The 57,060-nt window shown below is 71.1% G+C and carries 53 protein-coding genes and 1 riboswitch (1 of these 54 cut by a window edge); of the genes, 41 read left to right on the forward strand and 12 right to left on the reverse strand.

What is annotated here, in order from left to right:
• Positions 1-90: 90 nt before the first annotated feature.
• Positions 91-192: riboswitch (glycine riboswitch) on the reverse strand.
• A 177-nt stretch (positions 193-369) separates the two neighbouring features.
• The 10 genes from FBY22_RS04600 to FBY22_RS04645 all read left to right on the forward strand — a co-directional run bounded on the left by FBY22_RS04600 (position 370) and on the right by FBY22_RS04645 (position 12,239).
• Entirely contained in the window at positions 370-1,038 is a 669-nt protein-coding gene (locus tag FBY22_RS04600) for an AAA family ATPase (RefSeq protein ID WP_142142609.1), read from the forward strand.
• Positions 1,039-1,691: 653 nt separating this feature from the next.
• Positions 1,692-2,486: an enhanced serine sensitivity protein SseB gene (locus FBY22_RS04605; protein WP_142142610.1), complete on the forward strand. Its 795-nt coding sequence runs from the start codon at positions 1,692-1,694 to the stop codon at positions 2,484-2,486.
• 134 nt (positions 2,487-2,620) lie between these two features.
• Positions 2,621-3,385, forward strand: coding sequence for an enhanced serine sensitivity protein SseB C-terminal domain-containing protein (locus tag FBY22_RS04610; protein WP_142147368.1), 765 nt, complete (start codon positions 2,621-2,623; stop codon positions 3,383-3,385).
• A 339-nt stretch (positions 3,386-3,724) separates the two neighbouring features.
• Positions 3,725-4,732, forward strand: a complete 1,008-nt coding sequence (locus FBY22_RS04615; protein ID WP_142142611.1) for an ABC transporter permease — start codon at positions 3,725-3,727, stop codon at positions 4,730-4,732.
• A 68-nt stretch (positions 4,733-4,800) separates the two neighbouring features.
• Positions 4,801-6,591 (forward strand): ABC transporter substrate-binding protein, encoded by a 1,791-nt coding sequence (locus tag FBY22_RS04620; protein WP_142142612.1) that lies wholly within the window; start codon positions 4,801-4,803, stop codon positions 6,589-6,591.
• Positions 6,592-6,702: 111 nt separating this feature from the next.
• Positions 6,703-7,701, forward strand: coding sequence for an ABC transporter permease (locus FBY22_RS04625; RefSeq protein ID WP_142142613.1), 999 nt, complete (start codon positions 6,703-6,705; stop codon positions 7,699-7,701).
• The gene (locus FBY22_RS04630; protein ID WP_142142614.1) at positions 7,698-8,795 is read left to right on the forward strand and encodes an ABC transporter ATP-binding protein; all 1,098 of its coding nucleotides are present in this window, start codon (positions 7,698-7,700) and stop codon (positions 8,793-8,795) included. Before FBY22_RS04625 ends, FBY22_RS04630 begins: the two co-directional genes overlap by 4 nt.
• A 14-nt stretch (positions 8,796-8,809) precedes the next feature.
• Positions 8,810-10,069, forward strand: coding sequence for an ABC transporter ATP-binding protein (locus FBY22_RS04635; protein WP_260844710.1), 1,260 nt, complete (start codon positions 8,810-8,812; stop codon positions 10,067-10,069).
• A gap of 98 nt (positions 10,070-10,167) precedes the next feature.
• Positions 10,168-11,559, forward strand: a complete 1,392-nt coding sequence (locus tag FBY22_RS04640) for a M1 family metallopeptidase (protein ID WP_142142616.1) — start codon at positions 10,168-10,170, stop codon at positions 11,557-11,559.
• 23 nt (positions 11,560-11,582) lie between these two features.
• The gene (locus FBY22_RS04645; protein ID WP_142142617.1) at positions 11,583-12,239 is read left to right on the forward strand and encodes a trimeric intracellular cation channel family protein; all 657 of its coding nucleotides are present in this window, start codon (positions 11,583-11,585) and stop codon (positions 12,237-12,239) included.
• Here the strand turns inward: FBY22_RS04645 and FBY22_RS04650 are convergent.
• The gene (locus FBY22_RS04650; protein WP_142147370.1) at positions 12,148-13,365 is read right to left on the reverse strand and encodes an esterase family protein; all 1,218 of its coding nucleotides are present in this window, start codon (positions 13,363-13,365) and stop codon (positions 12,148-12,150) included. The genes FBY22_RS04645 and FBY22_RS04650 overlap by 92 nt on opposite strands.
• A gap of 162 nt (positions 13,366-13,527) precedes the next feature.
• On the opposite strand from FBY22_RS04650, the gene FBY22_RS04655 reads away from it, so the two are divergent.
• Positions 13,528-14,391 (forward strand): thioesterase family protein, encoded by an 864-nt coding sequence (locus FBY22_RS04655; RefSeq protein ID WP_142142618.1) that lies wholly within the window; start codon positions 13,528-13,530, stop codon positions 14,389-14,391.
• Here the strand turns inward: FBY22_RS04655 and FBY22_RS04660 are convergent.
• The gene (locus FBY22_RS04660; protein ID WP_142142619.1) at positions 14,378-14,965 is read right to left on the reverse strand and encodes a TIGR03086 family metal-binding protein; all 588 of its coding nucleotides are present in this window, start codon (positions 14,963-14,965) and stop codon (positions 14,378-14,380) included. The two genes, FBY22_RS04655 and FBY22_RS04660, sit on opposite strands and share 14 nt — an antisense overlap.
• A 123-nt stretch (positions 14,966-15,088) precedes the next feature.
• On the opposite strand from FBY22_RS04660, the gene FBY22_RS04665 reads away from it, so the two are divergent.
• Both FBY22_RS04665 and FBY22_RS04670 read left to right on the forward strand, forming a co-directional pair.
• Entirely contained in the window at positions 15,089-16,066 is a 978-nt protein-coding gene (locus FBY22_RS04665; RefSeq protein ID WP_142142620.1) for a YafY family protein, read from the forward strand.
• 141 nt (positions 16,067-16,207) lie between these two features.
• Positions 16,208-16,585 (forward strand): hypothetical protein, encoded by a 378-nt coding sequence (locus tag FBY22_RS04670; RefSeq protein ID WP_142142621.1) that lies wholly within the window; start codon positions 16,208-16,210, stop codon positions 16,583-16,585.
• A gap of 84 nt (positions 16,586-16,669) precedes the next feature.
• Here the strand turns inward: FBY22_RS04670 and FBY22_RS04675 are convergent, their stop codons facing one another.
• Positions 16,670-17,296 (reverse strand): TetR family transcriptional regulator, encoded by a 627-nt coding sequence (locus FBY22_RS04675; protein WP_142142622.1) that lies wholly within the window; start codon positions 17,294-17,296, stop codon positions 16,670-16,672.
• A 144-nt stretch (positions 17,297-17,440) separates the two neighbouring features.
• Here FBY22_RS04675 and FBY22_RS44095 point away from each other — a divergent pair, with 144 nt between their 5' ends.
• From FBY22_RS44095 to FBY22_RS04685, 3 genes are all read left to right on the forward strand, one after another.
• Complete coding sequence (locus FBY22_RS44095) at positions 17,441-17,596, forward strand: hypothetical protein (RefSeq protein WP_174267089.1); 156 nt, start codon at positions 17,441-17,443, stop codon at positions 17,594-17,596.
• Between the two features lie 38 nt (positions 17,597-17,634).
• A complete protein-coding gene (locus tag FBY22_RS04680) occupies positions 17,635-17,910 on the forward strand; it encodes a DUF4190 domain-containing protein (RefSeq protein ID WP_142142623.1) in 276 nt (91 codons plus the stop codon).
• Between the two features lie 72 nt (positions 17,911-17,982).
• A complete protein-coding gene (locus FBY22_RS04685) occupies positions 17,983-19,146 on the forward strand; it encodes a cysteine desulfurase family protein (RefSeq protein WP_142142624.1) in 1,164 nt (387 codons plus the stop codon).
• Between the two features lie 12 nt (positions 19,147-19,158).
• Here the strand turns inward: FBY22_RS04685 and FBY22_RS04690 are convergent, their stop codons facing one another.
• Positions 19,159-20,718, reverse strand: coding sequence for a multicopper oxidase family protein (locus FBY22_RS04690; RefSeq protein WP_260844711.1), 1,560 nt, complete (start codon positions 20,716-20,718; stop codon positions 19,159-19,161).
• Between the two features lie 204 nt (positions 20,719-20,922).
• Positions 20,923-21,591, reverse strand: a complete 669-nt coding sequence (locus FBY22_RS04695; RefSeq protein WP_142142625.1) for an N-acetylmuramoyl-L-alanine amidase — start codon at positions 21,589-21,591, stop codon at positions 20,923-20,925.
• A gap of 60 nt (positions 21,592-21,651) precedes the next feature.
• On the opposite strand from FBY22_RS04695, the gene mnmA reads away from it, so the two are divergent.
• The gene (gene mnmA, locus FBY22_RS04700) at positions 21,652-22,788 is read left to right on the forward strand and encodes a tRNA 2-thiouridine(34) synthase MnmA (RefSeq protein WP_142142626.1); all 1,137 of its coding nucleotides are present in this window, start codon (positions 21,652-21,654) and stop codon (positions 22,786-22,788) included.
• 4 nt (positions 22,789-22,792) lie between these two features.
• On the opposite strand, the gene FBY22_RS04705 is transcribed toward mnmA, so the two are convergent.
• The gene (locus FBY22_RS04705; protein ID WP_142142627.1) at positions 22,793-23,566 is read right to left on the reverse strand and encodes an alpha/beta fold hydrolase; all 774 of its coding nucleotides are present in this window, start codon (positions 23,564-23,566) and stop codon (positions 22,793-22,795) included.
• A 47-nt stretch (positions 23,567-23,613) separates the two neighbouring features.
• A complete protein-coding gene (locus FBY22_RS04710; RefSeq protein WP_142142628.1) occupies positions 23,614-23,937 on the reverse strand; it encodes a DUF427 domain-containing protein in 324 nt (107 codons plus the stop codon).
• Between the two features lie 51 nt (positions 23,938-23,988).
• Between FBY22_RS04710 and FBY22_RS04715 the strand changes: the two genes are divergently transcribed.
• The 5 genes from FBY22_RS04715 to FBY22_RS04735 all read left to right on the forward strand — a co-directional run bounded on the left by FBY22_RS04715 (position 23,989) and on the right by FBY22_RS04735 (position 30,947).
• Positions 23,989-24,528, forward strand: a complete 540-nt coding sequence (locus FBY22_RS04715) for a TIGR00730 family Rossman fold protein (RefSeq protein ID WP_142142629.1) — start codon at positions 23,989-23,991, stop codon at positions 24,526-24,528.
• An 18-nt stretch (positions 24,529-24,546) separates the two neighbouring features.
• Complete coding sequence (locus tag FBY22_RS04720) at positions 24,547-25,245, forward strand: SDR family oxidoreductase (protein ID WP_142142630.1); 699 nt, start codon at positions 24,547-24,549, stop codon at positions 25,243-25,245.
• Entirely contained in the window at positions 25,242-26,240 is a 999-nt protein-coding gene (locus FBY22_RS04725) for a methionine synthase (RefSeq protein ID WP_142142631.1), read from the forward strand. Before FBY22_RS04720 ends, FBY22_RS04725 begins: the two co-directional genes overlap by 4 nt.
• Before the next feature lie 15 nt (positions 26,241-26,255).
• Positions 26,256-28,448 carry an NAD-dependent DNA ligase LigA gene (gene ligA / locus FBY22_RS04730; protein ID WP_142142632.1) on the forward strand — a complete coding sequence of 731 codons (2,193 nt, stop codon included), beginning with the start codon at positions 26,256-26,258 and terminating at the stop codon, positions 28,446-28,448.
• A 258-nt stretch (positions 28,449-28,706) separates the two neighbouring features.
• Positions 28,707-30,947, forward strand: a complete 2,241-nt coding sequence (locus tag FBY22_RS04735) for a bifunctional diguanylate cyclase/phosphodiesterase (RefSeq protein WP_142142633.1) — start codon at positions 28,707-28,709, stop codon at positions 30,945-30,947.
• Between the two features lie 28 nt (positions 30,948-30,975).
• Here FBY22_RS04735 and FBY22_RS04740 read toward each other — a convergent pair whose 3' ends face one another.
• Entirely contained in the window at positions 30,976-31,557 is a 582-nt protein-coding gene (locus FBY22_RS04740) for a TetR/AcrR family transcriptional regulator (RefSeq protein ID WP_142142634.1), read from the reverse strand.
• Between the two features lie 89 nt (positions 31,558-31,646).
• Here FBY22_RS04740 and FBY22_RS04745 point away from each other — a divergent pair, with 89 nt between their 5' ends.
• The 6 genes from FBY22_RS04745 to gatB all read left to right on the forward strand — a co-directional run bounded on the left by FBY22_RS04745 (position 31,647) and on the right by gatB (position 36,369).
• The gene (locus FBY22_RS04745; protein WP_142142635.1) at positions 31,647-32,018 is read left to right on the forward strand and encodes a DUF4267 domain-containing protein; all 372 of its coding nucleotides are present in this window, start codon (positions 31,647-31,649) and stop codon (positions 32,016-32,018) included.
• A 37-nt stretch (positions 32,019-32,055) separates the two neighbouring features.
• Complete coding sequence (locus FBY22_RS04750; protein WP_142142636.1) at positions 32,056-32,547, forward strand: cupin domain-containing protein; 492 nt, start codon at positions 32,056-32,058, stop codon at positions 32,545-32,547.
• Positions 32,548-32,807: 260 nt separating this feature from the next.
• Positions 32,808-33,104 carry an Asp-tRNA(Asn)/Glu-tRNA(Gln) amidotransferase subunit GatC gene (gene gatC / locus FBY22_RS04755; protein ID WP_030231941.1) on the forward strand — a complete coding sequence of 99 codons (297 nt, stop codon included), beginning with the start codon at positions 32,808-32,810 and terminating at the stop codon, positions 33,102-33,104.
• 5 nt (positions 33,105-33,109) lie between these two features.
• The gene (gene gatA, locus FBY22_RS04760; RefSeq protein WP_142142637.1) at positions 33,110-34,603 is read left to right on the forward strand and encodes an Asp-tRNA(Asn)/Glu-tRNA(Gln) amidotransferase subunit GatA; all 1,494 of its coding nucleotides are present in this window, start codon (positions 33,110-33,112) and stop codon (positions 34,601-34,603) included.
• Positions 34,600-34,839: a hypothetical protein gene (locus tag FBY22_RS04765; protein ID WP_058923023.1), complete on the forward strand. Its 240-nt coding sequence runs from the start codon at positions 34,600-34,602 to the stop codon at positions 34,837-34,839. The genes gatA and FBY22_RS04765 overlap by 4 nt, the downstream gene beginning before the upstream one ends.
• Positions 34,840-34,854: 15 nt before the next feature.
• A complete protein-coding gene (gatB, locus tag FBY22_RS04770; protein WP_142142638.1) occupies positions 34,855-36,369 on the forward strand; it encodes an Asp-tRNA(Asn)/Glu-tRNA(Gln) amidotransferase subunit GatB in 1,515 nt (504 codons plus the stop codon).
• A 55-nt stretch (positions 36,370-36,424) separates the two neighbouring features.
• Here the strand turns inward: gatB and FBY22_RS04775 are convergent, their stop codons facing one another.
• On the reverse strand, positions 36,425-37,225 hold the full coding sequence (locus tag FBY22_RS04775; RefSeq protein WP_142142639.1) for a cyclopropane-fatty-acyl-phospholipid synthase family protein: 801 nt from the start codon (positions 37,223-37,225) through the stop codon (positions 36,425-36,427).
• Positions 37,226-37,411: 186 nt separating this feature from the next.
• Between FBY22_RS04775 and FBY22_RS04780 the strand changes: the two genes are divergently transcribed.
• The 7 genes from FBY22_RS04780 to FBY22_RS04810 all read left to right on the forward strand — a co-directional run bounded on the left by FBY22_RS04780 (position 37,412) and on the right by FBY22_RS04810 (position 45,346).
• Positions 37,412-37,708 (forward strand): hypothetical protein, encoded by a 297-nt coding sequence (locus tag FBY22_RS04780; protein WP_142142640.1) that lies wholly within the window; start codon positions 37,412-37,414, stop codon positions 37,706-37,708.
• 201 nt (positions 37,709-37,909) lie between these two features.
• On the forward strand, positions 37,910-40,150 hold the full coding sequence (locus tag FBY22_RS04785; RefSeq protein ID WP_142142641.1) for an MMPL family transporter: 2,241 nt from the start codon (positions 37,910-37,912) through the stop codon (positions 40,148-40,150).
• Positions 40,128-40,700, forward strand: coding sequence for a GNAT family N-acetyltransferase (locus tag FBY22_RS04790; protein ID WP_142142642.1), 573 nt, complete (start codon positions 40,128-40,130; stop codon positions 40,698-40,700). Before FBY22_RS04785 ends, FBY22_RS04790 begins: the two co-directional genes overlap by 23 nt.
• A gap of 35 nt (positions 40,701-40,735) precedes the next feature.
• The gene (locus FBY22_RS04795; protein WP_142142643.1) at positions 40,736-41,296 is read left to right on the forward strand and encodes a hypothetical protein; all 561 of its coding nucleotides are present in this window, start codon (positions 40,736-40,738) and stop codon (positions 41,294-41,296) included.
• A gap of 196 nt (positions 41,297-41,492) precedes the next feature.
• Positions 41,493-41,669, forward strand: coding sequence for a hypothetical protein (locus tag FBY22_RS44100; RefSeq protein ID WP_174267090.1), 177 nt, complete (start codon positions 41,493-41,495; stop codon positions 41,667-41,669).
• 431 nt (positions 41,670-42,100) lie between these two features.
• Positions 42,101-45,133, forward strand: coding sequence for a helix-turn-helix transcriptional regulator (locus FBY22_RS45680; RefSeq protein WP_142142644.1), 3,033 nt, complete (start codon positions 42,101-42,103; stop codon positions 45,131-45,133).
• Between the two features lie 24 nt (positions 45,134-45,157).
• Positions 45,158-45,346, forward strand: coding sequence for a DUF6191 domain-containing protein (locus FBY22_RS04810; RefSeq protein ID WP_142142645.1), 189 nt, complete (start codon positions 45,158-45,160; stop codon positions 45,344-45,346).
• Between the two features lie 10 nt (positions 45,347-45,356).
• Here the strand turns inward: FBY22_RS04810 and FBY22_RS04815 are convergent, their stop codons facing one another.
• The gene (locus FBY22_RS04815) at positions 45,357-46,496 is read right to left on the reverse strand and encodes a sorbosone dehydrogenase family protein (RefSeq protein ID WP_142142646.1); all 1,140 of its coding nucleotides are present in this window, start codon (positions 46,494-46,496) and stop codon (positions 45,357-45,359) included.
• 149 nt (positions 46,497-46,645) lie between these two features.
• The gene (locus FBY22_RS04820) at positions 46,646-47,644 is read right to left on the reverse strand and encodes an aldo/keto reductase (RefSeq protein ID WP_142142647.1); all 999 of its coding nucleotides are present in this window, start codon (positions 47,642-47,644) and stop codon (positions 46,646-46,648) included.
• Between the two features lie 75 nt (positions 47,645-47,719).
• Here FBY22_RS04820 and FBY22_RS04825 point away from each other — a divergent pair, with 75 nt between their 5' ends.
• Entirely contained in the window at positions 47,720-48,670 is a 951-nt protein-coding gene (locus FBY22_RS04825) for a 2-hydroxyacid dehydrogenase (RefSeq protein ID WP_142142648.1), read from the forward strand.
• Here the strand turns inward: FBY22_RS04825 and FBY22_RS45875 are convergent.
• Positions 48,645-49,136 carry a DUF2486 family protein gene (locus FBY22_RS45875; protein ID WP_399210513.1) on the reverse strand — a complete coding sequence of 164 codons (492 nt, stop codon included), beginning with the start codon at positions 49,134-49,136 and terminating at the stop codon, positions 48,645-48,647. The two genes, FBY22_RS04825 and FBY22_RS45875, sit on opposite strands and share 26 nt — an antisense overlap.
• On the opposite strand from FBY22_RS45875, the gene FBY22_RS04830 reads away from it, so the two are divergent.
• The 5 genes from FBY22_RS04830 to serA all read left to right on the forward strand — a co-directional run.
• The gene (locus tag FBY22_RS04830) at positions 49,111-52,134 is read left to right on the forward strand and encodes a bifunctional diguanylate cyclase/phosphodiesterase (protein WP_174267091.1); all 3,024 of its coding nucleotides are present in this window, start codon (positions 49,111-49,113) and stop codon (positions 52,132-52,134) included. The genes FBY22_RS45875 and FBY22_RS04830 overlap by 26 nt on opposite strands.
• 231 nt (positions 52,135-52,365) lie before the next feature.
• Complete coding sequence (locus FBY22_RS04835; protein ID WP_142142650.1) at positions 52,366-54,210, forward strand: acetolactate synthase large subunit; 1,845 nt, start codon at positions 52,366-52,368, stop codon at positions 54,208-54,210.
• A 21-nt stretch (positions 54,211-54,231) separates the two neighbouring features.
• Complete coding sequence (gene ilvN, locus FBY22_RS04840) at positions 54,232-54,756, forward strand: acetolactate synthase small subunit (protein WP_058923010.1); 525 nt, start codon at positions 54,232-54,234, stop codon at positions 54,754-54,756.
• Positions 54,757-54,863: 107 nt separating this feature from the next.
• On the forward strand, positions 54,864-55,862 hold the full coding sequence (gene ilvC, locus FBY22_RS04845) for a ketol-acid reductoisomerase (protein WP_142142651.1): 999 nt from the start codon (positions 54,864-54,866) through the stop codon (positions 55,860-55,862).
• 303 nt (positions 55,863-56,165) lie between these two features.
• Positions 56,166-57,060, forward strand: partial view of a phosphoglycerate dehydrogenase gene (gene serA, locus FBY22_RS04850; protein ID WP_142142652.1) — the 5' portion only. It continues 695 nt past the right edge of the window; only the first 895 of its 1,590 coding nucleotides appear in the window; it begins with the start codon at positions 56,166-56,168; the stop codon falls past the right edge of the window.

Raw genomic sequence — 57,060 nt, forward strand, 5'->3', positions numbered from 1 at the left:
GGAACCTGAGAGGTTCGCCATGACCGCGGACGGCATGGCTTGCACCGTGGGTGGGACCGCCGAGGACGGCGGCCCGCTTTTCAGATGTGCCTCGCCCGCGCGGTAACGGGGCCTGAGAGATTCAAGGGAGGGACTTGCTCCTTCGGCGCCCCAGCGACGCAGACGTGCTGGGGACTCTCCCGCGCGGATTCAAACGGCCGGTATGCAGTTGGCGCGCACATCATTGCACGCCCCGCCCGGCCCGTGGCAGGCCGCATCTGTAACAGGCCTGTGGCGGGAAAAGGACCGAACCGCGAGACATCCTGCATTACCTTCCTTTTACAAACGGTGGGGAGAAGCTTTCCTGACCCCGCAGGAAGGACGATCACGGTGAACAGGACCACGGTGTACGCCACGACCTCGGCGGTCTCGCTGCCCGAGCAGTCCGCGGCCCCGGCCCGCGAGCGGTGCGGCCGGAGACCGGCGCCGGTCGTCCGCGACCTCCGTGACCGCTCCGGCCGCAGCCCGCACGCCCTGCTCTTCGGCCCCCGTGACGTCGTCGTCGTCACCGGCCTGCCCGGCAGCGGCAAGTCCACGCTGATGAGCCGCGCGGTGCGGGGCATACGCGTCGACTCACAGGACACCCGGGACCGCTGGGAGGCCCGCGCCCCGCGCCTGCTGCCGTACGCGGTCTACCGCCCCCTGGTCCGGCTCGCCCACTTCGCCGGCCTGCGCCGCGCCCTGCGGCACGGGGAGGGCGTCGTCGTGCACGACTGCGGCACCCAGGCCTGGGTCCGCGACTGGCTGGCCCGCGAGGCCCGCCGCCGGGGCGGTGCCATGCACCTGCTGCTCCTCGACGTCACCCCGCGCACCGCGCTGGAGGGCCAGCGCGAGCGCGGCCGGGGTGTCTCCCGCTACGCCTTCCTGCGCCACCGCACCGCGGCCGCCCGCCTGATCCGCTCCGTAGAACGCGGCGACCTTCCCACCGGCATCACCTCGGCCCTCCTCCTGGACCGCCCCGCAGCGAACACCCTCACCACCATCACCTTCACCACCTGACCCGACGCACATCGACAGGCCCCGTACGCAAGGACCGACGTCACCGCGGTGGCGCCTCTGCCCGGCCGGCCCACAACCCCGACCCCGCCCCACGGGCAGCCCCACCGCACGCGCAGCGACGCGTCAGCGCTGTCGGCTCAGCGACGGCCTCGGCCGGGGGACGCGTGCCCGGCCCGGAAGCCACCCCGCTCCACCGCCGGCCCCGCCGCACGCGCAGCGACGCGTCAGCGCTGTCGGCTCAGCGACGGCCTCGGCCGGGGGACGCGTGCCCGGCCCGGAAGCCACCCCGCTCCACCGCCGGCCCCGCCGCACGCGCAGCGACGCGTCAGCGCTGTCGGCTCAGCGACGGCCTTGGCCGGGGGACGCGTGCCCGGCCCGGAAGCCACCCCGCTCCACCGCCGGCCCCACCGCGCGCGCAGCGACGCGTCAGCGCTGTCGGCTCAGCGACGGCCTCGGCCGGGGGACGCGCGTCCGGCTCACAACCCGTCCCCGCCCCCTTGCCGCCCTGCCGCGCGGTTCGTCCCGCCGCGGACGTCGCGGCCTGCCCGCCGCACTGGACGTGAGCGGGCCGTGCGCGGGGAGGGGCCGGTGGCGGTGGTACCCGCTAGCCTTGCCAGCCTCAGCAGTGGTACTCAGCAGGCGGTCGTAGACAGATGGACTTCCCAGCGGATCTCCCCGCGGACTTTCCCACGCAGGCGCACCCCCATCCGCACGGCGGTTGGCCCGGCAACGAGCTGGAGGAGGTGCTGTCGGCCTCCCTCGGCGTGCCCTCCGCGGGCGGCCGGATCATCGAGGTCCTGGGCCGCAGCTACCTGTGGATCCCGCTGCCCAACGGCGGCGGCCCGGACACCGGCCCCGTCGACCTGCCCACGGTGGAGCTCGAGGGCCAGGCCTACGTCCCCGTCTTCAGTTCCGAGGAGCAGTTCCGGCAGGCCGTGGGCAGCCACATGGCGTACACGATCGCCCCGGCCGTCGACTTCGCCCGCGGCCTGCCCCCGCAGGTGGGCCTCATCGTCAACCCCGACGGCGTGGTCGGCATGCCCCTGCCGCCCGCCGCGGTCGCCGAGCTGTGCCGCGTGGGCCGCACCCCCCTCGACGGCCCCGCCGCCGGCGGGCGGGTCAAGCTCTACGAACCGGACTGGCAGGACGACCCGATCGACTTCCTGGCCGCGGCCTCGGCGGAGTTCGCCGAGACGGGCGTGGTCGTCACGGCTCGCCGCTGCCTCGCGGCCGTGGAGACGGCCGACCCCGTGATGTTCGTCGGCGTGGAACTCTCCCAGTGGGAGGGCGACCTCAGGGCCCTCCCGCTGCAGGCCCTGGAGAGAGCGGTGACCCGGATCCCCACCCAGTGGCCGGTGAACCTGGTCCTCCTGGACGTCACCGACGACCCGGTGGCGGTGTGGATGAGGGACCAGGTGCGCCCTTTCTACGTCAGGGACCACCTCTAGAGGACGCGGCGGCGACGCCGTACGCACCACGGGTCCTGAGCCACCGGGCGCTTAAGCTGTCACTCAATGCGGGGCAACTTCTCGAAGGGGCGGTACGACAGGTGAGCGCGAGCCTCAGCGGCAGCGTCGAGCACATGCTGCGCCAGGTGACGCCCGGGCGCTACGACGCCTACGAGGCACTCCTCCGCGCCCTCGCGACCCCCGGCTCGGGTCAGATCTGGATGCTCCTGTGGCACGGCCAGGCCGGCTCGCCGGACGCCCAGTACGGAAACATGGAGGTCGACGGCTACGGCTACGCCCCCTGCGTCACCTCGGCCCAGGAACTGAGCGCCAGCGGCTGGAACAGGTCGTACGAGGTGGTGGACGGCCTCGACGTGGCCCGCACCCTCTACCCCGACCACTTCGGCCTCTGGCTCAACCCGCACGCCCCCGGCGGCGGCGTCGGCATCCCCTGGCTGGACCTGCGCCGGGTCGCCACCGGCCTGGAGCGCCAGCCGGCCGGCCCGCTCCGGCTGTCGGAGCCGGCCATCGAGATCCCGCAGTTCTTCGCCCTCCTCGCGCAGAACGCCCACCGCACCCCCGCCGTACGCTCCCTGCGCCGCGCGTGGGTGCAGCCGGCGCTCGGCGCGCCGTACCTCGCCATCGGCCTGGACGTGTACGACACCAGCCCCGGCGCCGTCGACTCCGTCCGCGCGATGATGCAGCAGTCCGTCGGCGCCGTACCCGACGGGCTGCCGGTGTCGACCGTGGCGATGTCCGACGACTTCGACCCGGTCGCGCTCTGGATGCGGGCGAGCGCCCGCCCCTTCTACGACCGCGAGGCCCACGCCCCCGCCGGCGCCCCCGCCCAGGCGCCCGCGGCGGGCTACGGCTACCCGCCGGTGCGGGGTGGGTACTGAGTGTCCGCTCCGGGCGACGCGGACTGAGACGCGCGCCTTTGGTTCAGACCGGAGGAGACGTTCTTCGCGCGTAGATACCGCCAACTGATCCACTTGTAAACCAAATGTCCGAAAGAATTCCCGTCCGGCCCCCGTTACCCACTGTCCGGATAACGGAACCCAACAGCCCGCATCACGTTTACGCATCCATTCACCGCCAAGTCTGGCAACAGATCGCCAAAGCGTTGAAGACTCCCGCTCCAGGGGACTTCGTCCCCGTGTACGACGGCTGATCACGCCGCCACAGCGGCAAGTGCGGGCCGGCCACCGCCGGTTGAATCGAAGAGGGGTCCCTGCCAGATGACGGCACCATTGCACGAGCCGACTGCGGAAGCGGCCCCGAGCGCGGCCGAGGAAGCAGCGGTTGCCACAGCCGGCGCCAAGGCCGTACAGGGTCGTTCCCTGGGCCGGATCGCCTGGGAGCGCCTCAAGCGGGACAAGCTCGCCCTGTCGGGCGGCATCATCGTGCTCCTCCTCATCCTGGTCGCGCTGTTCGCCCCCCTGATCGCCCAGGCCTACGGTCAGGACCCCGACGCCTACCACGAGAGCCTGATCGACCCCCTGTTCAGCACCCCCAAGGGGTCCCTGGGCGGCATCAGCGGGGAGCACTGGCTCGGCGTCGAGCCCGTCAACGGCCGCGACATCTTCGCCCGCGTCCTCTACGGCGCCCGGATCTCGCTCCTCGTCGGCTTCCTGTCCGCGATCGTCGCCGTCGTCCTCGGCACGATCCTGGGCATCCTGGCCGGCTTCTTCGGCGGCTGGGTCGACTCGGTCATCAGCCGGGTCATGGACGGCCTGCTGGCCTTCCCGCAGCTGCTGTTCATCATCGCGCTGGTCTCCGTCATGCCCAACGACATGCTGGGGCTGACCGGGTCCAACGTCCGTGTGTTCGTGATGATCCTGGTCATCGGCTTCTTCGGCTGGCCCTACATCGGGCGAGTGGTGCGCGGCCAGACCCTCTCGATGCGTGAGCGGGAGTACGTCGAGGCGGCACGGTCCCTGGGAGCCGGGCGGTTCTACATCCTGTTCAAGGAACTGCTGCCCAACCTCGTCGCGCCGATCATCGTCTACACGACGATGATGATCCCGACCAACATCCTCACCGAGGCGGCACTCAGCTTCCTGGGTGTGGGCGTCAAGCCGCCCACGTCCTCCTGGGGGCAGATGCTGTCGACCGCGATCGACTACTACGACTCGGACCCGATGTACATGATCGTCCCTGGCGTAGCGATCTTCATCACCGTTCTGGCCTTCAACCTCTTCGGTGACGGCGTGCGGGACGCGCTGGACCCGAAGGGCTCCCGTTGACCGCCCCACCGCAAGCGTCCCGTGGCACCAGCACGGGGTCTCTCATCAAATCCGGAGGATCCGAGATCGTGACTACCCAACGCACCTCAGGGCGGCGCAAGCAGGCGTTGGCCGCTGCTGCCGCGGTCGCCGGGCTGCTGACCTTGGCAGCGTGCGGCGGCGGCAACGACAAGGGAGGCTCGTCGTCCGGCGCTGCCGGCTTCGACGCCGCGAACAACAAGGTCGCCCAGGCCTCGCAGGTCAAGAAGGGCGGCACCCTGAAGTACGTCAGCACCCAGGACGCCGACTTCTGGGACACCACGCGCGGCTACTACGGCTTCATGTGGGACTTCTCGCGCTACTACAGCCGCCAGCTGCTGACCTACAAGACCCAGCCGGGCGCCGAGGGTGCGAAGCTCACCCCGGACCTCGCCACCGACATGGGCCAGGTCTCCTCCGACGGCAAGACCTACACCTTCCACCTGCGTGACGGCATCACGTGGGAGGACGGCAAGGCCATCACCTCGCAGGACATCAAGTACGGCATCGAGCGCGTCTGGGCGCAGGACGTGCTGTCCGGCGGTCCGATCTACCTCCAGCAGATGCTCGACCCGAAGAACACCTACAAGGGTCCCTACAAGGACACCTCGAAGGACAAGCTCGGCCTGAAGGCGATCTCCACGCCCGACGCCAAGACGATCGTCTTCCACCTGCCCAAGGCGAACTCGGACTTCCCCGAGGTCCTCGCCATGGTCACGGCCTCCCCGGTCCGCCAGGACAAGGACACCAAGGCCAAGTACACGCTGCACCCGTTCTCCTCCGGCCCGTACAAGTTCCAGTCGTACAGCCCGGGCAAGGGCCTGGTCCTGGTCCGCAACACCAACTGGAAGGCGTCCTCGGACCCCGTCCGCAAGGCGTACCCGGACAAGATCACGCTGGACATCTCGTCCAACCAGAACGACTCGGACCAGCGTCTGATCAACGGCGACTACGACATCGACGCCAGCCAGACGGGCCTCGGCCCGCAGGCGCGCCAGATCGCCCTGAAGCAGCACAAGGGCAACCTGGACAACCCGGTCTCCGGCTTCATCCGCTACGCGGTCTTCCCGCAGACGGTCAAGCCGTTCGACAACATCCACTGCCGCAAGGCCGTCATCTACGCGGCCGACCACGTGTCGATCCAGACCGCGCGTGGTGGCCCGGTCGCCGGTGGTGACATCGGCACCAACATGCTCCCGCCGTCGGTCGCCGGCTCCGAGGGCCAGAAGTACGACCCGTACGGCATCTCCGGTGCCAACAAGAGCGGCAACGCCGACCTGGCCAAGAAGGAGCTGAAGGCCTGCGGCAAGCCCAGCGGCTTCAGCACCACCATCGCCGTCCGCAACAACAAGGCGCAGGAGGTGGCCACGGCCACGTCCCTGCAGGCGTCGCTGAAGAAGGTCGGCATCAACGCCGACATCTACCAGTACGACGGTTCGCAGAGCTCCGGCATCATCGGCGCCCCGGCGAACGTGGCGAAGAAGAAGCTCGGCATCATCATCATGGGCTGGGGTCCTGACTTCCCGACCGTCCAGGGTTACGGCATCCCGCTGTGGAGCAGCCACTACATCCTGCAGAGCGGCAACAACAACTTCGCCATGATCAAGGACAAGGCGATCGACGGCCTGTTCGACCAGTACATCGGTACGCAGGACGAGGCGAAGAAGACCCAGATCGCCACGCAGATCAACCACAAGGTGAGCGAGGGCGCGTACTACCTGCCCTTCACCTTCGAGCGCCTGCTGAACTTCCGCTCCTCGCGGATCGGCAACGTCTACACGTCGAACGCCTACAGCGGCTACTACGACTTCGTCAACATCGGTCTGAAGTCCACGAAGTAATCCCGGCACACCCGCCGAACGGCACGAAAGGCAGGTGAAGGCCGGCGCGGCGGGACCGTGGGCCACCGGACGACCTCCGGCGGCCCGCGGTCCTGCGGCGGGCCGTTAGCTGTGCTCGCTTACCTCATCAGGCGGCTCTTCGCCGCCGCAGTGATGCTGGTGGTCATCATCCTGGTGGTCTTCTGCATCTTCTTCCTCGTCCCCAAGTGGGCGGGCGTGGACATCGCCTCAAGTTTCGTGGGCAAGCAGGCCGACCCGGCGTCGGTGGCAGCGGTGCGCGAGAAGCTGGGACTGAGCGACCCGATCTTCGTTCAGGTCTGGCACTTCTTCAAGGGCATCTTCGTCGGCCGTACCTACTCGGCCGGCGGCGACATCACCCACTGCGCCGCGCCCTGCTTCGGCTACTCCTTCCGTACCGAGCAGGACGTCTGGCCCGTGCTCACCGACCGCTTCCCGGTGACCCTGGGTCTGGCGCTCGGTGCCGCCGTGCTGTGGCTGGTCTTCGGTGTCGCGGCCGGTGTGCTCTCCGCGCTCAAGCGGGGCACCCTGTGGGACCGCGGCGCGATGGTCATCGCGCTCGGCGGTGTGTCGCTGCCGATCTACTTCACCGGTCTGCTGTCGCTGGCGATCTTCAGCTACGGCCTCGGCTGGATCGACGGCAAGTACGTGCCCCTCACCGACAGCTTCACCGGCTGGCTGGGCGGCATGATCCTGCCGTGGGTCACCCTCGCGTTCCTGTACGCGGCGATGTACGCCCGGATCACCCGCGCCACCATGCTGGAGATCCTCGGCGAGGACTACATCCGCACGGCGCGCGCGAAGGGCCTCAAGGAGCAGGTCGTCATCAGCAAGCACGCCATGCGCTCCACGATGACGCCCATCCTGACCATGCTCGGCATGGACCTCGGCGCCCTCATCGGCGGCGCGATCCTGACCGAGACGACGTTCAGCCTGCCCGGCCTCGGCCAGGCCGTGCTCAACGCCATCAAGACCCAGGACCTGCCCATCATCCTGGGCGTCACCCTGATCACTTCTCTCGCGGTGCTGATCGCCAACCTCGTGGTGGACGTCCTGTACGCCGTGATCGACCCCCGAGTGAGGCTCGCATGACGGAACTGAGCAAGAGCGGAGCGGCCGTGGGTGAGCCCACGAGCACCTCGCCCGCCCCGACGTCCTTCCTGGAAGTGCGCGACCTGAAGGTGCACTTCCCGACCGACGACGGCCTGGTGAAGTCCGTCGACGGGCTTTCCTTCAAGCTGGAGAAGGGCAAGACCCTCGGCATCGTGGGCGAGTCCGGTTCCGGCAAGTCGGTGACCTCGCTCGGCATCATGGGCCTGCACACCGCCGGCCAGTACGGCAAGCGCAAGGCGCAGATCTCCGGCGAGATCTGGCTGGACGGCACCGAGCTGCTGACCGCCGACCCGGACGAGGTGCGCAAGCTGCGCGGCCGCGAGATGGCGATGATCTTCCAGGATCCGCTGTCGGCCCTGCACCCGTACTACACGATCGGCCAGCAGATCGTCGAGGCGTACCGCATCCACCACAACGTCGACAAGAAGACCGCGAAGAGGCGCGCGGTCGAGATGCTCGACCGGGTGGGCATCCCGCAGCCGGACAAGCGGGTGGACAACTACCCGCACGAGTTCTCCGGCGGTATGCGCCAGCGCGCGATGATCGCGATGTCGCTGGTGAACAACCCCGAGCTGCTCATCGCGGACGAGCCGACCACCGCCCTGGACGTGACCGTCCAGGCGCAGATCCTGGACCTGATCCGGGACCTGCAGAAGGAGTTCGGCTCCGCGGTCATCATCATCACCCACGACCTGGGCGTCGTCGCCGAGCTCGCCGACGACATCCTGGTGATGTACGGCGGCCGCTGCGTGGAGCGGGGCCCGGCGGAGAAGGTGTTCTACGAACCCCGCCACCCCTACACCTGGGGTCTGCTCGGCTCGATGCCGCGCCTGGACCGCGAGCAGCAGGAACGGCTGATCCCGGTCAAGGGCTCCCCGCCGTCGCTGATCAACATCCCGTCCGGCTGCGCCTTCAACCCGCGCTGCCCCTACGCGGACATCCCGAAGGACAACGTCACCCGCACGGTGCGCCCCGAGCTGACCGAGGTCGGCAGCCAGCACTGGGCCGCCTGCCACATGACGCAGGAGCAGCGGGAGCGTATCTGGACCGAAGAGATTGCGCCGAAGCTGTGAGCGAGGACAAAGCTGTGACCACTCCCGCGAAGAGCGAAGGCACGGCGGCCGTCAAGGACGGGGTCGCGCCGGGCGAGACCCTGCTGAAGGTGACGGGGCTCCAGAAGCACTTCCCGATCAAGAAGGGCCTGCTGCAGCGGCAGGTCGGTGCCGTGCGCGCGGTCGACGGCATCGACTTCGAGGTCCGCTCCGGCGAGACCCTCGGCGTCGTGGGCGAGTCGGGCTGCGGCAAGTCGACGATGGGCCGGCTGATCACCCGGCTGCTCGAACCGACCGCCGGCACCATCGAGTTCGAGGGCAAGGACATCACGCACCTCGGTGTGGGCGGCATGCGCCCGATGCGCCGTGACGTGCAGATGATCTTCCAGGACCCGTACTCCTCGCTGAACCCGCGCCACACCATCGGAACGATCGTCGGGGCCCCCTTCCGGCTCCAGGGCGTCGAGCCGGAGGGCGGGGTCAAGAAGGAGGTGCAGCGGCTGCTGTCGGTGGTCGGCCTCAACCCCGAGCACTACAACCGCTACCCGCACGAGTTCTCCGGCGGTCAGCGCCAGCGCATCGGCATCGCCCGCGCGCTCGCCCTGAAGCCGAAGCTGGTCGTGGCGGACGAGCCGGTCTCCGCGCTGGACGTGTCGATCCAGGCGCAGGTCGTGAACCTCATGGACGACCTCCAGGAGGAACTGGGCCTGACGTACGTGATCATCGCGCACGACCTCTCGGTCGTCCGGCACGTCTCGGACCGGATCGCGGTGATGTACCTCGGCAAGATCGTCGAGCTGGCGGACCGGGACTCGCTGTACCGGGCGCCGATGCACCCGTACACCAAGGCCCTGATGTCGGCGGTGCCGATCCCGGACCCGCGGCGCCGGAGCGCCAAGAGCGAGCGCATCCTGCTCAAGGGCGACGTGCCCTCGCCGATCGCCCCGCCGAGCGGCTGTCGCTTCCACACCCGGTGCTGGAAGGCGACGGAGATCTGCCGGACGACCGAGCCGAAGCTCGTGGAGCTCAAGCCCGGCCAGCAGGTCGCCTGCCACCACCCGGAGAACTTCGAGGACCAGGCCCCGCAGGACACCGTCCTGCTGACCGCGGCCAGGGAGGCGGCCGAACTGGTCTCCGACGAGGTCCTCGCGGAGTCGGCGGAGACGTCGGCGGCGGTGGCGGCGGAGGTCGCGGAGCAGACCGGGAAGCCTGAGCCGGTCAAGGCCGCGGAGCCCGCCGGGTCTGCGGAGTCCGGTGCGGACGCCGCCGAGAGCCAGGAGTCAACTGACAAGTAACGCATGACAAGTTGGCAAAGTCATGCACATGTTCGAACGGGAGAGTTCAGAGTCGTCCGTGTTCCGACTTATCGGCACACGCTCGAAAGGGACGGCTCATGAAACTCTCCCGTTCGGCACGTTTAGGGGCCCTCGCGACCGCGGCGGCCTCTTTCCTTGTCGTCGCCGCGTCCTCCGCCCCCACCCCGGGCGCCCCCGGCATCGGCGACTCCTACTTCCCGCTGCTCGGCAACGGCGGCTTCGACGCCCGGCACTACGCCCTCGACGTGGCGTACGACCCGGACACCGACCGCCTCGACGGCCGTACGACCCTCACCGCCCGCGCCACCCGGACCCTCTCGTCCTTCGACCTCGACCTGCAGAAACTCGAGGTCACCCGGGTCGAAGTGAACGGCAGACGCGCCGACTTCACCCGCGACGGCGACGAACTGCGCATCACACCCAAGACAGTTCTGCGCAAGGGCCGCGACTTCCGGGTCGCCGTCACCTACGGCGGCGTCCCCGAGGCCCTGAACGGCCCCATCGTCTTCGGTTCCGACTACGGCTGGATGAAGACCCCCGACGGCGTCTTCGTCGCCTGCGAACCCAACGCCGCCTCCACCTGGTTCCCCTCCAGCGACCACCCCGCCGACAAGGCCACCTACGACATCCGCATCAAGGCCCCCAGGGGCCTGACCGGCGTCTCCAACGGCCGGCTGGTCTCGACGTACGACAAGGGCAGCTCGACGTACACGCACTGGCGCGAGAGCAGGCCCATGGCGACCTATCTCGCGACGGCGACGATCGGGAAGTTCGACGTGAAGACGGGCCGGACGCCGTCCGGCATCCCGATCTACGTCGCCATCGACCCGGTGCTGGCGAACAGCAACAACGTCGACGTGTACGCCGTCACGGCCGCCGCCACCGACTACTGGTCGCAGGTCTTCGGTCCCTACCCCTTCGAGGAGACCGGCGCGATCGTCGACGACATGCCCGAGGCCGGGTTCTCCCTGGAGGTGCAGAGCAAGCCCGCGTACTCGGCCGTCCGCAACGAGACCACCATCGTGCACGAGCTGGCCCACCAGTGGTTCGGCGACTCGGTGTCGGTGGAGCGCTGGAAGGACATCTGGCTCAACGAGGGCTTCGCCACCTACGCCCAGTGGCTGTGGGCCGAGCACCAGGGCACCCGCAGCGCCCACGACTCCTTCCTGGCCGCCTACAACGCCCGCCCCGCCGACAACGCGTTCTGGCAGATCACCGTCGCCGACCCGCAGCGCGACACCATGTTCGCCTCCGCGGTCTACCAGCGCGGCGCGATGACCCTTCAGGCGCTGCGCGAGCGCATCGGCGACAAGGCGTTCTTCAAGCTGCTGCCCACCTGGACGCGCATCCACCGCTACGGCAACGCGAACACCGCCGAGTTCATCCGCCTCGCCGAGCGGGTCTCCGGCCAGAAGCTCGACGGCCTGTTCCAGAAGTGGCTCTACACGACGGGCAAGCCCGCCCTGTAGAAACCCCTGCGTAAGAATATGGGGTGCTTCAGCAACTGTTCAGCCCCTCCGTCCAGCACACGCTCGATCTCATCGGCATCTTCGTGTTCGCCATCTCCGGCGCGCTGCTTGCCGTCCGCAAGAACTTCGACGTCTTCGGCATCGCCGTTCTCGCCGAGATCACCGCGCTGGGCGGAGGGCTGCTGAGGGACCTGATCATCGGCGCGGTACCGCCCGCCGCCTTCACGGACCTCGGCTACTTCATCACCCCGCTGCTCGCCACCCTCCTGGTCTTCTTCCTGCACCCGCAGGTGGAGCGCATCCAGGTCGCGGTGAACGTCTTCGACGCGGCCGGTCTCGGCCTCTTCTGCGTCGCCGGCACGACGAAGGCGTACGAGTACGGACTGAGCCTCACCTCGTCGGCCACCCTCGGCCTCGCCACCGCCGTCGGCGGTGGTGTGCTGCGCGACGTCCTCGCCAATGAGGTGCCGTCCCTGCTGCGCTGGGACCGCGACCTCTACGCGGTCCCCGCGATCGTCGGCGCCACCATGGTCGTGCTGTGCATCCGCTACGACGCCCTCTCCCCGTTCACCAGCGGCCTCGCGGTCGTCACCGCCTTCGTCCTGCGCCTGCTCGCGATGAAGTACCACTGGCGAGCGCCGCGCGCGTGGAACCGCCGCTCGACGGTACGGGAGGAGTAGTGCCGCGCGCCCGGTGCTGGCCCATCTGCACCGACAGCCAGCGGAACGCCGGGACCACCTGCGGCCGCCACAGTGCCATGTTGTGGCCGCCCGCGCTCCTCGGGATGAAGATCACGTGGACCGTCGTCGGGGCCTTCGCGGTCTGTTCCAGGGCGACTCCCGCCTCGTAGCCGTCGCGCGGCTGGCCGGAGATGTACAGCGCGATGCGGGGCGGCGTGAGCGCCTTCCTCAGCAGCAGGTAGGGGTTGTTCGCCGCCCGGATCCGCAGGTTCTGCGCGGCGAGTGAGTTGCGTTCGCCGATCGGGTCGTTGTAGCCGGACATGCTGACGGCGGCCATGTAGCGGTCCGGGTGGGCAACGGCCAGCTTCACCGCGCAGTGCGCGCCCGCCGAGTACCCGGCGACCGCCCAGCCCCTGGGGGCGGGCTGGGCCCGGAAGTTGTCCGTGACCATCTTCGGCACGTCGATGCTCAGCCAGCTGTCGGCGTTGACGGTGCCGGGAATGTTGGCGCAGCCCGTGTCGACGCCGGCCAGCAGGTTGGTGCGCGGGGCGACCAGGATGAACGGCGAGACCTCCCCGCCGCGCATCAGCGGGGCCAGCTGCGCGGTCGCGTGCAGCGAGCCGAACCAGGCCTTCGCGGAGCCGGGGTAGCCGGGCAGCAGCTCGACGACGGGGAACTTGTGGTGGGCGTACTTCGGCTCGCCGTACTGGGGCGGCAGCCAGACGTAGACCTCGGCGTTGACGCCGGAGACGCGGCCCTTGAGCTGGGTGACGCGCACTCCGCGCATGCCCGGGCCGGTGGCCGCGGCGAAGTTCTGCCGCACCTTGGGCAACCGTTCCAGCGCGATGCCGCCGGTGCCGTCGGCGCCGAGGTTGGCGGCCTGCTGCACGTGGTTGCCGGTGCCGAGGAGGTCGGCCCAGTTGTCGTACAGGCTGTTGGCGTTGTTGACGAGGACGAAGACCAGCGCGACCGCGGTGCCCTGGGCGAACAGCACCATGAACATCCGGGCCACCGCACGCAGGGCTTTGGGCCCGCGCACCCGCGACCACAGGACGAGCGGCAGTATCAGGGCGACCGCGAACAGCACGATCAGGGTGTAGAGGAACGGAGTCCCGGTGAGGCTCATGTCCCCATAGAGGGCCGGGAGGAGGCCCGGGTTGAGGACGAGTGCGGACACTTACCGAGAAATTGCCGGTATCTCACCCGGGCGACGGCGCCGAGCACACGTGTCACACCGTCGTCATACTCAAAGCTACCGCTTAGTAATTTCCTGTTGTACGGTTCATCCATGCCAGAAGCAGCCTCCGCCGCGGCCCCGACGCGGGCCACGATCGGCGACAGCGAGTTCGACCGCGACACCGCGCTCACCGAGCGCGCCCCCGGCGTTTACGACATCGACCTCTCCGTCGGCTGGACCATCATCAACGCCGTCAACGGCGGCTACCTCCTGGCCGTCCTGGGCCGCGCCCTTGCGGACACGCTGCCGCACACGGACCCCTTCACCATCTCGGCGCACTACCTCACCGCGTCCCAGCCGGGCCCGGCGGTCGTGCGCACGGAGACGGTCCGCACCGGCCGCACCCTCTCCACCGGCCAGGCCTCCCTCCTGCAGTACGACGAGGAGGGCCGCGAGGTCGAACGCATCCGCGTGCTGGCCTCCTACGGCGACCTGGACGCCCTCCCCGACGACGTGCGGACGACCGCCGCGCCGCCCGCCATGCCGCCGCTGCAGGAGTGCTTCGGCCCCCAGGACGGCCCCTCGCCGGTCCCCGGCAGCTCGGCCATCACCGACCGCCTGATGATCAAGCTGGACCCCGCCACCCTCGGCTGGGCGCTCGGCGCGCCCTCCGGCAGGGGCGAGATGCGGGCCTGGTTCGGCCTTGCCGACGGCCGCGACGCCGACCCGCTCTCCCTCCTGCTCGCGGTGGACGCGCTCCCGCCGACCGCCTTCGAGATCGGCCTGAAGGGCTGGGTCCCCACGGTCGAACTGACGGTCCACGTCCGCTCCCGTCCCGCCCCCGGCCCGCTGCGCGTCTCCATCACCACCCGCAACCTCGCCGGCGGTTTCCTGGAGGAGGACGCCGAGGTCTGGGACAGCACCGACCGCCTGGTGGCCCAGTCCCGCCAGCTCGCCCGCGTCAGGCTCGGCTGAGCGGCTTCCGCCCCAGCCACGCCGCCAGCTCACCGTAGACGTCGGCCCCCGCGGGGGCCGGCACGGCCGAGGCGAAGGGGGTGTCCGCGTCCCGCTCGGGCTCGGACAGCACCCGGCGCGCCGTGGCGAGGGCGAACTCGGCCGGCTCCGGGTCGAGACCGAGCGGGTGGCCGAGGGACTCGGCGAGGTCCCAGGTGTGGGTCACCAGCTCCATCACATAGCCCGACAGGGCCGCCCGGCCCGGCACCTCGCCCCAGGGCACCCGCACCGGCGCCTCCATACGGGCGTCGCTCTCCCAGGCCTTGATCACCCGCGTGCGGACCTCCTCGTACGCCGTCGTCCAGTCCTCGTCCGCCACACCCTCGGCGAAGGGGTGCACGGCCATGCCGTCGCCGCCCTCGCCGACGACCGCGATGCGCAGGCTGCCGCCGACCATGTGGGACAGGAGCGTGCGGACGTCGAACTCCGCGCAGGGGGTGGGACCGTCGAGCTGCTCGGGGCGGACCGTCCGGATCAGCGCGGCCACCTGCTCGGTGGCGCGGGCGTACACGGGGCGGGGGTCGATGGCGTTCATGTGCTGCCTCTCTCTGGTGGGCCGGCCCGAAACCGGTGGGCCGACAACCGAAGAGTCCCTGCATAACCTGACAGTTTCCGTCAACATTTGCCGACGGGGTTCACGGCACCGGATCCTGGTGCCGTGAAAGCCGACCGCCTGCTGTCGATCCTGCTGCTCCTGCAGACCCGGGGCCGCGTCCCCGCGCACGAACTGGCGGAACGGCTGGAGGTGTCGGTGCGCACCATCTACCGGGACGTCGAGGCCCTGTCCGCCTCCGGCGTCCCCGTCTACGCCGAGCGCGGGCGGCACGGCGGCATCGAGCTGCTCGCCGGCTTCCGTACGGACGTCACGGGGCTGACCGCCGACGAGTCCCGCGCCCTGTTCATCCTGGCCGCCCAGGGCGCGCACGCGGCCCTCGGCCTGGACGCCGCCCTCGGCTCGGCGCTGCGCAAGGTGATGGCCGCGCTGCCGGCGCCGTACCGCCCGGCCGCCGAGGTGACCAGCCGCCGCATCCTCGTCGACGCCACACGCTGGAAGGGCGGTCCGCAAAGGGTCGTCGACCTGGACGTGCTGCAGGACGCCGTGTTCGCCGACCGGCGCCTGAGGCTGCGCTACCGGCACAGCGGGGAGCGGGAGCCGCGGACGTACACCGTCGACCCGTACGGGCTCGTCTCGAAGGCCGGGGTCTGGTACCTGGTCGCCGACCGGCGGACGGAGCCGCGGCTGTTCCGGGCCGACCGGGTGCGGTCGGCGACGGTCCTGGACGATCCCGTGCGGCGCCGGCCCGGCGTCGAACTCGCCGACGTCTGGGAGGCGTTGCGCCGCCAGGTCGAGGAGCGCCCGGGCGGGCTCGACGTCACCGTCCGGGTCCGGCGCGACCGCCTCGACATGTTCCTGCGCCTGAACGGCGCCCAGATCGTGCGGCTGCCGGACACCGACGGCGAGGGGGAGTGGGTGACCGTGTGGCTGTCGTACGGCGTGGCCGGGGAGGCGCGGCAGCTGCTGCCGTTCGCCGACCACGTGGAGGTCCTCGCGCCGCCGCAGGTGCGCGCGGAACTGGCCGCGGCGGCCGCCTCCGTCACAGCCCTGTACCAGCGGGCCGGGGACGCCGATTCGTGAACGCGCAGGTCGGTTCGGGTTTGTTGACGTCCGCTTTACCCGAATCACAGGCCGGCGACAGACCGCCCCCAAGGAAGCCCTAAGCGCCGTTGATTGAGTGCCCGCCTCAGGACTCCCTCATCCTCCTTGGAGTTGTTTCTCATGAAGCGTGTGGGTCTCGTTCCCGCGGTGGCGCTGCTGGCGCTCGCGCCTCTGGCTCTGGTGGCCTGCGGCTCCGGCGACTCCTCGTCGTCCTCGAACGGCGGAAACTCCGGTCGGCAGCAGGCGTGTTCGGCACCCGCCGGGAACGCCTCGGGCAGGCCGAGCGGTGCCCCCTCGGGCGCCCCGACGGGCACGGCCAGGCCGACCGGCAACCCCACGGGCATGCCCAGTGGCGCACCCAGCGGTGCGCCCGGCGGGGGTCAGGGGGGCGGTCAGGGCGGTCCCGGCGGCGGCATGGGCGGCTGCGGCGGCCCGGGCGGCGCCGCGCCGAGCGGCGCCCCCACCGGGCAGCCGGCGGCGTCGGTCACCAAGAGCTGACCGACGCGGCGGGCGTACGAGAGGGGCGGCACCCCCGTTCACCGGGGGTGCCGCCCCTTCGTGCCGTCCGGCGCCCCGACCCGTTCAGTCCAGCCAGTGCTGCCGCCCGATGCTGATCAGCCGCATCTGCCGGGTCGCGACCTGCGTGATCCGCTCCCGGTCCCCCTCGGTGCCGTCCAGCGCCTCCAGGAACAGCGAGGCGGTGATCAGCATCTGGTCCACGTACAGGTGGGCCAGCATCAGCAGGTCCTCCTCGCTCCAGCCCTCCGCCTCGAGGTCCTTGGCGAGCTCGGCGCTCACCTCCTCGGCGAACCGGGCCAGTTGGTCCCGGATCGCCTCCCGCACCGACTGAACTCCGCCATGTCGTTCCCGGGCGATAAAGCGGACATGTGCTGGGTACGCGTCAACATGACCGGCAATCAACTCAATGGCGCGTGCGATGCGTTCGTCACTGTTGTCCGCCGCGGTCACCGTCGTGCGGATCATGGGATGAAGGCTGCCCAGGGCCTCCTCGACCAGGGCCACGCCCAGATCCGCAATGGAGCGGAAGTGCCGGTAGAAGGCGGTCGGTGCGACGCCGACGGCGCGGGTGACCTCGCGCAGGCCGAGGCTGCTCAGGCTCTGCCCCTCCAGCAGACCGAGCGCGGCGTCGAGGAGCGCCTGCCTGGTCTTGAGTTTCTGGGCCTGCCGGATGCCGAGGGTGTGACTCATGTCATCCAGTTAAGAACTGTTCTCTGGATTTGGAAAGCGGGGGAACACGCTAGACTCTAGAGTCAGTGAACAACTGTTACTACAACTGTTCACCGAAACGTAACGAGAGCGTCCCTCGGGACGTGTCGAAGGGGGATCGATCCCATGCTGTTCCTGGTCGCCGCACTGATGCTCTTCGGCGCCGTGCTGGGCACCGTCGCCCACGCGCCGTTCACCTTCACCCTGGTCGCGGCCGCACTGATCGCCGCCTGGCTCGGCATCTTCGCGCTCCGCGAGCGCCACGGCCGCCGCACCCACTGACCCTGCCGCCCCTACGTCCTGCCGGGAGCTGACCCGTCATGCAACTCACCGCCCCTGCCAACGGCACCACCTCCGCCCCGACCCGTCGCGACGCCGACGGCATGGCCGTCGCGTCCTTCATCCTCGGCCTCGTCGGCCTGCTCGTCCTGAACGTCTTCCTGGGCCCGATCGCCATCGCCCTCGCCGGTGCGGCCCTGTGGCGCGGCACCAAGCGCCGCGGACGGGCCTTCCTCGGCCTGACCCTGGGCGTGGCCGACCTCGTGGTCCTGGCGGTCGCGATGGAGCTGTCCAACACCGTCTCCTGGAGCCTGTGAGCCGCGGCGGGCACCTCCCGGGGAGCCTGGCCCCGAGGCCGGCGACACCGGCCCCGTAGAATCGGGCCCACCATGGCTTACCTCGACCACGCCGCCACGACCCCGATGCTCCCGGAGGCGGCGGAGGCACTGACCGCCCAGCTGAGCATCACCGGCAACGCGTCCTCACTGCACGCCTCCGGCCGGCAGGCCCGCCGCACGGTCGAGGAATCCCGCGAGACCCTCGCCGAGGCACTCGGCGCCCGCCCGAGCGAGGTCGTCTTCACCTCCGGCGGCACCGAGGCCGACAACCTCGCGGTGAAGGGCCTGTACTGGTCCCGCCGCGACGCGGACCCGGCCCGCACCCGTGTCCTCGCCAGCCCCGTCGAGCACCACGCCGTCCTCGACACCGTGCACTGGCTCGGCGAACACGAGGGCGCCACCGTCGAGTACCTCCCCGTCGACTCCTACGGCCGAGTCCACCCCGACGCCCTGCGCGAGGCCCTCGCCCGCAACCCCGAGGACGTCGCCCTGGCCACCGTGATGTGGGCCAACAACGAGATCGGCACGGTCCTGCCGGTCCGCGAACTCGCCGACGTGGCGCAGGAGTTCGGCATTCCGCTGCACGCCGACGCCGTCCAGGCCTTCGGTCAGGTCCCCGTCGACTTCGCCGCCTCCGGCCTCGCCGCGATGACCGTCTCCGGCCACAAGATCGGCGGCCCGTACGGCATCGGCGCCCTGGTCCTGGGTCGCGAGTACACCCCCGTGCCGGTCCTGCACGGCGGCGGCCAGGAGCGCCACGTCCGCTCCGGCACCCTCGACGTCCCGGCGATCGCCTCCTTCGCCGTCGCCGGCCGCCTCGCCGCCGAGCAGCGGGAGTGGTTCGCCAACGAGATCGGCGCCCTGCGCGACAGCCTGGTCGAGGCGGTGCGTACGGCGGTGCCGGACGCCATCTACGGCGGGGACCCCGTCGACCGGCTCCCCGCCAACGCCCACTTCACCTTCCCCGGCTGCGAGGGCGACTCCTTGCTGCTGCTCCTCGACGCCCAGGGCATCGAGTGCTCCACCGGCTCCGCGTGCACCGCCGGCGTCGCCCAGCCCAGCCACGTCCTGCTGGCCACCGGCACCGACCCCGACCTGGCCCGCGGCACCCTGCGCTTCTCCCTCGGCCACACCTCCACGGAGGCCGACGTGGAAGCGGTCGCCAAGGCGATCGGCCCCGCGGTGGAGCGTGCTCGCGCCGCGGGGCTGACCTGAGTTCCGGCCGGTCTAGCTGTCCGTCACCATCAGGGACGCCATCATGCCCTCGTCCTCGTGCTGCAGCAGATGGCAGTGGAGCATGTACATGTAGGTGTTGTCGGAGAAGTCCGTGAACTCCATGGCGATCTCGATGGACCCGCCGCCGACCACCTCGTAGGTGTCGAACCAGCCGAGGTCCACGCCGGTCGGATCCTCGCCGTTGATGGAGATCAACTGGTAGGGCACGTCGTGGAGGTGGAACGAGTGCTCCAGCTGGGTGCCGTTCTTGATCGTCCAGATCTCCCTGGCGCCCAGCGTGGTGCTGATCATCGCCATGGACGACATGCTCGTCCCCGCCGACCCGTTGATCGTCATGGTCGTGCCGCTCTGGCCGAGCGTGATGGTCCGGGCGGTGAAGTCGCCGGTGTCGTACCGGTCGATGGTGTTGAGCGAGTTCGGCAGGTCGTCCGGGGTGTCGGTGCCGGACGCGGTGATCGCCAGCACGTCGTAGGTGCCGCTGCCGCCGCGCACCCAGCCGGTGGTGACGACCGCCTGGAGCGTGACCGCGTCCGACAGGTCCAGCACGAACTCCGCGCGGGCGCCGGCCACCAGCCGGATGCTGTCCACCTCGGTGGCCGCGGTGAGATAGCCCTGGTCGGTGGCGATCTGGTTCAGCGTGCCGCCGTCGCCGCGCTGGATGGTGATGATGTCCGACGGCGAGGCGTTGAGGCACCGGAACCGGGTGCGGGTCTTCGTCGCAGTGAACGTCAGCGTGGTGTCGTCGACGTTCGTGCCGTTCAGCAGCAGCGGGAAGCTCAGAGCGCTGCTCAGGTAGCCGGTGAGGTTGTACTTGAGGTCGCCACCGCTGTCGGTGGCCAGGCTCTGGAAGATGAGCGGGATGTCGTCGGTGCCGTAGGTGCTGGGCAGGTCGGCGGAGGCGGTGGAGCCGTCCTCCACGATGATCATGCCGGCCAGGCCGTGCACCGCCTGCTTCGCCGTGGTGCCAAGGGCGTGCGGGTGGTACCAGAGGGTCTTGGCCTCGTCCTTGACCGTGAACGTCGGGGACCAGGTCTCCCCGTCGGCGAAGGCGACCTGGGGGCCGCCGTCCATCTTGGCCGGGACGTGCGCGCCGTGGAAGTGGACGGTGGTGTCCTCACCCAGGCTGTTGGTGATGTCCAGCAGGACCGTGTCGCCCTTGGTCCACTTCATGGTGGGGCCGAGGAAGGACTGGTTGTAGCCCATCGTGTCGCTGGTGACCCCGGAGAGGACCTCCGCGGTGCCGGTCTTCGCCTCCAGAGTGAAGGTGGTGGTGCCGTCGGATGTGGTGCCCTCCAGAAGGTCCGGGACGGTGAGGGTGGCGGTTGCGGTCGCCGCGCTCGCCCTGTTCTTCCCCGCCTCGGTCAGCAGGGAGAGGGCGCCGCCCGCCCCCGCGACCGCCCCGAGTCCCACCCCGGCCATGCCGCCGAGGAACCTGCGCCGGTGCATGCCCTTGCCGCCGGCGGCCCGGCCGGCCTTGGTGTGCCTGGTCTTCTTCTCGCTCCTGCTGCCCGTGTCGCTCGTGCGGCGATCGGGCTCGGTGATGTCAGCCATGGCCCGGGATGCTCGACCCGAGGGCTGTGCGGGGACTGGGCCGAAGTTGGGAGCCGGCCGCGCGGGCTGTGAACGCGCCGTGAGCGTGAGCTCGCTCAACTCACTGGAAGATACTGCCGAGTTGGTGTCATGCAGGTCACCTCCGCCGGGCGGGACGCAACGGACACGCGGTGCACGCCCGCTACCCACAGCATCACGATTTCATCACCGGCCCCGGGCCTGTCCGGCCCGCCGTACGAGACCCATGTACCGGTCCCAGTCCCAGTACGGCCCCGGGTCGGTGTGGTCCGTCCCCGGCACCTCCACGTGCCCGATGACGTGCTCCCGGTCGACGGGTATGCCGTACCGCCCGCAGATCCCCGCCGTCAGCCGCGCCGAGGCGGCGTACATCGCGTCCGTGAAGGAGGATCTGCGTTCCACGAAACCCTCGTGCTCGATGCCGACGCTGCGTTCGTTGTACTGCCTGTTGCCCGCGTGGTACGCCACGTCCAGCTCGCGGATCATCTGGGTGATCCGCCCGTCCCGGCGGACGATGTAGTGGGCCGCGGCCTGGTGGGCGGGGTCCTGGAAGACCTTCACCGCGCTCGCGTAACCGCCCTGCGTCACATGGACGACCACCCGGTCTATCGGGTAGTCGTCCGGCCGGTCCGCCCGCCGGTAGTTCCCCGGCGAGGCCGCGATCCACCGCGCCCCCCGGAAGTCCACCGCGCCCGCCACCCGCGGCTTCTCCACGCCCGGCAGCCGCCACCACAGGTGCGACAGCTCCTCGCGCGCCAGCGCCGCGGTGCCGACGGCGGCGGCCGCCCCGCCGACGATCAGCGCGCGCCGCCCCAGCCGCCGGTCGGCGTCCCCGGACCTCTTCTGCGCCCCCATGTGATCGTCAACGGATACTCGCGGGCTCCGGTTCCCGGACCCCCGTACCCTTGAAGGGCTATGACTGACATCCCGCAGCCCATCCGCCCCCTCCGCGTCCTCGCCGCCATGTCCGGCGGCGTGGACTCCGCCGTCGCGGCCGCCCGCGCAGCCGAGGCCGGCCACGACGTGACCGGCGTCCACCTGGCGCTCTCCGCGAACCCGCAGTCGTTCCGCACGGGCGCGCGTGGCTGCTGCACCATCGAGGACTCGCGCGACGCCCGCCGCGCCGCCGACGTCATCGGCATCCCGTTCTACGTCTGGGACCTCGCCGACCGCTTCCGCGAGGACGTCGTCGAGGACTTCGTCGCCGAGTACGAGGCCGGCCGCACCCCGAACCCGTGCCTGCGCTGCAACGAGAAGATCAAGTTCGCCGCCCTGCTGGACAAGGCGCTGGCCCTGGGCTTCGACGCGGTCTGCACCGGCCACTACGCCAAGGTCGTCGAACTGCCGGACGGCTCCCGCGAACTCCACCGCGCCTCCGACATGGCCAAGGACCAGTCCTACGTCCTCGGCGTGCTCGACGAGAAGCAGCTCGCCCACGCGCTCTTCCCGCTGGGCGACACGGTCACGACCAAGGACGAGATCCGCGCCGAGGCCGAGCGCCGGGGCCTCGCGGTCGCCAAGAAGCCCGACTCGCACGACATCTGCTTCATCGCCGACGGCGACACCCAGGGCTTCCTGGCGAACCGGCTCGGCAGGGCCGAGGGCGACATCGTCGACGAGTCCGGCGCCAAGATCGGCACGCACGAGGGCGCGTACGGCTTCACCATCGGCCAGCGCAAGGGCCTGCGCATCGGCACCCCGGCCCCCGACGGCAAGCCCCGCTACGTCCTCGACATCTCGCCGGTGGACAACACGGTGACGGTCGGCCCGGCCGCCGCCCTGGACGTCACGGCCCTGACCGCCGTCCGGCCCCGCTGGTGCGGCGCCGCCCCGGCCGGCCCCGGCACCTACACCGCCCAGCTGCGCGCCCACGGCGGCGAGACCGAGGTCACCGCCGAACTGGCCGACGGCGAACTGCGGGTGACCTTCACCGAGCCGGTCCGCGGCGTCGCCCCCGGCCAGGCGATCGTCCTCTACGACGACACGCGCGTGGTCGGCTCGGCGACGATCGCGACGACCACGCGCGCGAGGACGACGACCTCGGTCGGCTGACCCCTCAGAGGAACTCGGCCAGCGCCGGCGCGAGAACGTTCGGGTCCACCATGTGGGTCTGGCCCTCCAGTACCCGGTACGTCCCCCGGGGCACGGCTTCGGCCACCGCCCGGGCGGCCTCGCGCATCCACGCGGGGCTCGCGCCGCCCCCCAGCGACAGGACCGGCGCCTCGATCCCGGCCAGCCGGGCCTCGGGCACCAGACCGTCGCCCAGCACGGCGTCGTCGTACGCGAGGGTCGGCGCGATCTCCTCCATGCCGGGCCACATGGGGGAGTTCCGGGCGCCCTGGATCATCTGCTCGGCCAGCCCCGTCAGCCGGAGGAACAGCTCCACGGCGTCACCGCGCCGGCCCGCGCCGAGTGCCTCGTTCAGGTTCCGCGTGTACTCGGCCCGCTCCTTCGCGCCGCCCTCGTAGACGGCGTACGGCACCTCGTACACGGCGACCCGCCGCACCGGCAGCCCGCTCGCCGCAGCCTCCAGCACGAGCGCGCCGCCCGAGGAGATGCCGTACAACGACGCCTGGCCGCCCACCGCGTCGATCAGCGCCGCGAGGTCCTCCACCTCCCGGGCGACCTCGTAGGGCTGGGTGTCCCCGCTCTGCCCGCGCCCGCGTCGGTCGTACCAGACGGTGGTGAAACGCTTCGCGAGGAGCCCGGCGAGAGGGGCCACGGTGGCGCCCGTCGACATCGCCCCGCTCACGAGGACGACCGCCGGGCCCTCGCCGGCGCGCTGGTACGCGAGGGAGGTGCCGTCGCGCGAAATGGTGTTGTTGTCCATGTCTGTGGAGACTGCCCCACCGCGGCGGAATAATCGCCCTCAGACGCTCACGACACCTCGACTTCGTAGAAGCAGAGGTGATCCTTGATCCGCGCGACCGACGGCTTGGGATCGGGATACGACCACACCAGATCCGGCGCGTCCGGCAGCGACCAGTAGGACGCGGTGCCCTTGAACGGGCAGTAGGTGTGGGTCTCGGAGGGCTTCAGCAGGTCCAGCCGAACGTCCTCGGGGGGTATGTAGTACCGCACCGGACAGCCCGTCTCCCTGAGTATCAGAGGGCGTTCGCTCTCCGCCAGTACCTGATCGCCATGCACCACGCGCACGGGCCGGTCGCCTTGCTCGATGGTGATCGTGTGTCCTTGGGTCATGGAGGGAGAAGCGTTCGCGGGCCCCCGGTTCTTCCCGCGTACCGTGACCCCATGCGTATCTGCGTCTTCCTCTCCGCCGCCGACCTCGACGACCGCTACACCGGACCCGCGCGCGAGTTCGCGGAACTGCTGGGCAAGGGCGGCCACACGCTCGTGTGGGGCGGCTCGGACGTCGGCCTGATGAAAGTGGTCGCCGACGGCGTGCACGCCGCGGGAGGGCGGCTGTGCGGGGTCTCCGTGGACTTCCTCGCGGCCAAGGCGCGGCCGGGCGCGGACGAGATGGTCATCGCCCGCGACCTCGCCGAGCGCAAGCGGCTGCTGCTGGAGAAGTCCGACGCGGTGGTGATCATGGTCGGCGGTACGGGCACCCTCGACGAGGCCACCGAGATCCTGGAGCTGAAGAAGCACGGCCACACCGAGAAGCCGGTGGTGCTGCTGAACACCGCGGGCTTCTACGACGGCCTCAAGGAGCAGTTCCGCCGCATGGACGACGAGGGCTTCCTGCCGCGCCCGCTGACCGACCTGGTGTTCTTCGCGGAGGAGCCGGTGGGGGCGCTGGCGTACCTGGAGGAGAGCCAGGGCATCGAGTAGCCGCCCGCGGGTGCGAGCATGGCGGGCATGGCTACACATGTGATCACCGGGGCGGGCTCCGGCATCGGCGCGGCCGTCGCCCGCCGCCTCCACGCGCGCGGCGACGAACTGGTGCTCCACGCGCGCGACGCGGGACGCGCGAAGGAGCTGGCCGCCCGGTTTCCCGGCGCCCGGACGCTCGTGGGGGACCTCGCCGACCCGGACAAGCTGTCCTGGGCGTTCTCGCACCAGGCACTCCCGGACCGCGTGGACTCGCTGCTGCACATCGCCGGCGTGGTCGACCTCGGCCCGGTCGGCGAACTCACCCCCAAGGCCTGGCGGCACCAGCTCAACGTCAACCTGATCTCCCCGGCCGAACTGACCCGCCACTTCCTGCCCCAGCTGCGGGCCGCCCGCGGGCACGTGGTGTTCGTCAACTCCGGCGCGGGCCTGGCCGCCCACGCCGACTGGTCCGCGTACGCCGCCTCCAAGCACGGCCTCAAGGCCCTCGCCGACTCCCTGCGCCACGAGGAGCACGGCAACGGCGTCCGCGTCACCTCCGTCTACCCGGGCCGCACCGCCAGCCCGATGCAGGCCAAGGTCCACCAGCAGGAGGGCAAGGAGTACGACGCCGCCCGGTGGATCGACCCCGAGTCGGTCGCCACGACGATCCTGATGGCGGTCGACCTGCCCGAGGACGCCGAGGTCAACGACCTGACGGTGAGGCCGGGCCGGTGACCGCGACCCTGTTCGGCCCGGCCACCGGCATCGGCTCCCTGCCCGGCGGTGACGCCCGGGAGGCCGTCAAGGCGGTCACCGGCACCTTCGAGGACTTCCCCCACCTGCCCGAGCTCCCCGCCCGCGGCCCCGGCGCGGACATGATCGGCCGCACCGCCGGGATGCTCGTCGAGCTGTACGCGCGCGTGGAGCCCAGTGGCTGGCGGCTCGGGGACCGTCCGGGACGCGACACCAAGCGGGCGCGGTCCTGGCTCGTCGAGGACCTCGACGCCCTGGAGGAGTTCACCCAGGGCTACGAGGGCCCGCTGAAGGTGCAGGCGGTGGGCCCCTGGACGCTCGCGGCCAACCTGGAGCTGAGGAACGGCGAGGCGGCCCTCGGCGACCCCGGGGCGTGCCGGGACCTGGCCGCGTCGCTGGCCGAGGGCCTGCGCCTGCACCTGGCCGAGGTCGGCCGGCGCATCCCCGGCGCACGACTCGTCCTCCAGCTCGACGAACCGTCCCTCACCGTCGTGCTCCGCGGCCAGGTGAGGACCGCCAGCGGCTACCGCACCCACCGGGCCGTGGACCGGCAGGTCGTCGAGGCGACCCTCCGCGACGTCCTCGGGGTGCACGGCGACGGCCCCACCGTGGTCCACTCCTGCGCACCGGACGTCCCCTTCGCCCTGCTGCGAAGGGCGGGCGCGGCGGCGGTCTCCTTCGACTTCTCGCTTCTCACCGAGCGTGACGACGACGTGATCGGCGAGGCGGTGGAAGGCGGCACCCGGCTGTTCGCCGGTGTCGTGCCGGGGACGGACGGCCCATTGTCGGACCCTGCCGGTAGCGTCATGGGTGTCAGGACGTTGTGGCGCAGGCTGGGGCTGCGGCCGGGGCTTCTCGCGGAGGCGGTCACGATCACGCCGTCGTGCGGACTCGCGGGCGCTTCCCCCGCCTACGCGCGCGGGGCGCTCGCCCACTGCGTCCGGGCGGCGAGATCCCTCGCGGACAACCCAGAGTAACGGGAGGACAACACGGTGGCCGGCGACAAGCAAGCGGAGACGACGGTGCCCGCCGAGGCACGGGAGAAGCACGCGCAACTCGCTGAGCAGATCGAGGAGCACCGCTTCCGGTACTACGTGAAGGACGCCCCGGTCGTCAGCGACGCGGACTTCGACAAGCTCCTGCGTTCCCTGGAGGCGCTGGAGGACGAGTACCCGGAGCTGCGCACCCCGGACTCGCCGACGCAGAAGGTCGCGGGCGCGTACGAGACCGAGTTCACCTCCGTCGAGCACCGCTCGCGCATGCTCTCCCTGGACAACGCCTTCAACGACGAGGAACTGGCCGCCTGGGCGGACCGCGTCGCCAAGGACGTCGGCGGCTCCGTCTACCACCTGCTGTGCGAGCTGAAGGTCGACGGCCTCGCCGTCAACCTCACCTACGAGCACGGTCGTCTCACGCGCGCGGCGACCCGCGGCGACGGCCGTACCGGCGAGGACATCACGCCCAACGTCCGCACGATCGCGGAGATCCCGGACCGCCTCGAGGGCGAGGAGGTCCCCGACCTCGTGGAGATCCGCGGCGAGGTCTACTTCCCGATGGAGAAGTTCCTCGAACTCAACGAACGGCTGGTCGCCGCCGGTGACAAGCCGTTCGCCAACCCCCGCAACGCGGCCGCCGGTTCGCTGCGTCAGAAGGACCCGCGGGTCACCGCGAGCCGGCCGCTGCACATGGTCGTCCACGGCATCGGCGCCCTGGAGGGCTTCGGGGGCATGAACCGCCTCTCCGAGGCGTACGACCTGCTCAAGACCTGGGGCCTGCCGACCTCCCGGCACAACAGGGTCGTCGACGGCCTCGACGGCGTACGGGAGTTCATCTCGTACTACGGCGAGAACCGGCACTCCGTGGAGCACGAGATCGACGGCGTCGTCGTCAAGCTCGACGAGATCCGCCTCCAGGGCCGCCTGGGCTCCACGGCCCGCGCCCCGCGCTGGGCGATCGCCTACAAGTACGCGCCGGAAGAGGTCAACACCAAGCTCATCGACATCAAGGTGGGCGTCGGCCGCACCGGTCGCGTCACCCCCTACGCCCAGGTGGAGCCGGTCACCGTCGCGGGCAGCGAGGTCGAGTTCGCCACGCTGCACAACCAGGACGTCGTCAAGGCCAAGGGGGTGCTCATCGGCGACACCGTGGTCATCCGCAAGGCCGGTGACGTCATCCCGGAGATCCTCGGGCCGGTCGTCGACCTGCGGGACGGCAGCGAGCGGGAGTTCGTGATGCCGAGCGAGTGCCCGGAGTGCGGCACGCCGCTCAGGCCCATGAAGGAGGGCGACATCGACCTCCGCTGCCCCAACGGGCGCACCTGCCCGGCCCAGTTGCGGGAGCGGGTCTCCTACCTCGCCGGCCGCGAGTGCCTGGACATCGAGCACTTCGGCGACGTGGCCGCCGCCGCGCTCACCCGGCCGCTGGAGCCGGCCGACCCGCCGCTCGTCGACGAGGGCGACCTCTTCGACCTCACCGTGGACAAGCTGCTGCCCATCAAGGCCTACGTCCTGGACCAGGACAGCGGCCTGCCCAAGCGGGACCCCAAGACCGGTGAGGAGAAGGTCGTCACGGTCTTCGCCAACCAGAAGGGCGAGCCGAAGAAGAACACCCTGGCGCTGCTGGAGAACATCGAAGCGGCCAAGAGCCGTCCCTTCGCCCGGTTCCTCAACGGCCTCTCCATCCGCCACGTCGGCCCCGTCGCCGCGCAGGCCCTCGCCCGCGAGTTCCGCTCCATCGACCGGATCGAGCAGGCCTCCGAGCAGGAGCTGGCGAGCACCGACGGCGTCGGCCCGATCATCGCCGCCGCTCTCAAGGAGTGGTTCGCCGAGGACTGGCACCGGGAGATCGTGCGCAAGTGGAAGGCCGCCGGAGTCCCCCTGGAGGACCAGTCGTCCACCGAGGACGAGGGCCCCCGCCCTCTGGAGGGCCTCACCGTCGTCGTCACCGGCACGCTGGAGAACTTCACCCGCGACGGCGCCAAGGAGGCGCTGCAGACCCGCGGAGCGAAAGTCACCGGTTCCGTTTCGAAGAAGACGTCCTTCGTCGTCGTAGGTGACAGTCCGGGTTCGAAGTACGACAAGGCGATGCAGCTCAAGGTGCCTGTGCTCGACGAGGACGGCTTCACCGTCCTGCTGGAACAGGGACCGGACGCGGCGGCCGAAGTTGCGCTTCCGACAGAGGAGTAGCGGTTGAAGGCCACCCGTTCGGCGCATACCAGATGCATACGGGTGGCCGGGGTCATTCGGGCAACCGTCTGCGACCGCTGCCCGTGGAAGCCTTCTGCGGCCTACTGTTGAGATGTGCGCCTGCCGTGCCCAGCTGCGGTCGGGGCATCCCCGTGCTCCTCGTGGGCAAGGGGAAGGGTTTTCCAACGCGGCGCCGTGGACGGATGTCGGGCATCGGGCCGCGTGGCGTGGGCACCGCCGGCTGTGAGAGGGACGGGAATGGAACCGACCGAGAGCGCCGCCCCGGACTCACGGCTGCGCCGACGCCGGTTCACCGGTGTCTGGCGGCCGAGCCGGTGGACCGGGCGGCCGTCGGAGCGTCCGGGCGCGGAGGGGCGCGGCACCGGACAGTACACCGTGACGGACGTCCGTGGCGTGCCCCCGCTCGGCACCGGCCATCCGCCCGCGTCGCCGGACGGCACCGACCACGAACGGCAGCTGTCCTGGCCGGCGCTGCCCGCGGCGGTCGTCTCGGCCGCCGCGTTCGTCCTGGGCGCCGGGTTCTACCGGGCGTTCACCGGCACGCACGCGCTCTTCCCGTCCGGCACGGTCGGCTGGTCCCTGGCCGTGCTGACCGGCATCATCGTCGGTCATCTGGTGATGCTCGGCCGCTCCCGCTGGTGGGGCGGCACGGGCTCCGGCGCCGCCCTCACCCTCGCCGTCCTGATGCTCTACGGCTGGGTCGCGGCCGGCATGGTCAGCCTCACCGTCGTCGTGCTGGTCGGCATAGCCAGGCGGGGACGCTGGAGGGCCGGCGTGCTGCACGGCTCGGTCGACATCCTCGGCATCGGCGCCGGCGCCCTCGTGCTCGGCGCCTTCGGCCGGGTGCCGTCGGTCGAGAAGCCGTGGAACCCCGACACCTGGACGGTCTACACCGCCCCCGAGGTCGTCCTGGTCGCCACCGCCTACCTCCTGGTCACCCGCACCCTGCTGTGGTACCTGCACGCACCGCGCGGCGGACTGCCCACCGTCGCCCGCACCGCCCTGGTCAGACAGGGCCTGGTCGCGGTCGCCCTGCTCGGCATCGCCCCGCTGGTGTGCGTGGTCGCCGTCGCCCAGCCGGTGCTGCTGCCGCTGTTCGCCATCCCGCTGATCGCCCTCGACTCCACCCTGTGGATCGCCCGCGCGCGTGCAGAGGAGCAGCTGCGCGACCCGCTGACCGGGCTGCCCAACCGGCAGTGGCTGCTGGAGCGGATCTGGACCGCGCTCGACGACGCCGAGCGCATCGGCGCCCGGTCCGCCCTGATGCTCATCGACCTGGACCGCTTCCGGTCCGTCAACGACACCCTGGGCCACCTCGCCGGTGACCGGCTGCTGCTGCAGATAGCCGACCGGCTGCGGGTCGCACTGCCGCGCGGGGCGGAGGCCGCGCGGCTCGGCGGCGACGAGTTCGCCGTTTTACTGCCCGTAGCCGACTCCACGACGTCCGCGACCCGGGTCGCCCGCGGCCTGGTCACGGCGCTCAGCTCCCCGCTCGACCTCGACGGACTCACCCTGGTCCTGGAGGCCAGTGCGGGCGTCGCCGTCTTCCCCGACCACGCCCTGGACGCGGAGGGGCTGCTGCGGCGGGCGGACGTGGCGATGTACCAGGCGAAGCGGGACCGCACCGGGGTGGAGGTGTACGAGTCCAAGCGGGACTCGAACACGCCGGACCGGCTGGGGCTGCTGGGCGATCTGCGGCGCGCGCTGGACGCGCACGAGGTGCAGCTGCACTACCAGCCGAAGGTCCGCTTCGACGGACAGGTGGCGGGGCTCGAGGCGCTGGTGCGGTGGGTGCACCCCGAGCGGGGGAAGGTGCCGCCGGACGAGTTCATAGCGATAGCCGAGTCCTCGGGGCTGATGCCCCATCTCACGGAGTACGTGCTGGAGACGGCGCTCGGGCAGGTCGCCGAGTGGCGCTCGCAGGGTCTGTACGTGCCGGTGGCGGTCAACGTCTCGCCGCGCGATGTGCACACGCCCGGGTTCGCGGGCTCGGTGGCCGCGCGGCTCGCCCGGCACGGCGTGCCCGCGGGCGCGCTCCAGCTGGAGATAACGGAGCACGTGCTGCTGGAGGACCCGCAGCGGGCCGCGGACACGCTGGCCGGGCTGACCGCGCACGGCGTGAAGATGTCCCTGGACGACTTCGGAACCGGCTACTCGTCCCTGGTCCACCTGCGCCGGCTCCCGGTCAGCGAGCTGAAGATCGACCGGTCGTTCGTCGCGCGGCTGGCCGTCGACACCGAGGACGCCGAGATAGTGCGCTGCACGGTCGACCTCGCCCACTCGCTCGGCCTGCTGGTCGTCGCGGAGGGTGTGGAGGACGACGAGACCTGGGAGCGGCTGCGGGACCTCGGCTGTGACGCCGTACAGGGCTGGCTGGTGGCCGCGGCCATGCCACCCGAGGAGACCACGGCATGGCTGCGCGCCCGCGGCTCCCGCGGCTGGCAGCGCCCACGGGCCGCCCTGCCGGCGGCCGAGTAGCGAGTAGCCCCACCCGCCCGCACGGACCTCAGACTGCGGCCGTGAAATGCCCGATCAGCAGGGCCAGTCGCTGGTCGTGGGCCCGCTCCGGGAGGCGGCCGCTGCGCATCAGCGTGACCAGGCCGTGCAGTCCCGCCCAGTAGGTCTCCGTCAGCAGGCCGATGTCCTCGCCCTCCGCCGCGATCGGCTCCACCACCGCGACCAGCTCCCCGAACGCCTCCTGCAGCGGTGCCGGGGCCTGCGGGGTGGCGAACGGCAGGTCCACCGCGTGGGTGAACATCGCGTCGTACAGGGCCGGCCGCCGACGTCCGAAGGACGCGTACGCCTCGCCCACCGCCGCAAGCGCCTCGCGTGGGCCCTCGGCCGCCGTACGCGCCGCCCGTAGCTCCACCGCGAGGTCCGCGCAGCCCTGCACCGCGACCGCCGCCATGATCGCGTCCTTGCCCTTGAAGTGGCTGTAGAGGACCGGCTGGCTGTACTCGATCTCCGCCGCCAGGCGGCGGGTGGTCACCGCGTCCCAGCCCTCGGTCTCCGCCAGCTCCCGCGCGGCCGTGACGATCAGCCGCTCGCGTTCCGCTCGTTCGCGCTCCCGGCGCGTCTGAATCGACATGCCAGGAATTCTAGCAGTGCTAGCGGTTCTGTCGATGCTCTGCTAGCGTCGATTGCGTTCCTAGCGCTGCTAGCAAAAGGAGAACCGTCATGACCGTGGCCGCCTACACCCTGGCCGTCCTGCTCGACCTGTTCTGCCTGTTCCTCGGCTACCGCTTCCTGTTCCAGCCCGGCCCCGCCGCCGCCGGTTACGGCGTCCCGGCCGACCCCGCGGGCGACGCCGGCGCCTACCTCTCGATCAAGGGGTCCAGGGACGGCGCCCTCGGTGTCGTCGGCCTCCTCGTCCTGGCCTTCGCCGGCGCGCACGCCGAGGCCTGGTTCATGGTCGGCGTCTCCCTCATCCCGTTCGGCGACACCCTGATAGTCCTGCGCAACGGCGGCGCGAAGGCCGTGGCGTTCGGGATCCACTTCGCCACCGCGATCGTTGTACTCATCAGCGCCGCACTGCTCTTCGTGGTCTGACGGCGTCCGCAGGCGAGACACAGGGGGAACCGAGAAAATGTCGCTGTTCGTGCCGAAGTTCGACGAAACCGTGCTGGTCCGCGACGCGGAGGCCGAGGTGGTCGGGTCAGACCCCGTCGCCGTGCGGCTGCTGGCCGACAGCAGCGCCAGCGGCGGCGCGCTGTCCACCGTGCGCGTCACCCTCGCCGAGGGCGCCGACGGAGCCCGCCCGCACGTGCACCACAACTCCGCCGAGATGTTCTACCTGCTCGACGGCGCCGCCGAGGTCCTCTCCGGCGACGACGTCGTCACCGCCGAGCGCGGCGACCTGATCATCGTCCCGCCGGACCGGCCGCACGCCTTCGCCGCCGCCCCGGGCGCCACGGCGGACCTGCTCATCGTCATCACACCGGGAGTGGAGCGCTTCGAGTACTTCCGCCACCTCCAGCGCATCCGCCTCGGCGAGGCCACGGTGGAGAGCGTCCTGGAGGTCCAGGACCTCTACGACAACCACTTCCTGAAGAGCCAGGCCTGGGACGCCCGACGCTGACCGGGGAAACCGTTTAACGGCCGGAGGGCCCAGCCCCCTAGGATTGGGGCTTGTCGGCACATTCCCATCTGCCGCGCGACGCCTGGCACGCACGCTCGCCGCGTTGCCGAATCGTCCACGTGGCTCCGCCACGAGGACGCTCCGGCGCCTTGCGATCGCACGCACCAGACGCCGCGCGGCCCGCCCTCCGGGCGGACGACGGGAATGTGCCGACAAGCCCCGGCCCCAAACCACACACACTCACCCCAGAGGAACGCTGCATGCCTGGCATCACGCGCGAGGAGGTCGCCCACCTCGCCCGGCTGGCGCGTCTGGAGCTGAAGCCCGAAGAGCTCGAACACTTCGCGGGACAGCTGGACGACATCATCGGCGCGGTCGCCCGCGTCAGCGAGGTCGCCGACCAAGACGTACCGCCGACCTCGCACCCGCTCCCGCTGACCAACGTCATGCGGCCGGACGAGGTCCGTCCGTCGCTCACCCCCGAGCAGGCGCTCTCCGGCGCCCCGGCCCAGGAGCAGCAGCGTTTCAAGGTGCCGCAGATCCTGGGGGAGGACTGATCACGATGACGGACATCATCAAGCTCACCGCCGCCGAGACCGCCGAGAAGATCGCTTCCGGCGAGCTGACGGCCGTCCAGGTCACCGAGGCCCACCTGGCCCGCATCGAGGCCGTCGACGAGAAGGTGCACGCCTTCCTGCACGTCGACCGCGAGGGCGCCCTCGCCCAGGCGCGGGCCGTGGACGCCAAGCGCGAGCGGGGCGAGAAGCTCGGCCCCCTCGCCGGCGTCCCGCTGGCGCTGAAGGACATCTTCACCACCGAGGGCATTCCCACGACCGTCGGTTCGAAGATCCTCGAGGGCTGGATCCCGCCGTACGACGCCACCCTCACCAAGCGCCTCAAGGCCGCCGACGTCGTCATCCTCGGCAAGACCAACATGGACGAGTTCGCCATGGGGTCGTCGACGGAGAACAGCGCCTACGGCCCGACCGGCAACCCCTGGGACCTCACCAGGATCCCGGGCGGTTCCGGCGGCGGCTCCTCCGCCGCGCTGGCCGCGCACATGGCGCCGCTGGCCATCGGCACCGACACCGGCGGTTCCATCCGCCAGCCGGCCGCCGTCACCGGCACGGTGGGCGTGAAGCCGACGTACGGAGCGGTCTCCCGCTTCGGCATGGTCGCCTTCTCGTCCTCCCTCGACCAGGGCGGCCCCTGCGCCCGTACGGTCCTGGACGCGGCCCTCCTCCACGAGGTCATCGCCGGCCACGACCCGCTGGACTCCACGTCCATCGACGCCCCCGCCCCGCCGGTCGTCGAGGCCGCCCGCAACGGCAGCGTCGAGGGCATGCGCGTCGGCGTCGTCAAGCAGTTCCGCGGCGAGGGCTACCAGGCCGGTGTCATCCAGCGCTTCGACGAGTCCGTCGCCCTCCTCAAGGAGCTGGGCGCCGAGATCGTCGAGCTGGACTGCCCGTCCTTCGACCTCGCGCTGTCGGCGTACTACCTGATCGCGCCCTCCGAGTGCTCCTCCAACCTCGCCCGCTTCGACGGCCTGCGCTACGGCCTGCGGACCGGCGACGACGGCTCGCACTCCGCCGAGGAGGTCACCTCCCTCACCCGTGAGGCGGGCTTCGGCCCCGAGGTCAAGCGCCGCATCATGCTGGGTACGTACGCCCTGAGCTCCGGCTACTACGACGCCTACTACGGCTCCGCGCAGAAGGTCCGCACGCTCATCACGCGGGACTTCGAGAAGGCCTTCGAGCAGGTCGACGTCATCGTGTCGCCGACCACGCCGACCACCGCCTTCGCGATCGGCGAGCGTGCCGACGACCCGATGGCGATGTACCTGGCCGACCTGTGCACCATCCCGACCAACCTCGCGGGCAACGCGGCCATGTCGCTGCCCTGCGGTCTCGCCCCGGAGGACAACCTCCCCGTCGGTCTGCAGATCATCGCCCCGGCCCTGAAGGACGACCGGCTCTACAAGGTCGGCGCCGCCGTCGAGGCCGCCTTCGTGGAAAGGTGGGGGCACCCGCTCCTGGAGGAGGCTCCGTCGCTGTGAGCAAGCTGTCCAAGGCCAAGGACTTCAAGAAGTCCAAGTCCGGCACGTACCTGTCCATGGCCACCACGGCCTTCGGCGCCGTGGCCGTCGTCAAGCAGATCAAGAAGGCCCGACTGGAGAACGACACGCTGCGGCTGATCGACGCCACCGTCTCCGCCGCCGCGATCGTCACCGGCCTCGCCATCCTGTACCGCGAGCTGAAGCGGCTGGGCGACGACGACGTCCTGCTGGGCTGAGAGGGAAGTTTCACCGTGACCACCACGACCGACCTGGTGTCGTACGAGGACGCGCTGGCGTCGTACGACCCCGTCATGGGCCTCGAGGTCCATGTCGAACTCGGCACCAAGACCAAGATGTTCTGCGGGTGTTCCACCGAACTGGGCGCCGAGCCCAACTCGCAGACCTGTCCCACCTGCCTCGGCCTGCCCGGCGCGCTCCCGGTCGTCAACGCGATCGGCATCGAGTCGGCCATCAAGATCGGTCTCGCGCTGAACTGCGAGATCGCCGAGTGGTGCCGCTTCGCCCGGAAGAACTACTTCTATCCGGACATGCCGAAGAACTTCCAGACCTCCCAGTACGACGAGCCGATCGCCTTCAACGGCTACCTCGACGTGCAGCTGGAGGACGGCGAGACCTTCCGTGTGGAGATCGAGCGCGCCCACATGGAGGAGGACACCGGCAAGTCGACCCACGTGGGCGGCGCGACGGGCCGCATCCACGGCGCCTCGCACTCGCTGCTGGACTACAACCGCGCCGGCATCCCGCTCATCGAGATCGTCACCAAGCCGATCGAGGGCGCCGGCGAGCGCGCTCCCGAGGTCGCCCGGGCGTACGTCCGTGAGCTGCGCGAGCTCATCCGGGCACTCGGCGTCTCCGAGGCCCGCATGGAGATGGGTCAGATGCGCTGCGATGTGAACCTGTCGCTGCGCCCGAACGGCACCGAGAAGTTCGGCACCCGCTCGGAGACGAAGAACGTCAACTCGCTGCGGTCCGTGGAGCGCGCGGCCCGCTTCGAGATCCAGCGGCACGCGGCCGTGCTGTCGTCCGGCGGCACGATCGTGCAGGAGACCCGGCACTTCCACGAGGACACGGGGTCCACGACCTCGGGCCGGGTGAAGGAGGAGGCCGAGGACTACCGGTACTTCCCGGAGCCGGACCTGGTACCGGTCGCCCCGTCCCGCGAGTGGGTCGAGGAGATCCGCGCCGGGCTGCCGGAGCTGCCGCTGGCCCGCCGCAACCGGCTGCTCGCCGAATGGGGCATCTCCGCCACCGACATGCAGGCGATCCTCAACGCCGGTGCGCTGGACCCGATCGTCGCCACGATCGACGCCGGGGCCGACGCGGCCTCCGCCCGCAAGTGGTGGATGGGCGAACTGGCGCGCAGCGCCAACGAGTCGGGCAAGGCGCTGGACGAGCTGGCGATCACCCCGGCGCAGGTCGCCCGGGTCACCGAGCTCGTCGCGAAGGGCGACCTGAACGACAAGCTCGCGCGCCAGGTCATCGAGGGCGTCCTCGCGGGCGAGGGCACCCCGGACGAGGTCGTCGACAAGCGCGGTCTGAAGGTCGTCTCCGACGACTCGGCGCTGGGCACCGCGGTCGACGAGGCCATCGCCGGCAACCCGGGCATCGCCGACAAGATCCGCGGCGGCAAGGTGGCCGCGGCCGGCGCCCTGGTCGGCGCGGTCATGAAGGCGACCCGTGGCCAGGCCGACGCTGCCCGCGTCAAGGAGCTGATCCTTGAGAAGCTGGGCGTCAGCGAGGGCTGAGGGACACCTCACAGGCGGTGCGGCCCCGGAGACATGGTCTCCGGGGCCGTACGACTTACTGCCTACGGCGTCCCACGACCCGTACGAAGCCCAGCGCGCGGCCTTCGTCGGCGCGCACCATCTCGCCGACGCGGCGGGCCATCGTGCGGTGGAACTCCTCCGGGCTCTCCTCGGCGACCACCTCGCACCACAGCAGCCAGTCCTTCCAGCCGTCCTGGAGCCAGTCGGCCGTCTCCACCTCGACGGCGCCGCTGCGGGTCCAGTGGCGGCGCCACCAGTCGGCGGTGTGGAAGCACCAGAAGTCGGGCTCCCACCAGGCCTTGAGATGCTCCGGCGGCTCGGCGCCGGCGATCTCCTCCCGAAGTGCCGGTACGACCACGCCGATCCGCCCGCCGGGCTTCAACAGCCGGGTGAGGGTGGGCAGGTAGAGGTCGTCGGTGCCGAAGTACTGGTACGCGTCGATGGACACGATCGCGTCGAAGCCGCCCTCCGCGAAGGGCAGATCGTGCGCCTCCGTGTGCACGGGAAGCACCCGGTCGGCGAAGCCCGCCTCGGCGATGCGGCGGGCGTTGTCGTCGGGCTTGACCCACAGGTCGGCGGCGGTGACCTGGGCGTCGAACTCCCTGGCCAGGAAGACCGAGGTCATCGCCCGGCCGCAGCCGAGGTCGAGGACGCGGGCACCGGGGCGCAGGGCGTCCAGGCCGAGGGCGGGGGCCAGCCACTCCAGCAGCCACAGGGCGTTGGGGCCCATCTGGTTGTCGACGACCCAGCGGGCGTCGTAGCCGCTGCTGCGCGGGTAGTGGGGGTGGTTCAGACGGTCAGAAAGGTCGTCGTTCGTGGTCCTGGTGTCGGACATCGTTGAACGGGCTCCTTGGGATCTTCGTAGGGGAAGTCGATGCGTAGGAGCTCGGTCGGACCTTCAAAAAATGCACCCGCTTCGGTCGTCGGCGAGGAGCCGGTGACGGCTGTCCCGCGGAAGCTAGCAGGTGTGCCCTTCGCCCCGCAGCCGGTTTCCCGGGGGGACGCGCTACGCTCGCCCGCCATGAGCGGACGAGATGATTCCGAGATACGGGACGTCGAGGACGACATGGCCTACGACGCCCGCCGGGCCCGCTGGACGGCGGCCGGCACAGGCATGCTGCTGACCCTCGCCGGGCTGGCCGCGTCCCTGCTGCGCCTCACCGGCTCCGCCCCGGCCCTGGTGCCCGGCGCCTACGGCTTCGGCGCCGCCGTGTGCGCGCTCGCCTCGGTGCTGGGCTCCCGCGGGCACACCCGGCGCGCGCTGTGGTTGCTGGTCGCCGGGGTGATGGTGATGGCGCTGGGAGATCAGTTCGATTAGGTGACAGAGTGTCCGTTACTGTCCTGTGATCTGCCTCCCACTCTTGTGAACAAGGCCACCAAACACATAAACGATCACATCTGCCTGCAAATATGGACCTCGCATTGCTCATGTGTTCTTTGCGGGCTGTTCATGTTGTGAACGACTGTTCCTCGACTGTTCCCGGTCAAAGATCCACAAATCGTCCCCGGGAGCTCGTTCGTGGCAGCCCTTGCACGCTGGTGTGTCCGGCACCGCCTCGTCGCGGTGCTGCTCTGGCTCCTCGCCTTCGGCGGGGTGAGCGCGGCCGCCGCCGTCACCGGCTCGGCGTACTCGAACGACTACGAGGCCCCCGGCACCGAGTCGGGCGCCGCCACCAAGCTGCTGCAGCGGGGCTTCCCCGGCCTCGGCGGTGACAGCGACACCGTCGTGTGGCACGTGAAGTCCGGCACCGTCCGGGCCGCCGACGTCGAGCAGACGATGAACCAGACCCTGGACAAGATCGCGGACCTGCCCGGCGTGGCCTCCGTGAGCAGTCCCTACGACGGCCAGGGCGCCGGCCGGATCAGCTCCGACGGGCACACCGCGTACGCCACGGTCACCTTCGGCCACCGCGTGGAGGACATCAGGAAGTCCGAGGTGGAGGCCGTCGTCCGCACGGCCGAGGCCGCCCGGGCGGACGGCCTCCAGGTGGAGCTGGGCGGCAGCGCCGTCGCGCTCACCGAACCGAGCGGCGGGCACGTCGCCGAGGTGGTCGGGGTGGTCGTGGCGGCCGTCGTGCTGTTCCTCGCCTTCGGCTCGCTCGCCGCCTCGGTGCTGCCCATCGCCACCGCGCTGGTCGGCGTCGGCACCGCGTACGCCTCGATCGTGCTGCTCGGGCACGCCATGACCGTCGCCGACTTCGCGCCCATGCTCGGCATGCTGATCGGACTCGGCGTCGGCATCGACTACGCGCTCTTCATCGTCACCAGACACCGGCGCGGGCTCAAACGCGGGCTGTCGGTGACCGAGGCCGTCACCAACGCGGTGACGACCACCGGACGGGCCGTGGTCTTCGCGGGCGCCACCGTTTGCATCGCCCTGCTGGGGATGCTGATCCTGCGGCTCGGCTTCCTCAACGGCGTCGCCATCGCCGCCTCGCTGACCGTCGTCCTCACGGTCGCCGCCTCCGTCACCCTGCTGCCCGCCCTGCTGTCCCTCATCGGCATGCGCGCCCTGAGCCGGCGCGAGCGGCGACGGCTGGCCGAGCAGGGACCGCAGCCGGAGCTGCCCACCGGACTCGCCCACCGCTGGTCGGCGTTCGTCGAGCGCCATCCCAAGATCCTCGGCGTGGTGGCGCTGGCCGTGATGGCGGTCCTCGCACTGCCCACCCTCTCCCTGCACCTGGGCACCTCCGACCAGGGCAACCACCCGAAGTCGTCCACCACGAGGCAGGCCTACGACCTGCTCGCCGAGGGCTTCGGCCCGGGCGTCAACGGCCCGCTCACCGTCGTCACCAAGGTCAACGGCGCCGAGGACCGGCTCGCCCTCGACAACCTCGACGCCACCATCCGCACCACCGAAGGCGTCGCCTCGGTGAGCCCGGTGACCTACGGCGGCTCGGAGACGGCCTACTTCACGATCGTGCCGACCTCGGAGCCGCAGTCCCAGAAGACCAGCGACCTCGTCGACCGGCTGCGCACCGAGGTGCTGCCGCGCGCCGAGACCGGCACCGCGCTCGACCTCCACGTCGGCGGTGTGACGGCGTCGTACGACGACTTCGCGGGCGTCATCGTCGGCAAGCTTCCCCTGTTCGTCGGCGTGGTCATCGGCCTCGGCTGCCTGCTCCTGCTGCTCGCCTTCCGCTCCATCGGCATCCCGCTGAAGGCCGCGGCCATGAACGTCGCCGCGGTCGCCGCCGCCTTCGGCATCGTCGTGGCGATCTTCCAGTGGGGCTGGGGGAGCGAACTGCTCGGCCTCGGCCGCGCGGGCCCGATCGAGCCCTTCCTCCCCGTGATCATGGTGTCCGTGCTCTTCGGGCTCTCCATGGACTACCAGGTCTTCCTGGTCAGCCGGATGTACGAGGAGTGGCTGGAGACGGGCGACAACCGGCGGGCCGTACGCGTCGGCCTCGCCGAGACCAGCCGCGTGATCAACTCCGCCGCGGTCATCATGATGTCGGTCTTCCTTGCCTTCGTCCTCAGCGGCGACCGCGTGATCGCCATGTTCGGCATCGCGCTCGCCTCCGCCGTCGCCCTGGACGCCTTCGTCCTGCGCACCCTGCTGGTGCCCGCCCTCATGCACCTGCTCGGCGGCGCCAACTGGTGGCTGCCCCGCTGGCTCGACGCCCGGCTGCCCCGCATCAGCATCGAGCCGCCAGATTGCCGTGCCGCCCATGAAAGGCTGGCCGAGGCGACGGACGCCGAGGTGGCGGACGTACTGGCGGAGGGGGAGCAACGGGATGTACGCGATATCACTGGGTGACGGCGCCGAGCTGCGGCCGCTGGAGCCGTGGCACGCCGAGGAGTTCCTGGCGCACCTGGAGCGCGGCCGGGAGTTCATCGGGCGGTTCATCCCGTTCGGCTCGCAGGCCGTCGACCTGCCCTCGGCACGCGAGACGCTCCAGCGGTACGCCGACATGCGGGCCGCCGACACCGCCTCGCACCATGGCATCTGGCTGGACGGAAAGCTCGTCGGCGGGGTGCTCACCCTGAACTTCGACGCGGCGACCGGCAACGCCGAGGTCGGCTGCTGGCTGGAGCCCGCCGCCACCGGGCGCGGCCTGATCACCCGGGCGATGCGGATACTGATCGACTGGGCGGTCGAGGAACGCGGCATCCACCGCGTCGAATGGGTCGCCGCCTCCGGCAACGTGCCCAGCCTGAACGTCGCCCGGCGCCTGGGGATGACCCGCGATGGCGTACGGCGCGAGGCGCACCCCTATCGTGGGGAGCGGCACGACCTGGAGGTGTGGTCGATCCTCGCCCCGGAGTGGCGTCGAGCACGCGCGAGTGCCGCACACAACGATCATTAAGATCCCTCTCAGAGAGCGTCCGTACGGTGCCAGACATGGGAACCAAGACAGTTGACGAGGCCGGCACGACCGAGGCCACCGAAGTGAAGCCCGAGGACGAGGCGGCGGCCGCCGCCGAGGCCGAGGCCGCCGAGGAGACCGAGGAGGCGACCGCCGAGGCCGACCTTGTCGAGAGCGGCTCCGAGAGCGCTCAGGAGGGCCCCTCCGGCGTCGGCCAGGGCGCGGGCGCGGTCGTCGCCGCCGCGCTCGGCGTCGTCTCGCTCACCGGGAGCTGGGTCGGCACCGTGGCCGCCGCCCGCCAGACCCTGGTGGGCCAGCTGCAGACCTCGTCCTCGGCGAGCGTCGCCAAGCAGATCAAGGCCGTGTACGGCGATGCCTGGCAGGCCAGCGCCTTCTGGGGCGGCGTCTTCGCCCTGTTCGCGCTGCTCGTCGGCGTCGTGGTCCTCGTCCGGCCCGCGTTCGGCGCCCCCGGCAGGCCGCAGGCCGCCTGGATCAAGTCCGTCGCCTGGGGCGGGGTCGCGCTCGGTGTCATCGGCCTGCTCCTGGCCGTCCTGAAGTACACCGACGTCCTGCTCGGCCTGCCCTCCGCGGGCTGAGTCACCGCAGGTCCACAGGGGTCTTAGGCGGTCCGTAAGCACCTTACGGACCATCTGAGGCCCCTTAGGCGCGTCTAAGGCCCCGGGCACCCCGCAAGATGCGGAACTCTCCCGATGTGACGCACCCCCCTTGGAGACGAAAGTTGAGGCATCGCAGCAAGCGAAGCCGGAAAACAAGCTCCCGAGGGGACACACCATGTACGAGTACGAGATCGCGCAGTTCCGTTCCGCCGAACTGATCCGCCGCGCCGATCACGAGCGCCTCGCCCGCGAGGCCGTCCGCGGAGCCCGCCGCGAAGCAGCGGAACGCTCCACGGAGACCGAGTCCCATACCTCCCGCCACCGCCGCCCAAGGTTCGCCAGGGCAGCGTGACCACGGGGGACGCCGGACGGGCACTTCCAGCCCGTCCGGCGCACTCGGATGACACCGGGCAGGCCAATCCAGCCCGTCCGGCGTCTGAGGACGAGGCCGGGCAGAGCGATCCGGCCCGTCGGGTGCAGGGGGACGAGGCCGGGCAGAGCGATCCGGTCCGTCCGGTGCAGGGGGACGACGCCGGGCAGAGCGATCCGGCCCGTCCGGTGCAGGGGGACGAGGCCAGGCGGGCCAATCCGGCCCGTCCGGTGCAGGGGGACGACGCCGGGCAGGCCAATTCAGCCCGTCCGGCGTTTGAGGACGAGGCCCCTTCAGGGCCGAAGCGGGGGTCTGGGGGCGGCAGCCCCCAGGGGACGGCAACCCAGACGCCGGGCAACGCCCACCAGGACGGCACCCCGAAAACCGTTCCCCCCGCATCCGCCCCGCATGCCATGCTCGCGTCCGTGGAGACCAGGTCCGTCAGTCCCGTCTTCGTCGGCCGAGCCGAAGAGCTGGGCACCCTGAACGCCGCGCTCGCCCGTGCCGCCGCGGGCGAGCCGCAGGCGTTGCTGATCGGCGGCGAGGCGGGCGTCGGCAAGACCAGGCTCGTCGAGGAGTTCGCCACCGAGGCCTGCCGCCGCGGCGCCGTCGTCGCCCTCGGCGGCTGCGTCGAGATCGGCGCCGACGGCCTGCCCTTCGCCCCGTTCTCCACGGCCCTGCGCGCCCTGCGCCGCGAACTGCCCGAGGAACTGGCCGCCGCGGCCGCCGGCCAGGAGGAAGAGCTCACCAGGCTGCTGCCCGAACTGGGCGACCCCGGCTCCGGACGCCACGACGAGGAGGGCATGGCCCGCCTCTTCGAACTCACCGCCCGCCTCCTGGAACGCGTCGCCGCCGACCGCACGGTCGTCGTCGCCCTGGAGGACCTCCACTGGGCGGACGCCTCCACCCGCCACCTCCTGGCCTACCTCCTGCGCACCCTGCGCTCCGGCCGCCTCGTCGTGCTGGCCACCTACCGCGCCGACGACATCCACCGCCGCCACCCGCTGCGCCCCCTGCTCGCCGAACTCGACCGCCTGCGCACGGTCCACCGCATCGAACTCGCCCGTTTCACCCGCACCGAGGTCGGCCGTCAGCTCGCCGGCATCCTCGCCGCCGAACCGGACCCCGGGCAGGTCGAGGAGATTTTCGAACGCTCCGACGGCAACGCCTTCTTCGTCGAGGAACTCGCCGTCTGCGCCACCGAGGGCTGCGGCACCGGCCTCACCGACTCCCTGCGCGACCTGCTCCTGGTCCGCGTCGAGCGCATGCCCGAGAGCGCCCAGCGCATCGCCCGGATCGTCGCCGAGGGCGGCTCCACCGTGGAGTACCGGCTGCTCGCGGCCGTCGCCCGGCTCGCCGAGGACGACCTCATCGAGGCCCTGCGCGCCGCCGTCAACGCGAACATCCTGATCGCCACGCCCGCCGGCGACGGCTACCGCTTCCGCCACTCCCTGGTCCGCGAGGCCGTCGGCGACGACCTGCTGCCCGGTGAGCGCTCCCGCCTCAACCGCCGCTATGCCGAGGCCCTGGAGGCCGACCCGACGCTCGTCCCCGCCGACGAGCGCGTCATGCGCCTGGCCAGCTACTGGTACCACGCCCACGCCCCGGCGAAGGCCCTGCCCGCCGTCCTCGACGCCTCCGTCGAGGCCCGGCGCCGCCACGCCTACAGCGAGCAACTGCGGCTCCTGGAACGGGCGATGGAACTGTGGGACACCACTCCCGAGGCGGTCCGGGACGAGCTGCGCCCCATCGACTACACCGAGGTCTACCCTCCCTGCGGCTGCGACCCCGCCACCACCCCGCTGCGCTACCTCGACCTGATGGCCGAGGCCGCCGTCGCGGGTCGGCTGTCCGGGGAACGCGAACGCGCCCTGAAGATCACCAAGCGGGCCCTGCACCTCCTGGAGGAGGAGGGCGACCCGCTGCGCGCCGCCTGGTTCTGGGTCCAGCGCGCCGTCATGGTGCAGAACCTGGCCCGGGGCGACGGCTGGAAGGAACTCGCCACCGCCCAGGAGCTCGTGCGCGGCCTGCCGCCCTCCGAGGTGCACGCCGAGGTGCTCACCCACGTCGCCGGCTGGTCGATGCTGCGCGCCCCCGGCCCCGAGGCCCTGTCCGCCGCCGAACGCGCGGTGGAGTACGCCCGGATGGTCGGCGCCCGCGAGACGGAGATGAACGCCCGTCTCACACTCGGCACCCTGATGGTCGACTCGGGAGACGTGGAAGCGGGCCTCGCCGTGATGGGCGAGGTCAAGGAGCAGGCGCAGCGGGACGGCATCGCCACGGTCGCCGGCCGCGCCCACGTCAACCTGCCGTCCGAGCTGGAGGCGGTGGGACGCTCGCGCGAGGCCGTCCCCGTCCTCGAGGAGGGCACCGCCTACGCGCGCCGGTACGGCCTGCTGAACACCGAGGCGTGGGTGTGGTCCAACCTGTCCGACTCGCTGTACTCCCTGGGCCGTTGGGACGAGGCGGTCGAGGCGGCGCAGAAGGCGCTGCGTCGGGGGCAGAGCGCCAAGCCGCAGGGCGCGGCCGCGCTGAAGCTCGCCCAGGTCGCCCTGGGCAGGGGCGACGTGAGCGAGGCGGCACGCCAACGCGACGCCGCCGAGCGCTACTTCGGTACCCACGACCCCATGCCCCAGCAGTCGCTGCCCCTCGCCGCCCTCACCGTCGGCGTCGCCGCGGCCGAGGGCCGTCTCCTCGACGTCCGTGCCGAAGTACGGCGCAGCCTGGACGGCGGCGTCCCGCCCGGCACCCAGCGCTACGTCTGGCCGCTCCTGCTGGGCGCCGCGACCGCCGAGGCCGAGGCCCGCGCGCTGCCCGCGGCCCGGCAGGGCCGTACCGAGGCGCTCGAGGACCTCTACGAGGCCGGCAAGCGGCTCACCACCGTCGTCCCCGTGTGGCTCGCCCATGAACAGTGGGTCCGTGCCGAACTCGCCCGCGCCGAGGGCCGGGACACCGTCGACACCTGGTCGCAGGTGGTCACCGCCTTCGAGAGCCTGGACCGCCCCTACGACCTCGCCCGCGTCCGCCACCGGCTGGCCGCGGCGCTGCTGGGCGCGGGCGGCGACGACGAGCGCGACCGGGCCACGGAACTGCTGCGCCTGGCCCATGCCGTCGCCGCCCATCTCGGTGCCCGCCCGCTCGGCGACGCCGCCGCCCTCCTCGCCCAGCGAGCCCGTCTGGTCCTGACCCGCGTCCCGGAACAGCGGCCCACGGACCCGGCCGAGGCCCTCGGCCTGACCAGCCGCGAGCGCGACGTGCTGCGTCTGGTCGCCGCCGGCCGCACCAACCGCCAGATCGCCGAGGAGCTGTTCATCTCGCCGAAGACGGCCAGCGTCCACGTGTCGAACATTCTGGGCAAGCTCGGCGTCTCAGGAAGGGGGGAGGCGGCGGCGACGGCACACCGGCTGGGGCTGTTCGCGGCAGACGCGCTCGACCCGGCCCGGTGAGGCACCGACGAGGAGGCAGGGACCGTGTTCAACGCATTCGAGGAACTGTTCGCACCGGGCCGCAAGCACACCCACGACGAACGCAAGCGGCTGGAACTGACCCGCGAGGACGTCGGCGACAACGACCCCGGACGCGGCCCGATAGACCTCGACTCCGGCAAGGTCGTCATACGCCCGACCGAGACCGCCGACGAGGAGGACCCCGGGGAGTGACGCCGGGCCCCTACTTCACCTGCACCTCCAGGATCCGGTCGTCGCCGTTCTTGGGCGAGCCCCGTCCGTCGGTGTTGCTGGTGGTCAGCCACAGCTTGTCGCCGCCCGCCGGGACCACCGTACGCAGGCGGCCGTACGTGCCGGTGAGGAAGGCCTGCGGGTCGGCCGACGCCTCGGTGCCCTTCAGGGGGATCCGCCACAGACGCTGTCCCTTCAGGCCGGCCATCCACACCGAGCCCTCGGCGTAGGCGAGGCCGCTGGGGGAGGCGTCGTCGGTGTGCCACTGGGCGAGGGGGTTCTGGTACTTGCCGTCGGACGACCTGCCCTCGGCGTTCGGCCAGCCGTAGTCGGCGCCCGGCTTGATCGCGTTCAGCTCGTCCCAGGTGTCCTGGCCGAACTCCGAGGCGAACAGGCGCTGTTCGGGGTCCCAGGCCAGGCCCTGCACATTGCGGTGGCCGTAGGAGTAGACCGGCGAGTCGGGGAAGGGGTTCCCGGGGGCCGGTTCTCCCTCGGGGGTCAGCCGGAGGATCTTGCCGCCCAGGGACTTGGTGTCCTGGGCCAGACCGCGGTCGCCGCTCTCGCCCGTGCCCGCGTACAGCATGCCGTCCGGGCCGAAGGCGATCCGTCCGCCGTTGTGGATGTAGCCCTTGGGGATGCCCTTGAAGATCGTGTCCGGCGCGCCGAGCTGTTCGCCGGCGGGCTTCTTCGGGTCGTACAGCACGCGGACGATGCGGTTGTCGGAGGCGGAGGTGAAGTAGGCGTAGACCATGTGGTCCGACGCGTAGTCGGGGGAGAGGGCGATGCCGAGGAGGCCGCCCTCGCCGGCCGGGGAGACACCGGACACCTTGCCCAGCTCGGTCTTGCCGCCGGTCTTCTCGTCGACCCTGGTGATCGTGCCCCGGTCGCGGGAGGCGACGAGGAGACCGCCGCCGCCGGGGAGCGCGGCCAGGCCCCACGGGGTGTTCAGGCCCGTGGCGACCGTGCGCACCACCTTGGCCGAGCCCTTGGCCGGCGGGGCCTGCTGGGCCGCCTGCTTCGAGGGGGAGGCGCTCGTGGCACCGCCGCTGCCGCCGGAGGAGCCGCTGCCGTCGCCGCCGGAGGAGCAGGCGGCCGTCAGCAGGAGCGCGGTCGTGGCGAGTAAGGCCGGCACAGCTCGTCGTAGCACGGTCCTGGTCCCTTCGATGCGGCGGTCGGGCGGCGGGCTCTCCTTGTCCTACGACCGCTCGCGCCCTCCAGGTTCCCGGTCGGGCGGTGTCGAACCTCCGGCCGGCGCGGGCACGGCCGCGGATCCGCGGCCGCTCAGTCCCAGGATCCCTGCGCCCTCGGCAGCTTCGCCACCTCGGCCAGGTCCTGGGGGGACAGCCGCAGACCGGCCGCCGCCGCGTTCTCGGCCGCCCACCGCTCCCGCTTGGTGCCCGGCACGGCGACCACGTGCCGGCCCTGCGCCAGCACCCACGCCAGGGCCACCTGCCCCGCGGTCACGTCCTCCCCGTGCCGGGCCGCGACGCGGCGCAGACCGGCCACGATCGGCTGGTTGGCGGCCATCATCTCCGCCGTGAAGCGCGGGTGCCGGGCGCGCACGTCGTCCGCCTCGAACCCCTCGCCGGGGGTCAGGGTCCCGGCGAGGAAGCCGTTGCCCAGCGGCATCGCGGCCAGGAAGCCGACGTCACGCGCCTCGCACCACGGCAGCAGCACGTCGAGGGCGTCCGGCGACCACACCGACAGCTCGGCCTCCACCGCGCTCACCGGGAACACCTGTTGCACCCGCTGGAGCTGCAGAATCGTTGCGTCGTGCAGCCGGCCCCCCGAGCGACGGCCGCCGCGGGCACCGACCGCGCACAGCCCCAACGCCCGTACCTTTCCCGCCCGTACGAGCTCCGCCATCGCGCCCCACGTCTCCTCCACGGGCACCTCGGGGTCCGCGCGGTGCAGCTGGTACAGGTCGATGACGTCCGTCTGCAGCCGCCGCAGCGACGCGTCGCAGGCGCGTTTCACATAGCCGGGGCGGCCGTTGGCCACGATGTGCTGCTCGCCGACCAGCAGTCCGACCTTCGTCGACACGAACGCGTCCGCGCGCCGCTCCTTGAGCACCCGCCCCACCAGCAGCTCATTGGTGAACGGGCCGTACATGTCGGCGGTGTCCAGGAGCGTCGAGCCGGAATCCAGCGCCCGGTGCACCGCCCTGAGCGACTCGTCGCCCCGCCGCCGCGAGGCGCTGTACGCCCAGCTCATCGGCATGCACCCAAGCCCGACGGCCCCCACCGCGAGTGCCCCCGCGCCGATCGTCCTGCGCTCCACCTGCCCGTGACCCTCCCTCTGCCGAGCCCCCAACCTAACCTCTGCACCCTCATGGCCCTGACATAGCCTCCTGTCATGACTGCTGACGTGTGGCTTCCCATCCCGCCGGAGGAGATCGAGAACCTTCCCGCGGGGCCGAACTACCTCTTCTGGAACGGCGAGCAGGACTACCCCGCGGACCCGGCCGACTGCCTCTTCTACGTCGTCCCCTACATGAAGTCCGCCGAGGTCGCCGTACGGCCCCTGCCCGAAATGAGCTCCGTGCAGGTGGTGCAGACGCTGTCCGCCGGGATCGACAACGTGCAGCCCGGGCTGCCCCGGCTGCGGCCGGGCGTGCAGGTGTGCAACGCGCGCGGGGTTCACGAGGCGAGCACCGCCGAACTCGCGCTCACCCTGATCCTCGCCTCCCTGCGCGGCATCCCCGACTTCGTGCGCGGACAGCAGCGCGGGGAGTGGCTGGGCGGGTTCCGGCCGGCGCTCGCCGACAAGAGCGTGCTCATCGTGGGCTACGGCTCGATCGGATCCGCGATCGAGGACCGGCTCGTTCCGTTCGAGGTCGCGCGGGTGGTGCGCGTCGCGCGCTCCGCGCGCACGACGGAGCGCGGGCCGGCGCACCCGCTCACCGAGCTGCCCGCCCTGCTCCCCGAGGCAGACGTCGTCGTCCTCATCACGCCCCTCACCGACTCCACCCGCGGTCTGGCCGGCGCCGACTTCCTCGCCCGCATGAAGGACGGCGCGCTCCTCGTCAACGTCGCGCGCGGGCCCGTCGTCGACACCAAGGCGCTGCTCGCCGAACTCGAGACCGGCCGGATCACCGCCGCCCTGGACGTCACCGACCCCGAGCCGCTGCCCGCCGAACACCCCCTGTGGCGTGCCCCCGGTGTGCTCATCAGCCCCCACGTCGGCGGCCCCACCTCCGCTTTCCGGCCCCGCGCCGAGCGGCTTCTCGTGGACCAGTTGACCCGGTTCTTGAACCGGAAGCCGCTGCGCAACGTGATCCTTAGGACAGGTACAACCGGCGCGTGACCCCGACGACTTGAACGTCCCGCGCGCGACCCACGCGACGGGCGCAACAGGCGTGTAATCCATTTCCGGTACCCTCCGCAACCTCACGGACGCGGTCCGTACTCACAACGCCGCTGGTCGTCACGGAGCGTAGAGGAACTATGTCCCTGAGTGACGAGACTGGTGTATCGTCCCGACAGGGGCTGCGCCGCGCACCGTTCGGCGCCGGGGATGGACATTGCAGACTGTGATGGGGGGCGACGGGCGATGCACGGCCTATGGGCGAGCGATCCGACGCGGCGGGGCCGCCGGCGGCGACCCTGGCGCACGGCCGCGCGCAGACGCGGTCACCACGGCAGTCATGGCTGTCGTCACAGCCACCACCGCAGGCACAGCAGCCGCAGGAGGCATGCGCACCGGGACCCGAGGGACCCCGGAGCCGCGCGGACCGGGAGGGCCCGGTGAACTCGCCGTCTGTCACCACCACCCTCGACGGAGTGCTGCGGGCACAGCCCGCACCGGGGGCACGGCCGACCCGTCCGCCGTCCGACGGTGGCCGGACCGGCCTCGTTCCCCAGCTCGTCCTGGCCACGGTCTGCGCGGGATACGCCGTCGGGTCCGCGCTCGGCTGGGGTTCGCAGGAACTCGCCGACATCATGGGTGACTTCGGGCTCAGCGCGGCCGCGGCCACCGCCGCCGTGTCCTGCTTCCTCTACGCCTACAGGCACTGCGCGCGCTTCCGTTCCGCCTGGCTGCTGTTCGCCCTCTCCTCGGCGATGGCGGCCCTGGGCAACGGAGTCTGGGGGTGGTACGAGGTCGTCCTGGGCGAGAAGGTGCCCACCGTCGGCTACGCCAACGTCTTCTTCGTCGGCTTCGCGCCGCCCGCCATCGTGGGCCTGCTCGTGCTCGCCAAGCGGCCGGTGACGAAGGCCGGCTGGATGTGCCTCGGGCTGGACGCCTGGCTGATCGGCGGCTCGCTGCTCACCCTGTCCTGGAGCCTCGCGCTCGCCAAGACCGCCGAGGCCGACGGGCCGCACCTCGCGCGCAGCGCGCTGCTGCTGGCCTACCCCCTGCTGGACATCGCCCTGGTCAGCGTGGTCCTCGCGCTGCACTTCAGGCGCACGGCCGCGAACCGGGCGGCGATCAACACCGCCATCGGCGCGCTCGCGCTGACGGTCATGTGCGACGCCCTGTTCAGCTCCCCGCTGCTGCAGAACAGCTACCGGTCGGGCCAGTTGCTCGACGCGGGCTGGTTCGCCGGCTCGCTGCTCCTCGCGTACGCCCCCTGGACCGCGCCCCGGCAGGGGCAGGAGTCCGCGGAGGGCGACGGCCACACGCGCGTGGTCCACGAGCACCTGCCCGGCCCGCACGGCGGCACCCACCAGCACCACGCGCCCCCGCAGGGAGGTGATCGCCCCCGGTACCCGGTCGCCCGGCCCATCGCCGGCTCCCTGGCCGCGCTGACGCCCTACATGGCCGCGGCCGTCTGCACCTTGGGGATCCTCTACAACGTCCTCAACGGCAGGAAGCCCGACCCGACCGTGCTCGTCACCGGCGGCACCGTGGTGCTCGCCCTCGTGGTGCGCCAGGGCATCATGCTGCTCGACAACATCACCCTCACCCAGGAACTCGCGCAGAAGGAGAACCACTTCCGCTCCCTGGTGCAGGGCTCCAGCGACGTCATCATGATCGCCGCGCCCAGCGGTGTCCTCAGGTACGTCTCCCCGGCCGCCGCCGGGGTCTACGGACGGCCCGCCGAGGAACTGGTGGGCACCGAGCTGGCCGGCCTCATCCACCCGGAGGACCTGGGCTGCGTGGTGCACGAGGTGCGCCGCTTCCTCGCCGCCAGTCCCCAGGACGAACCCACCACCCGCATCGAGTGCCGCTTCCGGGCCGGCGGTGGGGGCTGGCTCAACGTCGAGTCCACGGTCAACCGCCACCACGGCGGCCTGATCTTCAACAGCCGGGACGTGACCGAAAGAGTGCGCCTGCAGGCGCAGTTGCAGCACAACGCCGAGCACGACCCGCTCACCGACCTGCCCAATCGCGCCCTGTTCACCCAGCGGGTCCAGCAGGCGCTGTCCGGCCGGCGGGCCGCCGACCGGGCGTCCCTGCGCGGCACGGCCGTCCTCTTCATCGACCTCGACGGCTTCAAGGCCGTCAACGACACGATCGGGCACCAGGCCGGGGACGAACTCCTCGTCCAGGCCGCCCGCAGGCTCCAGGACGCGGTCCGGCAGGGGGACACCGCCTCCCGGCTCGGCGGCGACGAGTTCGCGGCCCTGATCGTCGGGGACGGCACCCGTGACCGCGCCGCACGCGAACGGCACATCCTGGAACTCGCCGACCGGCTCAGAATCACCCTCTCCCAGCCCTACCTCATCGACGGCAACGATGTCCGGGTGGCCGCGTCCATCGGCGTCGCGTTCGCCGAACAAGGCCTCGGAGCGGGCGAGTTGCTGCGCAACGCCGACCTCGCCATGTACCGTGCCAAGGCCGGCGGCAAGGGCCGCGTCGAGCTGTACGCACCCCAGATGCAACAGGACGTCGTCCGCAAGGCGGAACTGGCCACGCGCCTGCGGGCCGCGCTGCACGACGGCGAGTTCGCCCTGCTGCACCAGCCCGTGGTCTGCCTGGAGAACGGCCGGATCGCATCGGTCGAGGCACTGGCGCGCTGGCGGTCCTCGCAGGGAGTGCTGTTCACACCCGCGGAGTTCCTGCGGGTCGCCGACGAGGGCGACCGGACGCAGGAGCTCGGCCGCTGGATCCTGGAAGAGGCGGTCGAGCAGGCCGTCGAGCGCACCGCCACGGGCCTGGCCGTGCCGGTCGCGGTGCGGGTGAGCGCGCGGCGCCTGCTGGACCGCTCGATGCCGCTCGGCTCCGTCGAGGCCCTGCTCACCCGGCACGGCCTGCCGTCCGGCGCCCTGGTGATCGAGCTGTCCGACACCGACGCCAAGGTGTCCATGGACGAGCTGGAGCGCCGGCTGTCCGCCCTGCGCAGACTCGGCGTCCGGATCGCCCTGGACGGCTTCGGCAGCGGCCACGCGGCGATCACGGCGCTGCGCAGACTCCCCGTCGACGTGCTGAAGCTCGACCGCAGCCTGGTCGAAGGCGTCGTCGAGTCCGCGCGACTGCACAAGATCACCAGTGGGCTGCTGCGGATCGCGACCGACCTCGGGCTGCAGTCCGTGGCCGACGGCGTGGACCTGCCCGAGCAGGTCGTCGCCCTGCGCGCGATGGGCTGCACGCACGGCCAGGGCATGGCCTTCTCCGGGCCGCTGGACGAGTACCGGCTGCGGCGGGCGCTGGGAACCGGCCATTATCCGGTGCCCCACGGGCCGATCGAGCCGGCGTTCGCGGGCGGCGGTGGAGGCGAACGGACCATGGAAAGGGGCCCGGGGGCGTACACCGGTGGAGTGCCGGTCGTGCTCGGCCGCGGAACCGCCCTGCGCTCACATGATGAGACTCCCGTCCCACCCACTTGACACGTGGTGCGCGTCGGGGGGAGGGTCAGTGCCATGCGCACCCGAATTCTCGTACTTGGAAAGCGCGTCGGCTGACGCTGAGCCCACCATCGCTCAGCGACCTCCACCCGGCGCGCTCCCCTCGCTTGCCTTACGGCACGAGGGGTTTTTTGTTGCACAGGCGCTGTCCGTGCAACAGCCGAACACCGTACAAACCTCGCAAAAACCCTCAGCATCGAGAAGAGACTGACGATGACCGAGCAGGCCACCGGGGCCAATCCGCAGCCGCGGCCCCGATCCGGAGGACACCAGTCCGCCCCCGAGCACGTCACGGGTGCGCAGTCCCTCATCCGCTCTCTCGAGGAGGTCGGGGCCGACACGGTATTCGGCATTCCCGGCGGCGCGATCCTGCCCGCGTACGACCCCCTGATGGACTCGACCCGGGTGCGCCACGTCCTGGTCCGGCACGAGCAGGGCGCCGGCCACGCGGCCACCGGCTACGCGCAGGCCACCGGCAAGGTCGGTGTCTGCATGGCCACTTCGGGCCCCGGCGCCACCAACCTGGTCACCCCCATCGCGGACGCCCACATGGACTCGGTGCCGCTCGTGGCGATCACCGGGCAGGTGGCCTCCAAGGCGATCGGCACGGACGCCTTCCAGGAGGCGGACATCGTCGGCATCACGATGCCGATCACCAAGCACAACTTCCTCGTCACCAAGGCCGAGGACATCCCGCGGGTCATCGCGCAGGCCTTCCACATCGCCTCCACCGGCCGCCCCGGCCCGGTGCTGGTCGACATCGCCAAGGACGCCCTGCAGGCGCGCACCACGTTCTCCTGGCCGCCGGTGATGGACCTGCCCGGCTACCGCCCGGTGACCAAGCCGCACGCCAAGCAGATCCGTGAGGCCGCGAAGCTCATCACCTCCGCCAAGCGGCCCGTCCTCTACGTCGGCGGCGGTGTCATCAAGGCACAGGCCACCGCCGAGCTCAAGGTCCTCGCCGAACTCACCGGAGCGCCCGTCACCACCACCCTGATGGCGCTCGGCGCGTTCCCCGACAGCCACCCGCTGCACGTGGGAATGCCGGGCATGCACGGTGCGGTCACCGCCGTCACCGCGCTGCAGAAGGCCGACCTGATCGTCGCCCTCGGAGCCCGCTTCGACGACCGCGTCACCGGCAAGCTGGACAGCTTCGCCCCGTACGCCAAGATCGTCCACGCCGACATCGACCCCGCGGAGATCGGCAAGAACCGCGCCGCCGACGTGCCGATCGTCGGTGACGCGCGCGAGGTCATCGCCGACCTCATCCAGGCCGTGCAGAAGGAGCACAGCGAGGGCCACCAGGGCGACTACAGCGCCTGGTGGAAGGACCTGTCCCGGTGGCGGGACACCTACCCGCTCGGCTACGACCTCCCCGAGGACGGCTCGCTCTCCCCGCAGCAGGTCATCGAGCGCATCGGACAGCTCGCGCCGGAGGGCACGATCTTCGCGGCGGGCGTCGGCCAGCACCAGATGTGGTCCGCGCACTTCATCCAGTACGAGAAGCCCGCGACCTGGCTGAACTCCGGCGGCGCCGGCACGATGGGCTACGCGGTCCCGGCCGCGATGGGCGCCAAGGCCGGCGCACCCGGCCAGACGGTCTGGGCGATCGACGGCGACGGCTGCTTCCAGATGACCAACCAGGAGCTCACCACCTGCGCCCTGAACAACATCCCGATCAAGGTCGCCGTCATCAACAACGGCGCCCTCGGGATGGTCCGCCAGTGGCAGACCCTCTTCTACAACCAGCGGTACTCCAACACCGTGCTGCACTCCGGCCCCGACGACGTCAACCCGGAGGCCAGGGGCACCCGCGTCCCCGACTTCGTGAAGCTGTCGGAGGCCATGGGCTGCTACGCGATCCGCTGCGAGTCCCCGGACGACCTCGACAAGGTCATCGAAGAGGCGAACTCCATCAACGACCGGCCCGTCGTCGTCGACTTCATCGTCCACGAGGACGCGATGGTGTGGCCGATGGTCGCCGCCGGCACATCCAACGACGAGATCATGGCCGCCCGGGACGTTCGCCCCGACTTCGGCGACAACGAAGACGACTGAGCGAGAGAGACGTAAAAGACCATGTCCAAGCACACGCTCTCCGTCCTGGTGGAGAACACCCCGGGCATCCTGGCCCGGATCGCCGCCCTCTTCTCCCGCCGCGGCTTCAACATCGACTCGCTCGCCGTCGGTGTCACCGAGCACCCCGACATCTCCCGCATCACCATCGTCGTCAGCGTGGACGACCTCCCGCTGGAGCAGGTGACGAAGCAGCTCAACAAGCTCGTCAACGTGCTGAAGATCGTCGAGCTGGAGCCCGCTCAGGCGGTTCAGCGCGAACTCGTTCTGGTGAAGGTGAAGGCCGACAACGAGACGCGCTCCCAGATCGTGGAGATCGTCCAGCTCTTCCGCGCCAAGACCGTCGACGTCTCCCCGGAGGCCGTGACCATCGAGGCCACCGGCAGCAGCGACAAGCTGTCCGCCATGCTCAAGATGCTGGAGCCGTTCGGCATCAAGGAGCTCGTGCAGTCCGGCACGATCGCGATCGGCCGCGGAGCCCGCTCCATCACGGACCGCTCGCTGCGCGCCCTCGACCGCAGCGCATGAGGCGTACGGGCGGTTTCGGCCGCCCGTATACCGAGACCCCGAGACTTCCCTTCCGCCCGCCGTCATACGGTGGGACGCAACACCTGCACACAAGGAGAGAACCCAAAGTGGCCGAGCTGTTCTACGACGCCGACGCCGACCTGTCCATCATCCAGGGCCGCAAGGTCGCGGTCATCGGTTACGGCAGCCAGGGCCACGCCCACGCGCTGTCGCTCCGTGACTCGGGTGTCGACGTCCGTGTCGGTCTGCACGAGGGCTCCAAGTCCAAGGCGAAGGCCGAGGAGCAGGGCCTGCGCGTGGTGACGCCGGCGGAGGCCGCCGCCGAGGCCGACGTCATCATGATCCTGGTCCCGGACCCGATCCAGGCCCAGGTCTACGAGGAGTCCATCGCCCCGAACCTGAAGGACGGCGACGCGCTGTTCTTCGGCCACGGCCTGAACATCCGCTTCGACTTCATCAAGCCCCCGGCGAACGTCGACGTGTGCATGGTCGCCCCCAAGGGCCCGGGTCACCTGGTGCGCCGCCAGTACGAGGAGGGCCGCGGCGTTCCGTGCATCGTGGCCGTCGAGCAGGACGCCACCGGCAACGGCTTCGCGCTGGCGCTGTCGTACGCCAAGGGCATCGGCGGCACCCGCGCCGGTGTCATCAAGACGACCTTCACCGAGGAGACCGAGACCGACCTGTTCGGTGAGCAGGCCGTCCTGTGCGGTGGCACCTCCGCCCTGGTCAAGGCCGGTTTCGAGACCCTGGTCGAGGCCGGCTACCAGCCGGAGATCGCCTACTTCGAGTGCCTGCACGAGCTGAAGCTGATCGTCGACCTCATGTACGAGGGCGGCCTGGAGAAGATGCGCTGGTCCGTCTCCGAGACCGCCGAGTGGGGCGACTACGTCACCGGCCCGCGGATCATCACCGACGCCACCAAGGCCGAGATGAAGAAGGTCCTCGCCGAGATCCAGGACGGCACCTTCGCCCGTGAGTGGATGGCCGAGTACCACGGCGGTCTGAAGAAGTACAACGAGTACAAGCAGCAGGACGCCGACCACCTGCTGGAGACCACCGGCAAGCAGCTGCGCAAGCTGATGTCGTGGGTCGACGAAGAGGCGTGACCTCTCTTCCCGTGGCGGCGCCCTCGGCTGAGGGTGCCGCCACGGGGCTCCGCCCCGGATCCCGCTCCTCGATCTCCCCCACTGCCTCAAGGGCGTGGGGGGACCCCCAAGGGGCTACAAAATGGCGCGTCTCGTCCGGGTGATCCTTCCGAAGAGGCGCAGGACGACCGCCGTCGCGCCACTACACTGCCGTACTACATACGCGTCAGGCCCACAGCGTCGTGCGTCTTCCACGCGGCTAGCCAACCTCCACCGCCTGCGGCCGTCGGGACGGCCGTCCGCATTGGACTTGTGAGGACTCACGTGAGCTCGAAACCCGTCGTACTCATCGCTGAAGAGCTGTCGCCCGCGACCGTGGACGCGCTTGGCCCCGACTTCGAGATCCGGCACTGCAACGGAGCGGACCGAGCCGAACTGCTCCCGGCCATCGCCGACGTCGACGCGATCCTGATCCGCTCGGCCACCAAGGTGGACGCCGAGGCCATCGCCGCCGCGAACAAGCTGAAGGTCGTCGCACGAGCCGGCGTCGGCCTGGACAACGTCGACGTCTCCGCCGCCACCAAGGCCGGCGTGATGGTCGTCAACGCCCCCACCTCGAACATCGTGACCGCCGCCGAGCTGGCCTGCGGTCTGCTCGTCGCCACCGCCCGCCACATCCCGCAGGCCAACGCCGCGCTGAAGAACGGCGAGTGGAAGCGCAGCAAGTACACCGGCGTGGAGCTGGCGGAGAAGACGCTGGGTGTCGTGGGCCTGGGCCGCATCGGTGCCCTCGTCGCGCAGCGCATGTCCGCCTTCGGCATGAAGGTCGTCGCCTACGACCCCTACATCCAGCCCGCCCGCGCCGCGCAGATGGGCGTCAAGGTGCTGTCGCTGGACGAGCTGCTCGAGGTCTCCGACTTCATCACCGTCCACCTCCCCAAGACCCCCGAGACCCTCGGCCTCATCGGCGACGAGGCGCTGCGCAAGGTCAAGCCGAGCGTGCGCATCGTCAACGCCGCGCGCGGCGGGATCGTCGACGAGGAGGCGCTGTACTCGGCGCTGAAGGAGGGCCGGGTCGCCGGCGCCGGCCTCGACGTGTACGCCAAGGAGCCCTGCACCGACTCCCCGCTCTTCGAGTTCGACCAGGTCGTGTGCACCCCGCACCTCGGCGCGTCGACGGACGAGGCCCAGGAGAAGGCCGGTATCGCCGTCGCCCGCT

It is taken from the genome of Streptomyces sp. SLBN-31, from assembly GCF_006715395.1.
Lineage (GTDB): Bacteria > Actinomycetota > Actinomycetes > Streptomycetales > Streptomycetaceae > Streptomyces.

Bases quoted from the DNA above. Each gene is read 5' to 3' on its own strand.
- FBY22_RS04745 (WP_142142635.1), top strand. From the start codon at position 31,647: ATGACCGTGGCCGCCTACACCCTGGCCGTCCTGCTCGACCTGTTCTGC.
- FBY22_RS44100 (WP_174267090.1), top strand. From the start codon at position 41,493: ATGTACGAGTACGAGATCGCGCAGTTCCGTTCCGCCGAACTGATCCGC.
- FBY22_RS04630 (WP_142142614.1), top strand. From the start codon at position 7,698: ATGACGGAACTGAGCAAGAGCGGAGCGGCCGTGGGTGAGCCCACGAGC.
- FBY22_RS04690 (WP_260844711.1), bottom strand. From the start codon at position 20,718: ATGGCTGACATCACCGAGCCCGATCGCCGCACGAGCGACACGGGCAGC.
- gatC (WP_030231941.1), top strand. From the start codon at position 32,808: ATGCCTGGCATCACGCGCGAGGAGGTCGCCCACCTCGCCCGGCTGGCG.
- FBY22_RS04835 (WP_142142650.1), top strand. From the start codon at position 52,366: ATGACCGAGCAGGCCACCGGGGCCAATCCGCAGCCGCGGCCCCGATCC.
- mnmA (WP_142142626.1), top strand. From the start codon at position 21,652: ATGACTGACATCCCGCAGCCCATCCGCCCCCTCCGCGTCCTCGCCGCC.
- FBY22_RS04650 (WP_142147370.1), bottom strand. From the start codon at position 13,365: ATGAGCCTCACCGGGACTCCGTTCCTCTACACCCTGATCGTGCTGTTC.
- FBY22_RS04675 (WP_142142622.1), bottom strand. From the start codon at position 17,296: ATGAGTCACACCCTCGGCATCCGGCAGGCCCAGAAACTCAAGACCAGG.
- FBY22_RS04710 (WP_142142628.1), bottom strand. From the start codon at position 23,937: ATGACCCAAGGACACACGATCACCATCGAGCAAGGCGACCGGCCCGTG.
- FBY22_RS04680 (WP_142142623.1), top strand. From the start codon at position 17,635: ATGCAACTCACCGCCCCTGCCAACGGCACCACCTCCGCCCCGACCCGT.
- FBY22_RS04695 (WP_142142625.1), bottom strand. From the start codon at position 21,591: ATGGGGGCGCAGAAGAGGTCCGGGGACGCCGACCGGCGGCTGGGGCGG.
- FBY22_RS45680 (WP_142142644.1), top strand. From the start codon at position 42,101: ATGCTCGCGTCCGTGGAGACCAGGTCCGTCAGTCCCGTCTTCGTCGGC.
- FBY22_RS04660 (WP_142142619.1), bottom strand. From the start codon at position 14,965: ATGAACGCCATCGACCCCCGCCCCGTGTACGCCCGCGCCACCGAGCAG.
- FBY22_RS04605 (WP_142142610.1), top strand. From the start codon at position 1,692: ATGGACTTCCCAGCGGATCTCCCCGCGGACTTTCCCACGCAGGCGCAC.
- FBY22_RS04795 (WP_142142643.1), top strand. From the start codon at position 40,736: ATGGGAACCAAGACAGTTGACGAGGCCGGCACGACCGAGGCCACCGAA.
- FBY22_RS44095 (WP_174267089.1), top strand. From the start codon at position 17,441: ATGCTGTTCCTGGTCGCCGCACTGATGCTCTTCGGCGCCGTGCTGGGC.
- FBY22_RS04655 (WP_142142618.1), top strand. From the start codon at position 13,528: ATGCCAGAAGCAGCCTCCGCCGCGGCCCCGACGCGGGCCACGATCGGC.
- FBY22_RS04750 (WP_142142636.1), top strand. From the start codon at position 32,056: ATGTCGCTGTTCGTGCCGAAGTTCGACGAAACCGTGCTGGTCCGCGAC.
- FBY22_RS04740 (WP_142142634.1), bottom strand. From the start codon at position 31,557: ATGTCGATTCAGACGCGCCGGGAGCGCGAACGAGCGGAACGCGAGCGG.
- FBY22_RS04715 (WP_142142629.1), top strand. From the start codon at position 23,989: ATGCGTATCTGCGTCTTCCTCTCCGCCGCCGACCTCGACGACCGCTAC.
- ilvN (WP_058923010.1), top strand. From the start codon at position 54,232: ATGTCCAAGCACACGCTCTCCGTCCTGGTGGAGAACACCCCGGGCATC.
- FBY22_RS04615 (WP_142142611.1), top strand. From the start codon at position 3,725: ATGACGGCACCATTGCACGAGCCGACTGCGGAAGCGGCCCCGAGCGCG.
- FBY22_RS04670 (WP_142142621.1), top strand. From the start codon at position 16,208: ATGAAGCGTGTGGGTCTCGTTCCCGCGGTGGCGCTGCTGGCGCTCGCG.
- FBY22_RS04610 (WP_142147368.1), top strand. From the start codon at position 2,621: ATGCTGCGCCAGGTGACGCCCGGGCGCTACGACGCCTACGAGGCACTC.
- FBY22_RS04640 (WP_142142616.1), top strand. From the start codon at position 10,168: ATGAAACTCTCCCGTTCGGCACGTTTAGGGGCCCTCGCGACCGCGGCG.
- FBY22_RS04735 (WP_142142633.1), top strand. From the start codon at position 28,707: ATGGAACCGACCGAGAGCGCCGCCCCGGACTCACGGCTGCGCCGACGC.
- FBY22_RS04685 (WP_142142624.1), top strand. From the start codon at position 17,983: ATGGCTTACCTCGACCACGCCGCCACGACCCCGATGCTCCCGGAGGCG.
- gatA (WP_142142637.1), top strand. From the start codon at position 33,110: ATGACGGACATCATCAAGCTCACCGCCGCCGAGACCGCCGAGAAGATC.
- FBY22_RS04790 (WP_142142642.1), top strand. From the start codon at position 40,128: ATGTACGCGATATCACTGGGTGACGGCGCCGAGCTGCGGCCGCTGGAG.
- FBY22_RS04825 (WP_142142648.1), top strand. From the start codon at position 47,720: ATGACTGCTGACGTGTGGCTTCCCATCCCGCCGGAGGAGATCGAGAAC.
- FBY22_RS04780 (WP_142142640.1), top strand. From the start codon at position 37,412: ATGAGCGGACGAGATGATTCCGAGATACGGGACGTCGAGGACGACATG.
- FBY22_RS04775 (WP_142142639.1), bottom strand. From the start codon at position 37,225: ATGTCCGACACCAGGACCACGAACGACGACCTTTCTGACCGTCTGAAC.
- FBY22_RS04705 (WP_142142627.1), bottom strand. From the start codon at position 23,566: ATGGACAACAACACCATTTCGCGCGACGGCACCTCCCTCGCGTACCAG.
- FBY22_RS04720 (WP_142142630.1), top strand. From the start codon at position 24,547: ATGGCGGGCATGGCTACACATGTGATCACCGGGGCGGGCTCCGGCATC.